Below are 57,671 nucleotides of genomic sequence, written 5' to 3'. Positions count from 1 at the left end.
CCGCCGGGAAAGTCATCGTTCCACTCAGGATGTGGCAGGCACAGCGTTCCAGGTTGCAGGACCGTTCCGGGCTGGGAGTCTGGCTAGCCAGCAATGAGCGGCCTGAGGATCTGAAGGGTGACCTGGACAGGTTTGACGTTATTGCGGTGGATTTTCCCAGATTTGCGGATGGCCGTGGATATTCGATTGCGTATAATTTGCGTGCCCGTCTTGGTTACACGGGTGAATTGCGCGCCATTGGCGATGTGCTGCGTGATCAGTTGTTCTATATGCAGCGCGTTGGTTTTGATGCTTTCGCACCGCGACCGGATAAAAACATATATGACGCACTCAAGGGGCTGACCGATTTTTCAGAAACCTATCAGACATCGTTTGATCAGAAATTACCGCTGTTTCGTCGGGTGAAGCGGGATGGGGCAGCAGGACCAGCAAATGGTTGATCTGCAAGATAAAATAAATCAGGTACGTGCGGTTCTGGCCAGTGCCGCTCGGGATTATGCGCCGGTCGTGTTCGCCAACAGCCTGGGAGCCGAGGACATGGTGCTGACCGACCTGATCGGTAAATACCAGCCTGATATTGAAATGTTCAGCCTGGATACCGGGCGGTTGCCGCAAGAAACGTATGACTTGATGCAGCAGGTTCGGGAGCGGTATCCGGTACCACTGCGTGTCCTGTTCCCGGACGCGGGGCAGATTGAAGAGTATGTCGCCCGGCATGGGGTCAATGGATTTTATGGCAGCGTGGAATTGCGCAAGCTTTGTTGCCATATTCGCAAGGTGGAACCGCTGCGCCGTGCACTGTCAGGGAAGCGTGCGTGGATTACGGGCATGCGGCGGGACCAGGCACCCTCTCGCGAATCCTTGCAGCTATCGATGCTGGATCGCGAAAATGGATTGCAGAAATTCAATCCGCTGCTTGACTGGAGCAATGCCGAAGTGTGGGAGTATCTGAGGCAGTATGATGTGCCCTATAACCAGCTGCATGACCGCTTTTACCCCAGTATTGGCTGTGCACCCTGTACCCGTGCGATTACACCGGGGGAGGACATCCGTTCCGGACGCTGGTGGTGGGAAGACCCGCAAAGCAAGGAATGCGGTTTGCATGTGAGCAAGGCCGTTCCGGGCAAACCTGCATAGCTTGTTTTTTGGGAAGATGTTGTTAGGCAAGGATGAATCCATCCTGTTGGGGGTCAGTTTCCTGGGACAGGATGATCAGGATTGGTAAATATGGAAGTTGAGGGAAGAAATGAGTGATCAGCACGTTACGCATCTGGATGCGCTGGAAAGTGAATCAATCCATATCATGCGGGAAGTGGCCGCTGAATGCAAGAATCCTGCGCTGCTGTTTTCCGGTGGCAAGGATTCCATAGTCATGTTGCGCCTGGCGGAAAAGGCTTTTCGTCCGGCCCGTTTCCCATTTCCTCTGGTGCACATTGATACCGAGCATAACTTCCCGGAAGTGATTGCCTGCCGCGACAAGCTGGCATCCGATCTGGGAGAGCGTTTGATCGTGCGCTCACTCGATGACTCGATCCGCAAGGGGACAATTGTACTGAAAAATGCGGACCAGGGACGCAATGCCTTTCAGTCGGTAACCTTGCTGGAGACCATTGCCGAATTTGGTTTTGATGCCTGCATTGGCGGTGCGCGTCGCGATGAGGAGAAAGCGCGGGCCAAGGAGCGGATTTTCTCTTTTCGGGACGAGTTCGGCCAGTGGGATCCGAAGAATCAGCGTCCGGAGCTGTGGGATATCTATAATACACGGGTACATCCTGGTGAGAATATCCGGGTGTTCCCGATCAGCAACTGGACAGAAATGGATATCTGGGAATATATCGCACGTGAAAAATTGCATATTCCGGAAATTTACTATGCGCATGAGCGCGAGGTGATTCGCCGTGACAACGGGATTTTGCCGGTGTCTCATCTGGTGCAACCAAAATCAGGCGAGAAAGTGGAAAAAATGATGGTGCGTTTCCGCACGGTGGGAGATATGACCTGTACCTGTCCGGTGGAGTCGCACGCGCGCAATGTGCAGGAAATTATCGAAGAAACCGCCATTACGCGCATTACCGAGCGCGGTGCAACGCGTATGGATGATCAGACTTCCGAGGCTTCTATGGAACTGCGCAAGAAGGAAGGTTATTTTTAATTATGAGTCATACGAAACAGTTATTGCGTTTTATCACAGCGGGCAGCGTTGACGATGGAAAGAGTACGCTGATCGGCCGTTTGCTGCACGATTCCAAGTCGATTTTCGAGGATCAGCTTTCTGCCATCGCCAGAACCAGTGAGAGGCGAGGTGGCACGGGAGCAGTAGATTTGTCCCTGCTGACGGACGGCTTGCAGGCAGAGCGTGAACAGGGGATTACCATTGATGTAGCATACCGGTATTTTGCCACGCCCCGGCGAAAATTTATTATCGGAGACACGCCCGGTCATGAGCAGTACACCCGTAATATGGTCACGGCTGCCAGTACCGCGAATCTCGCCATTATTCTGGTGGATGCCCGCAAGGGGGTTCTGACACAGACCCGCCGCCATACATTTATTGCCACATTGCTGGGGGTTCCGCATATCGTGCTGGCTGTAAATAAAATGGACATGGTAGGTTATGCGCAGGAGACTTTCGAAGCCATTTGCGCGGAATATCGTGCTTTTGCCGCACAGTTGGGGGCACATGAGTTGACTTGCATACCGATTTCGGCATTGAATGGTGATATGGTGGTGGAGCGAGGGGAAAACCTGGCTTGGTATCAGGGTAATCCGCTGCTGGAACTGCTGGAGAACGTGATGATCGATCACGATATCAATACAACCGATTTTCGCTATCCGGTGCAGTGGGTATGCCGCCCAATGACGTCAGAGCACCATGATTTTCGTGGTTATATGGGACGGATTGAATCCGGGGAAATTGCACCCGGGGATGAAATTGTGATTCTACCTTCGGGCCGCACTTCCCGGGTAAAGGAAATTGTTACGTATGATGGTAACCTGCAGCATGCCGGCGCGCCAAAATCCGTTACGCTGACTTTGACAGATGAAATCGATATTTCGCGCGGCGACATGTTCGTGAAGCCGGCCAGAATGCCACGGGTTGCCAAGGAATTTGAGGCGATGCTGTGCTGGCTGTCTGAGGCTCCGCTGGACTTGAACCGGAAATATTTTATCAAGCATACCACTCGTGTAGTGAAATGCCTGTTTGCGCGGCTGGATTACCGCGTGGATGTGAACACCCTGGAGCAGCAAGACACTGTGACGCTCCAGATGAATGATATTGCCCGCGTGGCAATGAAGGTGCAGCAACCGCTGGTGCTGGACAGTTACGGCAATAACCGGAGCACCGGGAGTTTCATTGTGATCGATGAGGCGACGAATAATACGGTTGCAGCCGGAATGATGGTTTGATTTGCTGGTTCTGTGCTATGCCTGTGTGAACGGGCGCAGGCAGTGTCCGTGGGAACAGGCGGCATGATCCGGAGCTTTCTGCTTGCGTGGGGTTTTCAGTAAATGGGGGTGCCGTAGGTTTTCCGCATAAATTGGGTGTTGTATCGTGTATAACATATAAACCATGCCTTTCAAGCTGCCATGAGCCTGTTATCCCTGATCTTCGCTTTGCTGCTGGAGCAGTTGCATCCGCTGGCCTTGCGCAGGAATCTGCATGCAGCGCTCGGGCGTTATGTCGATTTTTTCCACCGCTACTTGCATGCCGGTCATCTGAAACATGGCAGGATTGCATGGCTGGTTGCAATCCTGTTACCGTTGATCGGGACGGTTTCCCTGTACTGGCTGATGTATTGGGTCCATCCGGTATTTGCCCTGTTATTCAATGTGCTGGTCCTGTATTTCACGCTGGGTTTTCGTCAGTTCATCCGCAGTTATACGGATATTCACCAGGCACTGCGCGATCATGACCTGGACAAGGCGCGCAATCTGCTGTCTGCGTGGCGTGCGTCCTCCTGCCATGAGCTCAAGCACGAAGAAGTTGCGCGCGTTACGATCGAAGAGGGATTGCTTGCCGCACATCGTTACCTGTTTGGTGTGATCACGTGGTTTGTGGTTTCGATGTTTCTTGGGCTGGGGCCTGCAGGAGCCGTACTGTACCGGATGGCGCATTTTATTGACCAGCTGTGGGATCATGAAGACCCGGGTGACTTGGGTGTGTTTGCGCGCCAGGCTTACCGCTGGGTAGAATGGCTGCCTATGAGGGTTACCGCAATGATTTTTGCGATCGTTGGCGATTTTGAAGATACATTGTATTGCTGGCGCACGCAGTCGCAAAGTTGGCCAGATCCGGTTGCTGGCGTAGTGCTGGCCAGTGCTGCAGGAGCAATCGGCGTGCGCCTGGGTTTGCCCATCCTGCAGGCTGGCTTGCCGCAGGACAGGCCTGAGCTGGGCATAGGGGAGGATGCGGACGTGGATTTCATGCAAAGCACAGTTGGTCTGGTGTGGCGTGCGCTGGTATTCTGGTTTGCACTGCTGCTGCTGTTTGGGCTCGCAACGCTGGTCAAGTTCTGAATGGCCCGAAATTTCAAACGCAGGTCACATCCGGCTTTGGCTGATTTCCTGAAATAATTTTAATCTCCTGGCATGGATTTTCCCTTCCTGTTCGGTTTTCTTTAGTGCGCAGTTTGGTTCATGCATATGGCGGCAGTTATGAAAGTGGCACTGGCCTTGGTAGGCTGCAAATTCCACAAATCCAGCTTCGATAGCGTCAAAATCCAGATGGTGCAATCCGAATGCCTGTATACCGGGGCAATCAATTAGATGGCTATGGGGATTCAGGTGATACAGGCGGGAATGGGTAGTGGTGTGTTTGCCTGAATTCAGGGCGGAAGAAATTTCATTTGTGGCTGCCTGCGCGCCGGGGATGAGTTGATTGATGATGGTGGATTTTCCCATCCCGGATTGCCCTACCAGAATACTGGTGTGCCCTTCCAGGAAAGGAAGCAGAGGAGCAGGGTTTTCCCGGGCGGCTAGCTCCAGGATTCGATAGCCAATCGCCCGGTAAGGATCCAGCTGGGCGCGCGCAGCCTGGGCGGCCTGATGCAAGTCGCATTTATTGAATACAATGAGCGTTTCAAGTTTCTGGTCATGCGCAGCGATCAGGCAACGCGCCAGCAGCTCATCGCTGAAGGGGGGCATGCTTGCCAAAACCACAACAATTTGCGAGATGTTAGCCGCAATCAGTTTCTGGCGACGAGAATCGGACCTGTATAGCAGCGTATGCCGCGGGAGAGTGCATTCGATTACTCCCTGCAGCTCATTGATACGATGAATTTCTACAATATCGCCGCAAGCGTTTTCATTCTTTCTGCTGCGTGTCAGACAGGTCAGCAGTCTCCCATCAGATAGCTCCGCCAGATACTGACGGCGGAAAGTGGCAACGATTTGTCCTTGGATCAGGGATTTCAAATCATTAGCAAGGCATCCACCTTGGCTGCGCAGATGAAGTCGTTTTCCGACAGGGCGTTAATTGCATGCGTACAATATTCCACGCGGCACTGGTTGTAGCGTACAGTCAGGTCAGGGTGATGATTTTCACGGTGCGAAATCCAAGCTACAGCGTTTACGAAAGCCATGGTTTGGTAATAATCCGTGAACTGGAAATCTTTGGCAATACAGTGGTTGGCATGCATCCAGCCATTCAGATTTTTTAGCAAGGCGTCAATTTCATCCTGGGATAACGGATGCGTACCTCCTTCGCAAGGTACGCATCGTTTGCTGGTCAGGTCGCAGACAGATTCCATAAGCGTCTATTTAAACTTGTAAAAACTTTTGTTCAGATAAGCAGCGACGTCGAGTTTTTCTTGTGCGGTAAGCTTTACCCGCGCATTACGCGCGCATACGGTTATCTGGTTTGCCAGCTGTTGGGGGTTGGCTACCTTGCGGTCAGGACGCGTGAAAATTGCATTTCCATCTCCTCCCATTTTTCCATTGTGGCAACTGTTGCACTGGTACTGGTCGAATAATTTTTTACCATTCTCTGGTTTGCCGCCTGCAAATGGGTCAGCATTGGCAATACCGCAATATAACAGAAGCATTCCTGCAATAATTTTTTTCATGATTAGGCTCCTTGTAAAGTTTTTAGATGAGCGATACGCATTAATGCCGGTGGGTGGGAGTCGTAAAAAGTGGAATATAGCGGATCCGGAGTCAGCGTTGCGGCATTATCCTGATACAGATTGACCAAGGCATCTACCAGGTCTTGAGAATTGGTTTTCTGTGCTGCATAGGCATCTGCCTCAAACTCTTGTTTGCGCGAGTAGTAACTCATCACAGGATGCAGCATGAAGCTGAATACTGGCATGATCATAAAAAACAGTAATAACGCCAGCGCGGTGGATTGTGTGGTAATGCCCAGTCCGGCATAAAACCAGTTTTCACCGATTAGCTGGGCAAGCAGCCATAAAAACCCCAAGCTCAGGGTAAAGGTGAGTGCGATCCGTTTCAATACGTGATGCCGCTTGAAATGTCCCAATTCGTGTGCCAGAACCGCTTCTACCTGTTCCGGGGCAAGACGTTGCAGAAGAGTGTCGAAGAATACGATTCGCTTGGTTTTTCCAAAACCGGTGAAGTATGCGTTTCCATGTGAACTTCGCCTGGAGCCATCCATAACAAACAATCCCGATATGGTATATCCACATTTCTGCAGCAAGGCATGAATGCGTGTCCTGAGGGTGTCATCTTGCAACGGAACAAACTTGTTGAACAGGGGTGCGATGAAGGATGGGTAGATGAAAAGCAACAGCAGGTTAAATGTAACCCATACCCCCCATACATACAGCCACCAGTTTGTGCCCATGCGTTCCATCAGCCATAACACTCCGAATAGTAGTGGCAGTCCGAATAGGGCACCAAGCAGCAGGCCCTTGGCGGCGTCAGCCAGATACATGGTCAGCGTCATTTTATTGAAGCCATATTGCGCTTCAATCCTGAACGTGCGGTACAGGCTAAACGGCATTTCAAGCAGTGAAGAAAAAAGCAGTACCGTCAGGATTACCGCTGATCCATGTATAACAGGGTTGGAAAAGATTGTCAACCATAAATCTGCAATTTTCTGTATTCCTCCGCCAAGGGTAAATAAAAGCAGCAGCAGCGAATTGGCTGGCGCATGCAGTATGGCGAGCCAAGTCTTGGCGCTGGTGTAATCTGCTGCTTTTTGATGGGCTGCAAGGCTGATCTGGTTGCGGAAAGCTGTCGGAACCTCGGCGCGATGCGCCTGGATGTATGCAAGATGACGCCGGGCCAGCCAGATTTGGATGATCGTTGTGAGCAGCAGCAGGCCAATGAATATTGCTGAAAAATGGTTCGGGGTCATTTGTCTGAATTTATTATATGCAATCAGTAGGATATAATTTGAATTTGTGCTGGCGCCGGATAATGGTTTTTTTCCGGATGTCTGTGGCAGAATGCCAGATTATCAAGTTATCGGTTTAATCAGGAAATCAAAGCGGATTATGGCACAAAATCAAAATTACCTTGTCTGGATAGACATGGAAATGACCGGCCTGGTTCCGGAAACGGATCGGATCATTGAGGTTGCGCTGGTTGTCACCGATGGTGACCTGAATACGGTTGCAGAGGCGCCTGTACTGGTGGTCCACCAGCCGGATAGTGTGCTGGAAGGCATGGATAGCTGGAATAAATCAACCCATGGAAAATCCGGTCTGATTGAAAAGGTGAAGGCATCCACCCTGGACGATGCGGCAGTAGAATGCCGGATGCTGGAGTTCCTCAGGGAATATGTGCCTGCCCGCATTTCACCGATGTGCGGTAATTCAATCTGCCAGGACCGGCGCTTCCTTGCACGCTGGATGCCGCAGCTGGAAAGTTATTTCCATTACCGCAATCTGGATGTCAGCACGCTCAAGGAGCTTGCCAAACGCTGGAAGCCGGAGGTCGCGCAGGGCATTAAAAAGCACGGCAAGCATGAAGCGCTTGCGGATATTTATGAATCGATCCATGAAATGAAATATTACCGGGATCATTTTATCCGGATTTAGCGAGGAAAGCGGGTTCAGTGATTCCGGCAGTTTGAAGGGGCTACAGTGTGATGATCCCAGGCTAGTGGCTGGCGCCCATTGCCAGGGCCCGCAGACGGCTCTGCTCCAGCTGTGCAGGTTGTGGGTTGTCCAGCCAGCCGTATAGGTTGTCCAGTACCAGGCCGGATAATGCCTGCATCCAGTCTGGCCGTTCGTTGAGGCAGGGAATGTAGTGGTACTCTTCTCCGCCTGCCTGTTTGAACTCGACCTGTCCTTCCATTGCAATTTCTTCCAGGGTTTCAAGGCAATCTGCCACGAATCCCGGGCAAACCACATCCACGCGTCTGGTCTTTTTCATGCCCAGCTCTTTAAGTACGGCCGTGGTGTAGGGCTGTATCCATTCGGTCCTGCCAAAACGCGACTGGAAGCTCACGATATACTGGTCTGTGTCCAGATGCAGGGCTTCGGCAATCAGACGTCCGGTCTTCTGACACTCGCAGTGGTAAGGGTCCCCCTTGTCCAGGGTATAACGGGGTAATCCGTGAAAACTCATTACCAGCTTGTCCGGGCGACCGTGCAGTGTCCAGTGGTCGCGAATATTTTGCGCGGTGGCGGCAATGTATCCGGGGTGATCGTGAAAATGCTTGACGGTACGTAGCGCAGGAATGTTGCGTTGTTTGGTCAGTTCATTGAATACGACATCGAATGCAGTGCCTGTTGCGCTAGCTGCATATTGAGGATACATCGGCATGATCAGGATACGCTGGCAGTTCCGGGTCTTGAGCTCATGCAAAACACTGGGGATGGACGGGTTGCCATAGCGCATCGCGTAATGAACTTCTACAGGCATGTCAGGGGCGCGTTCCTTGAGCTGATCCCGCAGCAGATTCGCCTGGCGTTCCGTGTGCACCTTCAGGGGGGAGCCTTCCGGCATCCAGATACTGGCATATTTGATTGCCGATTGCTTGGGCCTGACGTTCAGGATAATGCCATTCAGGATAAACCACCAGATCAGCCTAGGTATTTCCACTACTCTTGGGTCGCCCAGGAATTCGCGTAGATAGGGCTTGACCGCTTGGGGGGTTGGAGCATCGGGCGTACCAAGGTTCAGCAGTAATACAGCGCATTTTTCAGGTGTGCCGTGAGAAAAAGTCGGCTCAGTTAAGTAGGTCATATCATTTTCCAGTGATCTGCTATCAAGAGTACCATACATGCCGACGATCGGCATATCTGGACCAGGATCCTGTCATATCTGGAGCGGTTTGTAATCCTAGAATTGTGATAATGCATTGCTGAGCAGCCGGGATGTGATGTCTACAATGGGCACCACTTTTTCATAGTTCATCCGCTTAGGGCCGACCACTGCCAGTGTCCCGATGATTTTTCCGCTGGAAGTGTATGGTGCGCTGACTACGCTGCAATCGTCCAATCCGGGCAAGCCGGATTCATTGCCGATAAAAATATGCACCCCGGGTGCCTGACGGCTTACATCCAGCAGTTGCAGCAATTCAGTTTTTTGTTCGAACACATTGAACAGGCTGCGCAGTTTTTGCATGTTGGAAGAAAGATCGTTTACATAAAGAAGATTGCGTTCCCCACTGATTACGTAATCTTCCGTTTTTTGGGAAATAGCCGCATCGCCAGCCAGGATCGCTGCGCTCATCAGGGTGGTCAGATCGTTTTCCAGCTCGTGTAATTCGGATAGAACGCGCTGGTGGATATCGTGGAAAGGGCAGTTTGCATAGTGCTGGTTTAAGAAGTTGCCTGCTTCCGTTAGTTGTGATTGGGTATAATCCTTGTGTGTGAGCAGAACCCGGTTTTCCACTTCGCCGTTAGGCATGACGATAATTAGCAAAACCCTTTTCCTGGATAACCGTAAAAATTCCACATGACTGACCGTGATTGCGTCGCGCTTGGGTGTTGCGACTACTCCTGCGAAATGGGTGAGTTCTGAAAGCAGGTTGGATGCCTGCATCAGCAAACGGGAAGGGTTGTCAGGTTGCAGCTGGTTTTCCAGTTGCTGCACCCGGGCGCTGTCAAGAGGCTGCACTACCATCAGTGTGTCGATGAACAGGCGGTATCCCAGCGCAGTTGGAATACGTCCGGCGGAAGTGTGAGGGCTGCTTACCAGCCCCATTTCTTCGAGATCCGCCATGACATTGCGAATGGTGGCTGTGCTGACATCCAGCCCGGAAAATTGCAGCAGGGCTCGAGAACCTACTGGCTGGCCTTCATTGATATGGCGATCGACCAGGGTTTTAAGCAGAATTTGTGCACGTTCATTCAGGATTTTTGACATGTCTTGAATCTGGATTCGATATTGTGATTCTGGATGTTGGCGAGTTTGGTGAGTAAGCTGCTGCGGATGTGTGACTTAAATGGATTCTGTATAGCAGAAACATGGATAGAAGTTCACAGCCAGGCCGTTTTCCTGTTTGACCCAAGTTACATGGTTCCGTTTTAACTATCAGGATGGATATCTTTAATTATCAATTTCTGGCCGGGAAGTACCAAGTATGGTTTATATCCGGCAGTAGAAAGGAAACATACCATCAATTGTTGCTGCAGTTTTCCGTTTTAGCTCTATGAAATTTCTTCATTCTTGTCAAGATGAATAATGCTTCATTATTGTATAATGGAAATTTACATGGACAGATGCTAGAAGTCCAGTACCCATGGAACAACTCAATTTTTAACTCGATATTCAGTGTACCTGATTAATTTTAAATCAATTGTCGCCAGTCAATCCATTATTCCCGGTTTTTGTTGGATGGTACGGCTTGAGTACCGCAAGTAATACGCCCCATTGTTGCATTCATCTTTCTCAGAAACTGTTTCAGTCACTGCCCAATACTTCAGAACACTGAAACTCCGCTGCATCGCACTTCCCTATTTTAATGAACTGAATATCCCTGTCCTCGCAAGTCATCGTCATGGGGATGAATAAATCAGCGCGTCCTTTAAGGCAGGTTGACATAATTTAATATAGATTTGCGAACGGGTTTAGTATTTATTTTGATGAAGCAAATTTCAAAAGATTAGCGCTCTGTATAGTGTGCTTAAATTCCTAATATTTTCCTTTGTAATTTATTTTGCATCAATGAGTTTGGTCGAGGCTTTTGGGTAGACTGTATTGTTCCCAATTGCGATATGTTTTTTCGCAAGTAAACGTATGGGTTTTTCTTATCTGCCTGTAGCATGAGGTGCAGAAGGTTTTGTTCATTTCGGTCCTAATGTTTCGGTCCGGGATGAGGTCAAACTCTGTCACCAGTCGAACTCTGTCACCAAGAGTGCGGCAGTCTGCTAATATAGCGATAAATTGATACGTCCGGTCGTGGCACAGGAAAGACCCTGTGGGTCGAATTTTGTTGTTTTGGGGATCGGGTTGAATGCGGGCAATGGATTAGCTTAGCCAGAATCTGCCTTTTCCTGTAGGACTCTTGCAATTTGTCCTTAAGAGGTATGGCTTTTTTTCAGCGACCAGTTGTTGCAAAGATGAACATGCGGACTGCGTCAACGAAGAGGAAATGGTGGTTACAATTTTTAGACCCGGAAAATTTTCCACCACAATCATTATGTTAAAACGGAGAAACCATGAAAGCAGTTTATATTTCAACCCTGCTGGCTCTATCTTTTGCCACGCTTACGAATGCATATGCGGCGGAATCCACGCTAAGTGTAACCTGTAGAGGCAATGATGTGGGTGCGGAGGTGTTGGTCAATGGGAAATTCAAGGGGGAATGCCCTGTAGATGTGCTTGTGCCTGAAGGCAGGTTAAATTTGAAGGTGCAGAAAGAGGTGGATGTTTCTACTGTACGCCTGTTTGAGCAGGAAATCCGCATTGGTGACAATGTGACCAAAACGGTTAATGTGGTGTTGGGTGCGTCGCAGCCCAAGGTGGGCAAGCCACATGCTCAGGATTTGACCCGGGATGAGATGAAAAAGGGTTCTGTGCTAAGTATCACATGCAGGACGGATGAAATGAATGCCGATGTTTATGTGGACGGTACGCACAGAGGCACATGCCCTGTGGATGTGAGAGTGTCCGAAGGTACGTCGAAGTTGCGCGTTCAGAAAAAGGTGGATGCATTCAATGAGCGTATATTTGAGCAGGAAGTCCGTGTGGGAGACGGGGTGGTCAAAAATATTGTGGTGCAATTGGACGTGTTACAGCCTAACACCGCGATTCAGCAAGCTAAACCCGAACAGGCGGAAGTAAAAACAGGAAAATTCCAGGATTGCAAATATTGCCCTGAGATGGTGGTGATTCCTGCAGGGAGTTTTGATATGGGTTCGCCGGATCATGAGGCTGGGCGCAATGTTGATGAAGGCCCGGTTCATCGGGTTACCTTGCCATCTTTCGCTATGAGCGAAACCGAAGTTACGCGCGCGCAATTTGCGGTGTTTGTACATGAAACCAAGCACGACCTGGGTGACTGCTGGGCAGTAAACGAATATGGGTGGATTAATCCCGCTGGCCGCTCGAGTGATCTGGCTGCTGAGGTAAGTTTGGACAACCGCCCAGTCAGCTGCGTGAACTGGTTTGATGCGCAGGCCTATGTACAATGGCTAGCCAAGAAAACAGGCAAGACCTACCGTCTGCCGACGGAATCGGAATGGGAGTATGCCGCCCGGGCCGGCACTACGACTGCTCGGTACTGGGGGGACGACGTGGGGCAGAACAATGCCAATTGCAGTGACTGCGTGCATAAGTGGGATGCTGCAACCAATCCCTGGGAGGGAGAGCAGGCTTCACCGGTAGCCAGCTTCAAGCCCAACGCTTTTGGTCTGTACGATATGCTGGGTAATGTATGGGAGTGGACGGAAGATACCTATCATAGTAATTATAAGGGTGCCCCTGCGGATGGGAGCGCCTGGGTGCAAAAAACAGCGGGGAATGAAAGGATTGTCGGGCGCGTGATACGTGGAGGCTCTTTCAAGAACCATTCGCTTTTCATGCGCTCGGCTTTCCGCATGGGAATTGAACCGATTAAGCGTTATGACTACCGATTCGGGATTCGTGTCGTGAGATCCCTGCCATGATTTTTTGTCCATCCACCGAAAAAAACAGGTCGGGGTTGCCGATAAGAAAAGGTGGACGGAGTCAGCTGGGTTTCGGAGCCGCTTGATTCATTGTATGCGGTGATAGGTCGCTGTCAGTGTAAAATTTTGTGGTGTATGGACTGCTGCGAGAGCAGGATAAAAGATGGTGGATTACGTATGAACGGAATGGCCATTGAATATTGGGGTTCCGGTTTCAGTATTATAGCTAACCATGAATTCTTTTATTTGATGGCGATCTGGTTGCTTTCTGGGGTCATGGGCCTGAAGTGGATCATGTCTGGATCGATTTTCGAGAGTGCAGTCCATTTTGCGATTGGGTTTTAAAGCTGAATCCAAGTCTCAGCCAGGGCATATCCGCAGATATTGGGTTTTTTGGGTAACTTTGCTGGATTACGGGCATCCATTCTCTCCAGAACAGGTCATGCAGGGTTCAGAGGCACGCGCAATTGCAAGGGTATCGGGTTCACCTCAATTTGTCCTATGAATTTTCCATTTAAAACTGTCGCGCTGATTGGGAAATACAGGGCTCCGGAAATCACCGGGCCGCTGTTGCGGTTGGCGGATTTTCTTTCCGGACTGAATGTTTCAGTAGTTGTGGATAGTCTTACGGCAGAAAATCTGAAGCAGCATGAGTATGGCGTGCAGGCCTTGGAAGCGATGGGCGGAAAAGTTGACCTGGCAATTGTACTGGGGGGCGATGGAACCATGCTTAACATCGCCCGTACCCTGGCTCCATCGGGTATTCCGCTGGTGGGGGTAAATCAGGGGCGGCTGGGGTTTTTGACCGATATTTCTCTCGATACCATGCAGCAAACCATGGGGGCGATGCTGGCTGGGGATTTTGTCACGGAGCAGCGCATGCTGCTGTATACGCGTATCGTCCGCAATGACGTAGATGTATTCAGTTCGCTGGCGTTCAATGAAGTGGTTCTGCATCGTGGCAATATCAGCAGCATGATTGAGTTTGATGTGCATGTCGATGGTGAGTATCTTTACCGGCAGCGCGCAGATGGTCTGATTGTGGCCACCCCTACGGGTTCGACCGCATATGCGTTATCTGCCGGCGGCCCGATTTTGCATCCGTCGCTCGATCTGATCGCTCTGGTTCCTGTCTGTCCGCATACGTTGAGTAACCGTCCGATCGTTGTGAAAAGCGAATCTCTGCTGGAAATTCTTGCGCGGGGCATTACAGAGGTGCGCGTGCATTTTGACAGCCACGCCCATTTTCAATTACAGGAGAATGACAAGGTGGTGATTAGTCGTTATCCACAGCCAGTGTGTTTGTTGCATCCTGTAGGCCATAGCTATTACCGCACATTGCGTGAAAAATTGCTTTGGAATGTGTCACTGTAATGTTGAGATTTCTCTGTATCCGCGATTTTGTCATCGTTGATTTTCTTGAACTGGATTTTTCACCTGGATTCACGGTTCTTACCGGTGAAACCGGTGCTGGCAAATCGATCCTGATCGATGCGTTGTCCCTGGTGCTTGGAGAACGGGGGGATGCAGGAATGGTACGCAGCGGTTGCGGGTGTGCTGAGATCAGTGCAGAATTTGATATTGCCGGCCTGCCGGATTTGCAAGCCCGCCTGTGTGAACAAGAACTTGGCGGAGACGGAAGCGCATGTTTGTTTCGCAGAATTCTGGATGCCAGCGGGCGATCGCGGGGTTTTATTAACGGGCGCAGCGTCACGCTGCAGCAGATGCGTGAAATGGGGTCGTATTTGCTGGATATACAGGGGCAGCATGCACATCAATCCCTGCTGCGCCCAAATATGCAGCGTGCCTTGCTGGATGCCTACGCGGGCCTGGAGAATGAAGTGGGAATACTGGCGGGGCTTTTTCGTGAATGGCAAGCGTTACGATACCGTCAGGTTGAACTGAAAAGCAGATCGGAAGGCACGGTTGCGGAACGGGAGTTGCTTTCTTTTCAGAAGCGAGAGCTGGAAATGCTGAATTTTAGTTTACCAGCATGGGAGGAGCTGCAGGAAGAGTATGCACGTCTTTCACATGCCGCCAGCCTGATGGAAATTGCACACTCAGGTATGGAGTTGCTGGGTGATGCGGAGACTGCCTGTCTTAACCAGTTGAATGCATTTGCGGTGAGACTGCGCGACAGTGTTCAATTTGACGGCGCCTTACAAAATATACTTGATATGGTGGAAAGCGGCCGTAATAATGTTCAGGAGGCGGTATATGCATTACGTCATTACCTGCATAAGCTGGATATTGATCCGCAAAGATTGCGTGAGCAGGAGCAGCGCATCGCCGCGGTCATGGATGTTGCACGTAAATATCGTGTTGCCCCTGAGCAGCTCCCAGCCGTTTTGCAGGATATTCTCACGCGACTGGACGCAGTGATAAGTGATGATGACCTGGATGCGTTGGCGCAACAGGAAACCATCGCGCGGGATCAGTATCAATTTGCTGCGAATGAAATAAGTTCCGCGCGCAAAAAAGCTGCCGAAAAGTTATCCGCTGTAATCACGGATTTGATGCAAAGCCTGGCCATGCAGGGAGGCAGGCTCATCGTCGCGCTAAAACCCCTGGTGGAAGGAAATGCCCATGGGTTGGAAACAACAGAATTTCAGATTGCAATCAATGCGGGCTCTCCATTAAGTAGTCTGGCAAAAGTGGCATCGGGGGGAGAATTGGCGCGGATCAGTCTGGCAATCCAGGTGGCAACCAGCCAGGCAGCAACTGTTCCGACTCTGATTTTTGACGAAGTGGATAGCGGTATAGGCGGAAAGGTAGCAGAAATTATCGGAGCATTGTTAAAACGCCTGGGGCGGCGGTATCAGGTAATTTGTGTCACGCATTTACCGCAGGTTGCTGCCATGGCAGATACACAATGGCAGGTGAACAAAGCCATCCGGAGTGGCATCACGGTCAGCTCGATTTCCGTTCTCAGCCCAGAAGAGCGCATCGAGGAGATTGCGCGCATGTTGGGTGGGGTAATCATTACCGGGACTACGCGTAAACATGCAGCAGAAATGCTGGAAGCAGGGTTGAGTTTGCCATCCTGAACTTGTCGTGCTGTAACAGGTTTGATGTATCATTTGACTCTCTTTTCATTTTATTCAGTTCTAAAATTATGCATATCCGGTTCATTGTCCTTGCCTTTCTGCTTGCTTCGTGCAGTGAGATTGCCACGCCCAAGCTGCCTTCCTTTACTGCCCATAAGATGGAAATAACCCAGGGGAACATGATCACTGCAGAAATGCGGAGCAAGCTCAAGGTGGGGATGACGCGTTCTCAGGCAAAGGCCATTCTTGGTACTCCGTTGGTTCATGATGCTTTTCATGCTAACCGTTGGGATTATGTTTACAGGTTGGAGCAGAAGGGAAAACTGGTTGAAAGGCAGCGCATGACGCTCTATTTTGAGGGGGAAAACCTGGCGCGCATTGATGATGTGGACATGCCTGTGTTGCCAGCTACGGCAGGAGTCCCCGGTTTGAATTAGCTTGGGAATATTCTAAGGAGTAACAATGGAGAAGATAAAAACCGTAATTGCCGGTTGCAGTGGACGGATGGGCAAGGCTTTGCTGGAAGGCATTCTACAGTCAGGCGATTTGACATTACATGCAGCCCTGGAGCACGCTTCAAGCTTGCATCTTGGGAAGGATGCCGGAGAGCTGGTGGGGGGGGCATGTGGGGTGAAAATTACTGCCGGTCTGGATGAGGCTCTGCAGGGAGCGGATATCCTAATTGATTTTACCCGTCCGGAAGGGACAATGCTGCATCTGGAAAGATGTATCAAATATGGCGTGTCCATGGTGATTGGTACCACGGGTTTTTCTGCTGAACAGAAATCACGGTTGAATGCCGCATCCAAGCAGATTGGTATGGTGTTTTCTCCCAATATGGGTGTTGGCGTAAACCTGGTTTTCAAGCTCCTGGAAATGGCGTCCAAGGTGTTGAGTCATGGGTATGATATTGAAATTATTGAGGCGCATCACCGGCATAAAGTAGATGCGCCTTCGGGCACTGCCCTGGGCATGGGCGAAGTCATTGCACGAACCTTGGGCCGCGACCTCGGGCAGTGTGCCGTATATGGCCGGGAAGGAGTCACGGGGGAACGCGATCCTTCCACGATCGGCTTTGCAACTGTTCGGGGTGGCGATATTGTGGGAGATCATACTGTTTTATTTGCGGGTATCGGCGAACGTATTGAAATTACTCACAAGGCTAGCAGTCGTGCTACATTTGCTCTTGGCGCACTTCGCGCTGCGCGTTTCCTGCAAGAGAAGTCTGCTGGCATGTTTGACATGCAGGATGTGCTTGGGCTGAAATCAGCCAATGGTAGCGTGGATCGGGATTAAAAGGGGTCGATGCATGGCGCGGTAATGTTGTCTGAATTGCGCTGAAATATGGAAGATAGGAGCATGATCCTGAATATTCAACGCTTTGAGCAAGCAGTGGCCAAATTGGATGCCGCTAATGCTGCGGACCCGAATCAGGAGGTTTTTGAAGGAGTGTGCTACCCGAAAGAGCTCCTGTACGCCAGACGCATGAGTGCCATGCTGCAGAATTTTGTACCAGATCCCTCGGAAGTATTACAACTGGCAGCTCGTTGCCAGCATATTTGTCGCTGGAAAATTCCGCGCAGCAAATATCCCATGGATACGGTCGGGTATAATTGCTGGCGTATCGAATTGTACAAGTTTCACTGTGAAGTAGCTGGTGAAATATTGCGTGAGGTAGGATATGGCGAATCAGTGATTGCTGATGTCCAGTCCTTGTTGCGTAAGGATCGCATCAAGACTAATCCGGAGAGTCAGATACTTGAAGATGTTGCCAGTCTGGTATTTTTACAGCATTACCTGGAAGATTTTATAAAAAAATTCAGTTCTTTTGATGAAGATAAGTTCATGAATATTCTTCGCAAGATATGGAAAAAAATGTCAAGTGAAGGACGTATTGCAGCATTGAAACTGAATGTCCATGCGGAATTATATGACCTTTTTGGCAAGGTTTCAGTTTCTGCTGGATGAATGCTCATATTTGATGCCCCTTATACTATGCGTGTATAATTGTGCTGTGCCAAATGCGGGATGGAACAGTACTGTGAATCCCGCTTTTTTATGTCATTTATGCGGTTGCCCGAATGTTTCATAAAATTGGCGAATGATCGCTCTGGTCTTTTAATTGCCTGGTAATATCTTGTTTGATTGGGCATAGGGTCCAGTTGCCTGCAAATCGGAGAATCACCAATCAAGTATGGTATTCGAGGCCGGATCATGGTTCGGCTTCTCATGCTGCGCGCGATCGGCAGGAAAATTTCTTGAGACTTTCACATTCAATCGCTACCTTGGGGGAGTATCCGGTGTCGCAAACCAAACCTGCCATTCTTGTGCTTGCCGATGGAACGGTATTTCGCGGCACCACCATTGGTGCACTCGGCACATGTGTCGGCGAAGTGGTCTTTAATACATCCATGACGGGTTACCAGGAAATTCTGACGGACCCGTCTTATTGCAAACAGATTGTAACTCTGACATATCCTCATATTGGCAACGTAGGCGTGAATGATGAGGATGTGGAGTCAAGAAGAGTATTTGCCAGCGGCCTAGTGATCCGGGATTTGTCGTTGACAGTGAGTAACTGGCGGGGAAAGCAGTCCTTGTCTGATTATCTTAAGGCCAACCGGATTGTCGCGATTTCCGGTATTGATACCCGTAAATTAACTCGTATTCTTCGGGAAACTGGTGCGCAGAATGGCTGCATTTCAACGGATTCCGATACGTCGGCTGCGTTACAGGCAGCTCGGAATTTTGCTGGCCTGAAAGGGATGGATCTGGCGCAGTACGTATCCTGCGAAAGTCAATATAACTGGACGCAGCGAGAATGGAGCTTGGAAACTGGTTATCGCTTGAATGAGCATGGCCAGCTCCATGTAGTGGTTTATGATTTTGGAACGAAACTTAATATCCTGCGAAAGCTGGCCGAGCGTGATTGTCGTATTACGGTTGTGCCGGCAAAAACCAGCGCGGAAGATGTGCTGGCGCTTCGGCCGGACGGTGTGCTGCTGACCAATGGGCCGGGGGATCCGGAGCCTTGTGATTATGCCATTACGGCTACCCGGCATTTGCTGGGTGAGCGGATACCGCTTTTCGGTATTTGTTTCGGGCATCAGATTCTTGGCTTGGCAGTAGGGGCCCAGACCATTAAGATGAAACGTGGTCACCGGGGCGCAAATCATCCGGTCCAGGATGTACAGAGCAAACAGGTCATGATTACGAGCCAGAATCATGGATTTGCCGTTGATGCAAAAACATTGCCTGTGAATGCGCGTGTAACGCATGTTTCCTTGTTTGATGGAACGCTTCAGGGTTTCGAGTTGACAGATAAACCTGCATTTTGTTTCCAGGGGCATCCTGAAGCCAGTCCTGGCCCACAAGATGTAGATTATTTGTTTGATCGCTTTGTAGCGCTGATGCGCAAGAGTACCTGATATGCCAAAACGTACTGACATACAATCCATTCTGATTATTGGAGCTGGCCCCATCATTATTGGGCAGGCATGCGAGTTTGATTATTCCGGCGCACAGGCTTGCAAGGCCCTGCGCGAAGAAGGCTACCGGATTATTCTGGTCAATTCGAACCCGGCCACCATCATGACGGATCCGAACATGGCGGATGCCACGTATATCGAACCAATCACCTGGAGAACGCTGGAAAAAATCATTGCCAGGGAAAAACCGGATGCCATATTGCCGACCATGGGGGGGCAAACTGCATTGAATTGTGCACTTGACCTGGCTAAACATGGTGTACTGGAAAAATATCATGTCGAGATGATTGGCGCTTCGCGTGAGGCGATCGACATGGCGGAAGACCGTGAAAAGTTTAAGCAGGCGATGACGCGCATCGGTCTGGCTTCGGCACGATCTGCGATTGCGCACAGTATGGAAGAAGCGCTGCAGGTACAGCAAGTGATGGGCTTCCCGACGGTTGTTCGTCCTTCTTTTACCATGGGGGGATCCGGCGGAGGAATTGCCTACAACCGTGAAGAATTTGTGGAGATTTGTGAGCGTGGTCTAGAAGCTAGCCCTACTAAAGAGCTACTGATTGAAGAGTCGCTTCTTGGGTGGAAAGAGTTTGAAATGGAAGTGGTGCGCGATCGTGCAGACAACTGCATCATTATCTGTTCAATAGAAAATCTGGATCCGATGGGGGTGCATACAGGAGATTCTATTACCGTTGCGCCGGCGCAGACGCTGACGGACAAGGAATATCAGATTATGCGCAATGCGAGCATTGCGGTTCTTCGGGAAATTGGGGTGGAAACAGGCGGTTCCAACGTGCAGTTCGCTATTAACCCGGATAATGGCCGTATGGTGGTCATTGAGATGAACCCGCGCGTATCGCGTTCTTCTGCACTTGCATCCAAGGCCACCGGGTTTCCGATTGCCAAAGTGGCTGCGAAACTGGCAGTCGGGTACAACCTGGATGAATTAAGAAACGAAATTACGGGTGGTGCTACTCCTGCTTCTTTCGAGCCGACCATAGATTATGTGGTGACCAAGATACCGCGTTTTGCATTTGAAAAATTCTTGCAGGCTAATGACCGCTTGACTACGCAGATGAAATCGGTGGGCGAGGTGATGGCGATCGGCCGCACTTTCCAGGAGTCCTTTCAGAAGTCGTTACGTGGCTTGGAAGTGGGGGTGAATGGTCTGGATGGAAAAACACTGGATCCTGAACGGGTTGCCGCTGAGCTGAGCTCACCAGGACCGGACCGGATATGGTATGTTGGGGATGCTTTCCGCATGGGAATGACGCTAGATGAAGTTTTCACGCTGACTAAGATTGATCCGTGGTTCCTGGTCCAGATCGAAGAACTGGTCAGGCATGAAATTGAACTGACGGGACGTGAATTGGATAGCATTGACGGGTCGGAGTTGCGCGGGTTGAAGAGAAAGGGTTTTTCGGATGAGCGGCTGGCCAGACTGTTGGGGAGCGATGCGGCTAAGGTAAGGGCATACCGTCATGCTCTGGGTATCCGTCCGGTGTTCAAAAGAGTGGACACTTGTGCTGCTGAATTTTCCACTGGTACGGCTTACCTTTATTCCACCTATGAAGAAGAGTGTGAAGCGGAGCCCTCGGATCGGAAAAAAATCATGGTGCTGGGCGGGGGGCCCAATCGCATAGGGCAGGGCATTGAGTTTGACTATTGCTGTGTGCATGCCGCGCTTGCCCTGCGGGAGGATGGATACGAGACTATTATGGTCAACTGTAATCCGGAAACCGTTTCAACGGATTATGATACCTCCGACCGCCTGTATTTTGAGCCGTTGACCTTGGAAGATGTGCTGGAAATCGTGGCAGTGGAAAATCCTTCGGGTGTGATTGTGCAGTTTGGGGGGCAAACGCCGTTGAAATTGGCTCATGGCCTGGAGCAAAATGGCGTGCCTATCATCGGCACCACTCCGGAAATGCTGGATTGTGCGGAAGATCGGGAGCGTTTCCGTCTGATGCTGGAACAATTAAATTTAAAACAGCCTCCAAATCGCACGGTCAGCACGGTGGAACAAGCGGTGCATGCAGCGCACGAAATTGGTTACCCGTTGGTAATGCGGCCAAGCAATGTGCTTGGGGGACGGGCCATGGAGATTGTTCATTCCCAGCTGGATCTGGAACGCTATATGCGCGATGTGATGGAAAGCGCAAGCGTTTTTCCGGAGCGCATGCCGATCCTGATGGATCGCTTTCTGAATGATGCGATTGAAGTGGATGTGGACGCGGTATGTGATGGCAAAGATGTGTTGGTCGGGGGGATCATGGAGCATATTGAAGAGGCTGGTGTGCATTCTGGCGATTCAGCCTGTTCTTTGCCGCCTTTCAGTTTGTCTGTGCCGATGCAGGATGAACTGCGCCTCCAGACCAAGGCGATGGCTAGGGCATTGAATGTGGTGGGCCTGATGAATGTGCAGTATGCCATCCAGGGGAGCACAGTGTTTGTATTGGAAGTCAATCCGCGAGCTTCGCGTACTGTTCCGTTTGTGTCTAAATCAACGGGGATTCCGCTGGCCAAAGTTGCGGCGCGCTGCATGGCTGGCAAGACGCTGCAACAGCAGGGCGTAACAAAAGAGGTTATTCCGCCGTATTATGCAGTTAAGGAGACCGTGTTCCCGTTTATTAAATTCCCCGGAGTGGATATTATTCTGGGACCGGAAATGAAATCTACCGGCGAGGTAATGGGGATCGGCGATACTTTTGCAGAAGCATTTGTAAAATCTCAGCTGGCCGCTGGGGTGAAATTGCCCTCTTCCGGAAAGGTACTGATCAGCGTTCGCAATGCGGATAAGGCGGGGGTCGTCGAAATTGCCAGGAGCCTGCGTGATATGGGGTTCTCGGTTTATGCAACGCGAGGCACAGCTGTAGTGCTAGCTGCGGCAGGCGTGGTTGTGGCTGTTGCAAATAAGGTGACAGAAGGGCGTCCGCATATCGTGGATATGATTAAGAATGACGAGATCAGTATGATCATCAATACAGTGGACAGCAAACGCAGCGCGATGCAGGATTCGTATTCGATCCGTCATGCTGCTCTGCAGGGGCGTGTGACATATTACACTACGCTTGCAGGTGCACGTGCCGCCTGCTTGGGTATGCAGCATATCGCTGAATTGAATGTATGTGATTTACAGGCGCAGCATCAGCGTTTAGTCCATTAAAAATGTTACACCTGAATAGCAATATATTTTGAATCAGAATAAGTAAGGAAGAATGGGTATGAGTAAAATTCCCTTGACTGTCGTGGGTGCTGAATTGTTGCGCAACGAACTACATCATTTGAAGACAGTGGAACGCCCTGCAGTGATTAATGCAATTGCTGAAGCACGAGCGCAGGGCGATTTGTCGGAAAACGCCGAATATGAAGCTGCAAAAGAGCGTCAAAGTTTTATCGAGGGACGCATTCTTGAACTGGGAAGCAAACTCGGTAATGCACAGGTGATTGACCCGAAGACGATTAATTCGGATGGGCGGTGCGTATTTGGCGCGACAGTAAGACTGGAAGATATTGCAACTGGTGATGTTGTGACCTATCAGATTGTGGGGGATGACGAAGCTGATATTCGTCAGTGCAAGATTTCAATCAGCTCTCCGATAGCAAGATCACTGATTGGAAAATACAGCGGAGATATTGCCGAAGTTCAGGCACCGGGTGGAGTTCGTGAATATGAGATTGTGAATGTACAGTATATTTAGACACCTGGAAGACTGTTGACTAACCGGAAAGATTGCTGTCCAATTTATAAAATTTGAATGCTAAATAGTTTGGTTATATTAATTTTTTCTGCTTGGGTTGAGGAATTCTGGATGGGGTAGATTTTTTGCGGATCGGTGATGGTTTGTGGATTTCCCTGCCAGGAGGCAGATATTTTTGCTCTGTAAGTTTCTGTGGCTTATCCTCCTGTACTTGCGCTTGATAAATCACCAGGATTTTGCCAATATGCTGAATCGCATTCGCGTTTAACTGTGTGCAAATTTGTTCCAAGATGGCTATACGCCTTTCCCTGTCTTCATTCATGACCCTGATTTTAATTAATTCATGACTTTGAAGCGTCCGGGAAATTTCAGCCAGTACTGATCCGGTTAGGCCAGATGAGCCAATCATGATGGTAGGTTTTAGAGAGTGCGCGCGCGCCCTGAGGTTTTGGCGTTGTATGATGGTAATCGTTGGCAATTTGATTGTCTCCTGTTTAAGCTGGCATTTTAAACGATGAAGCGCTCTAAAAGTAGCAAACAGTGGATGAATGAACATGTTCATGATCCCTATGTGCAGCGTGCACAGAAAGAAGGATATCGTACGCGGGCTGCATATAAGTTGCTGGAAATGGATGATCGCGACCGGATATTAAAACCGGGGATGGTGGTGGTGGATCTGGGAGCTGCTCCGGGCGGGTGGTCACAGGTTGCGGCTTCCAGGGTGGGGAAGGGCGGCAGCGTGATTGCTGTGGATATTTTGCCGTTGTGCATCATTGATAATGTGGAATTCATACAGGGTGATTTCTGTGATACTGCAGTGGTGGCACGGATTGAAGGAAAACTGGGCGGCAGGAAAATTGGACTTGTAATATCGGACATGGCTCCCAATATAAGTGGTATCAGCATGACAGACCAGGCGCGGGCCATGAATCTGGCGGAGCTTGCTTTGGAATTTGCTGTGCGGAATCTTCAGTCTGGCGGAACTTTTTTGGTTAAGGTTTTCCAAGGTATTGGTTATGAAGACTTTGTCAAACTGATGCGCGGTCATTTCTCGAGGGTGGTGACGCGCAAGCCAGATTCATCGCGCGATCGAAGTAAGGAATTGTATCTTTTGGGAACCTTAAAATTTTAGAGAGCAGCATTATTAAAAACGTCGAGAAAATATAGGGTTGTATCCACGTGAATATGGCAGCCTCATGGATTTGTCGTGGTATCCTTGAGTAATCGGGATGTAAGTAGTTTAATGAGCATACAGAGGCAAATGTATGCTGGCTTAAGGAGTAACTTTGAACAATTTGTTTAAAAGCATAGGAATTTGGTTGGTCGTGGCGCTGGTGCTGATGACTGTGTTCAATCAATTTAACACGCGTCAGCAGCAGGGATCGCAAACACAGATGGATTACTCTCGTTTTCTGGAGGAGGTTAGACAGGGTAGTATTTCCAAGGTGACAATTGAAGGGCGGATGCTTAAAGCGGTTACAAACGATGGCAAGCGGATCACTAGTTATGCACCACAGGATTTGTGGTTGGTATCTGACTTGATCAAGAATGGGGTTACGATTGAGGCCAAGCCAGAAGAAGAGCAATCTTTCTTGATGAATATCTTTGTTTCGTGGTTTCCAATGCTACTGTTGATTGGCGTGTGGATATTTTTTATGCGCGGAATGCAAGGGGGAGGTAAGGGCGGCGGGCTTTTTTCCTTTGGTAAAAGCAAAGCCCGGATGCTGGATGAGACCAAGGAGCGCGTTACTTTTGCTGACGTGGCAGGCTGTGATGAAGCAAAAGAGGAGGTGTCCGAGATTGTTGATTTTTTGCGCGATCCTACCAAATTTCAAAATCTGGGTGGACGTATCCCACGTGGAGTGTTGCTTTTGGGTAGTCCAGGTACTGGAAAGACATTGCTGGCCAAGGCTATTGCCGGAGAGGCCAATGTGCCATTTTTTTCAATTTCGGGCTCTGATTTCGTTGAAATGTTTGTTGGCGTGGGTGCTGCGCGAGTGCGGGATATGTTTGAACAGGCCAAAAAGCAATCACCTTGTATTGTATTTATAGATGAAATTGATGCGGTCGGTCGCCAGCGTGGCGCTGGCCTAGGTGGTGGAAATGATGAGCGTGAGCAAACGTTGAACGCACTGCTAGTGGAAATGGATGGTTTTGAAGGTGCCAGCGGGGTGATTGTGATTGCAGCAACCAATCGCCCTGATGTGCTGGATGCAGCTCTGCTTCGCCCAGGGCGTTTTGACCGTCAGGTGGTGGTTCCATTGCCGGACATTCGTGGTCGTGAACAAATTTTGTTGGTTCATATACGTAAAGTTCCAGTTGCTCCAGATGTAAAAGCGGATATTTTGGCACGTGGTACGCCGGGTATGTCTGGCGCTGATCTGGCGAATCTTGTCAACGAAGCAGCACTGTTTGCAGCACGTCGCGGTAAGCGGTTTGTGGAAATGGATGATTTTGAGGCGGCCAAAGACAAAATCATGATGGGTGCCGAACGTCGTTCGGTTGTCATGCCTGAAGAAGAGCGCCGTAATACTGCTTATCACGAGTCCGGGCATGCTGTAGTGGCAAAGTTGTTACCCAAGACAGATCCGGTTCACAAGGTAACCATTATTCCTCGTGGGCGTGCTCTGGGTTTGACCATGCAGTTGCCAGCTGAAGATCGTTTTAGTATGGATAAAAATCGTATTTTGGATACGATTGCGGTATTGTTTGGCGGTCGGATTGCTGAGGAAATATTCATGAATCAAATGACAACCGGAGCTTCCAATGATTTCGAGCGAGCTACTGAAATGGCTCGCCGGATGGTAACGCAATGGGGGATGTCTGAAGCACTAGGGACAATGGTGTATGGTGAAAACGAAGGGGAGGTGTTTCTTGGGCGTTCTGTGACTACCCACAAGAATGTTTCGGAAGCGACCATGCAGAAAGTTGATGAAGAGATTCGTAGAATTATAGATCAGCAATATGCATTGGCCAGGGGATTGCTCGAAGCGAATCGGGACAAGGTCGAGGCAATGGCAAAAGCTTTACTTGAATATGAAACGCTGGATGCCGAGCAATTAGATGATATTATGGAAGGGAAGGCTCCCAGGCCGCCAAAATCCATTAAATCCGGGAAAGATGTGCAGCCCCCGCAGGATCCAGCACCTACTGCTTCTGAATCTCCGACAGCACAGCCAGCCCCTGAAGCTTAAAAACAGAAAAGATAATTCAAAGAGGTCAGGGGTGGATTTTAATAGTATTTTTAAAATCCACCCGTTCATGCTGTATTTATCCATACTATGTTTCTCCAGTGCGGTTCATTCAATCTGAACCTGTCTCGTGCTCTGGTTATGGGCATAGTCAATGTGACGCCTGATTCGTTTTATGACGGTGGCCATCATGCGCAACGGCATGCGGCGTTGCTTCATGCCCATCAGCTTATCGAAGAAGGTGTGGACATCCTTGATATTGGCGGCGAATCCTCTCGCCCAGGCGCGAATCCGATCAGTGTTGATGAGGAGCTGGATCGTATTATGCCGGTGATTGAGGGGTTGCGTGGAGTTCCGGTTCCACTTTCAGTGGATACCTGCAAACCTGAAGTGATGCGATTTGTTCTTTCAGCTGGTGTCAGTATGATTAATGATATTAATGCATTGCAACATCCGGATGCGTTAATGGCTGTAGTAAAAAGCAATGCGGCGGTTTGTTTGATGCATAGGCCCTACCCGGATCAGAGCATACAGCAACCACATTATGGGGATGTGGTCGCGGAAGTGTATCAGTTTTTGCATGAACGAATATTATTCACGCAAACGGCAGGCATTGCACGTGAGCGCATCTTGATTGATCCCGGTTTTGGATTCGGGAAATCCCTTGTACATAATCTTTCTTTGTTAAGGTATTTGGATAAATTTTCTGATCTAGGCATACCGCTTTTAGTCGGAATGTCTCGAAAATCGATGCTGGGGGCAATTACTGGCCATGGAGTTGATGGCAGGATCCATGCAAGTGTGGCTGCAGCATTGCTGGCAGTGTTAAAAGGTGCAAGTGTGGTTCGTGTTCATGATGTACGTGCCACGGTGGATGCTTTGAGAGTTTTAAATGCTGTAAGGGAAATGGACTTGTGAAAAAAAAATTCTTTGGCACGGATGGAGTGCGTGGTCGGGTAGGGGAGTATCCTATTACCCCCGAATTGATTATGCATTTGGGGTATTCTGCTGGGAAAGTGTTGGCTTCCGCAGATTGGCATTTATCTCGGGATGAGAATCCTGGTGTACTGATTGGCAAGGACACGCGGATTTCTGGCTATTTGCTTGAATCGGCCTTGCAGGCTGGTTTGATTGCCGCGGGGGTGGACGTTTATCTGGCCGGTCCGGTACCAACTCCTGCAGTAGCCTATTTAACCCGTGCATTACGTTTGCAGGCGGGTATTGTGATTTCCGCTTCGCATAATTTATTTGAGGATAATGGCATTAAGTTCTTTTCCAGCCAGGGCAACAAGCTGGCTGATGATATGGAGTGTGCCATTGAAGCTGGGCTTGAAACCCCTCTTAATACCATGTTTTCGGCCAAGCTGGGCAAAGCCAAACGTGTGCAGGATGCAGCAGGTCGCTATATTGAGTTTTGTAAGAGCAGCTTTCCTTATGATCTGGATTTGCGTGGATTAAAGTTAGTGGTGGACTGTGCGCATGGAGCTTGTTACCAAATTGCAAGGCATGTTTTTCATGAACTGGGTGCTGATGTTATAGCGATCGGTGTGCAACCGGATGGAAAGAACATCAATGATGGTTATGGTGCCACTGCACCTGCCAATTTACAGCAAGCCGTGAAAGATTACCATGCAGATCTGGGGATTGCGCTGGATGGAGATGGTGACCGTCTGGTGATGGTCGATGCAGATGGATGCCTGTATGATGGCGATCAACTTCTGTATGTTATTGTCAAACATCGTCATGACCAGGAAATGCTTAGGGGTGGGGTAGTAGGGACGTTGATGACAAATCTGGCTTTTGAGCATGCCATGCAATACATGAATGTTCCTTTTGCGCGTGCCAAGGTTGGAGACCGATATGTAATGGAAATGATGTTACAAAAAGGCTGGCAATTTGGTGGGGAAAATTCTGGCCATATCATTTGCCTTGATCGTCATACAACTGGGGATGGCATTATCGCTGCTCTGCAAGTATTGCACGCTCTTCGAGTTAATCAGCAGTCCTTGTCTCAAGCAGTTGCCGATGTGAAGTTTTATCCTCAAATTCTACGCAACGTTCATGTTGCAAGAGGATTTGATTATCAATCTCACGCGAGCATACGTAAGGTGGTGAAGGATGCAGAATCTGCACTTGGAAATTATGGCAGAGTGTTGTTAAGGCCGTCGGGTACAGAACCGTTACTGCGTGTAATGGTGGAAGGAGAGGATGGGGATAAAGTGCGTAACTGGGTTGAAACCATTGCGCAAGCCGTGCATGAAGCAGTGCGCGGATAATTTTATGTTGTCCAGCATAATATTAAGGTGCTGCCATATGCAAGTGAAGCAAAGCATGTTGCTTCATACCGAGGCTGTAAAGAAAAAACTTAATAAATAGTACCTGCAGAAGGTTATGCAGGGATTTTAAAGAAATCCTGGCACATAGCGATAAGAGTGTGCGGTTTCAAGTTTATATTGATATGAATACACTGCTCGGTAGATTACTTACATTCGCAATGTGTAATTTAATAAAATGTAGGTGCATGTCCCAGATTAATAGCTGGATTTAAAGTTGTTTCGAACCTGGTTTGGTTCTTTTATAAGGTTATTCATACATCTATTATCGTATTATAATAATAATTTTTGCCACATCTTGGACGCATGATTGATACTCTATCGGTCATCCTGAATTAAAATAACACTTTATTTTTAAAGATATAAATATGCCTTGTATTACATTGCCAGATGGCTCGAAGCGCATTTTTGCTCAGCCAGTAACCGTTGCTGAAGTTGCTCAAAATATAGGTGCAGGTTTGGCTCGTGCAGCACTCGCTGGCAAGGTGAACGGGCGACTGGTTGATACTTCATTCCTCATTTCTTCTGATACAGCATTATCTATCATTACTGATAAGGATGAGGAAGGCCTAGAGATTATCCGACATTCTACTGCACACCTTTTAGCTTATGCCGTGAAGGAGCTATTCCCTGAGGCCCAAGTAACAATCGGACCGGTAATTGAAAATGGGTTTTACTATGATTTTTCTTATGATCGTCCGTTTACCCCGGAAGATTTATTCGCGCTCGAAAGACGGATGACTGAATTGGCCGGGCGCGACATTCCTATAACGCGCAAAGTATTGCCAAGAGATGAGGCGGTGGCATTTTTCAAGAGCATAGGAGAGCTGTATAAAGCTGAAATTATCGAATCTATTCCAGCTGATCAAGCTGTGTCACTTTATACCGAGGGAGATTTCACGGACCTATGCCGTGGTCCACATGTACCATCTACGGGAAAATTAAAGGTTTTTAAGTTGATGAGCGTCGCTGGAGCATATTGGCGTGGCGATCACCGTAATGCCATGCTACAGCGTATTTATGGCACAGCTTGGGCTAGGAAAGAAGATCTTGAGTCTTATCTGCTGCGTCTGGATGAAGCAGAAAAGCGAGATCATAGAAAACTCGCGAAGCAGTTAGATTTATTCCATATGCAAGATGATGCGCCAGGAATGATATTCTGGCATCCAAATGGATGGGCTATCTGGCAGGTAGTTGAGGGTTACATGCGCATGCAATTCCGTGAGTATGGCTATCAAGAAGTGCGTACTCCTACCATGTTGGATCGTATACTCTGGGAGAAATCGGGTCACTGGGAAAACTACCATGATCATATGTTTACTACTCATTCGGAGGCAAGAGATTTTGCTGTAAAACCAATGAATTGTCCCGGGCATGTACAGATTTTTAATTGCGGTTTGCGCAGCTATCGTGAATTGCCGATCAGATTGGCCGAATTTGGCTCTTGTCATAGAAATGAACCATCTGGATCGCTTCATGGTTTAATGCGTGTACGTGCCTTTACTCAGGATGATGCACATATTTTTTGCACTGAAAACCAGATTGAGAGTGAGGTGGCGAATTTCATTGTTATGTTGCAAAAAGTTTATGCAGATTTTGGGTTTCACAATGTTCTGGTAAAACTTTCTACTCGCCCGGAAAAGCGTGTGGGTTCCGATGAGTCCTGGGATAAGGCTGAGGCGGCGTTGGCTGCTGCATTGAGTCAGAATAACCTGGAGTATGAATTACAACCTGGGGAGGGAGCATTTTACGGGCCCAAAATTGAATTTTCTTTGAAAGATACGCTGGGCCGCATCTGGCAATGCGGGACCATTCAGTTGGACTTTAATCTTCCTGTACGCCTGGGTGCGGAATATATCGACGAAGACAATACGCGAAAAGTTCCGGTGATGCTTCATCGCGCAATTCTGGGGTCGCTAGAGCGTTTCCTGGGTATCCTGATTGAACATTATGCAGGTGCATTTCCATTATGGTTGTCGCCAATACAAATGGTGGTAATGAATATATCCAAGGCCCAAGAAGAGTATGCAGCCAAGGTGGCGGAAAATTTGCGATTGGCAGGATTCCGGGTTCATCTGGATTTGCGTAATGAGAAAATTAACTATAAAATACGCGAATATAGTTTACAAAAGTTACCTTATCAACTGATCGTGGGTGATAAGGAAATGGCTGAGAATTCGATTGCCGTACGTACCAGAAAAGGTGAGAACCTTGGGCAGATGTTAATGGGTGCATTACTGCAACATCTGCGATTGGACCTGCAGGCAGGTGGAACAATTAATTTTTGATGGAGAAACTGCAATAGCTCAGGAAAAAGAACAGCGCATCAACGAGCAGGTAACTGCGCCTTATGTACGTCTTGTTGGTGCAGGAGGAGAGCCGCTTGGTGTGATGGCAGTAGTAGAGGCGCTACGTTTGGCTGAAGAGGCAGATCTGGATCTGGTTGAGGTTGCGCCGATGGCGGAGCCGCCGGTTTGCCGGATTATGGATATTGGCAAATTCAAATACGCAGAGAGCAAGAAGCAACATGAGGCCAAGCTTAAGCAGAAGCAGATCCAGATAAAGGAAGTTAAGTTCAGGCCTGGAACAGACGATGGGGATTACAATATCAAATTGCGCAATTTGATCCGCTTTCTCGGGGACGGCGACAAGGCAAAGGTTACGTTGCGTTTTCGGGGGCGGGAAATTGCACATCAAGGTATTGGTATGCAAATGATGGAACGCGTAATGGCTGATCTTGTGGAATACGGTATCGTTGAGCAGTTTCCAAAAATGGAAGGGCGTCAGATGGTGATGGTGCTTGCACCGAAGAAAAAATAATCTCCTATCGGTTTATTCCTGTATTTCGGTTCTTCTTGATTCGGTAATGCAAAGCAGCTGGATCAACCTTGTTGTAAATTTTAATTTTCATGTATTGACTGAATCTGTTCAGGTTTGAGGCTGGCCTGATCGGTGTGGTGCTAACAGCCTGGTGTGTTATTCCAAATAAGTGGTGCGGGTTTTCAAGAGTTCCTGTCAGGAACCTCCTGGTATCATAAAATAAATATTTATAGGAGTTCTTATGCCTAAAATGAAATCAAAAAGTGGTGCTGCAAAGCGCTTCAAGGTGCGGGCGAGCGGCAGCATAAAGCGTGCCCAAGCATTTAAACGCCATATTCTGACAAAAAAAACCACCAAGAATAAACGTCAGCTGCGCGGCATCGCCGAAGTTCATGCGAGCAATACGGCGTCTATTCGTGCCATGATGCCATACGCTTAAGGAGTAAAAAATGCCAAGAGTCAAACGCGGAGTAACGGCGAGAGCGCGCCATAAAAAGATTTTGAACTTAGCCAAGGGATATCGCGGTCGTCGTAAAAATGTATATCGTATCGCCAAAGAGGCGGTAATGAAGGCGGGGCAGTATGCATATCGCGATCGTCGGCAACGTAAACGCCAGTTCCGTACATTATGGATCGCACGTATCAATGCGGCAGCACGTGAGCATGGGTTAAGTTACAGTGTATTCATGAACGGTCTGAAAAAGGCTTCCATTGGTATTGACCGAAAGGTGCTTGCGGATCTGGCTGTTTTTGATAAAAATGCATTTATCCAGATTGTAGGGCAGGCGAAAGCCAGTCTCGGAATTTAAGTAACAGCATTTAATTACTAGGGGGCGCCTTGCGCTCCCTAGTGTTTACAGTTTATCAGGTCGTATAAGAAATTTCAGGTTGGGAAATATTCTTATGGCGATGGTCTTCGTCTCAAGGTCGCTTGATCTTTCCGTTTTTTCCTGCTAACACTATAATAATTAAAAAGTTAATTTTGCCATGCATGAGCTTGAGAAAATTCTCAGTGAAGCGCTGAATCAGTTTGCTGTCACTGAAAATGCAGTGGAGTTGGAGCAAGTTAAAGCCCGTTTTCTGGGTAAAGATGGTCATGTTACCGCCTTGCTCAAGGGATTGGGAAAACTTTCATCTGAAGAACGTCCTGTAGCAGGGGCGCGCATTAATCAGATCAAGCAGAGCATAGAAAAAGCCCTACAGCAAAAACGCGAAGCCTTGCAGTATAACCTGCTTCAACAAAAACTTAAGGCTGAATCACTGGATGTGACTCTTCCGGGCAGGGGAATGGGTTATGGAGGCATACATCCGGTTACTCGAACGCTAGAGCGGATTGAGGTTCTATTTCGTTCACTTGGGTTTTCGGTTGCTTCGGGTCCGGAAATAGAGAGCGATTTTTATAATTTTACCGCGTTAAATATTCCAGAGAATCATCCTGCACGTGCCATGCATGATACGTTTTATATTGACGAGAAGCATGTTTTGCGTACCCATACTTCGCCGGTTCAAATTCGTTACATGGAGAATAATGATCCCCCAATAAGAATCATTGCGCCTGGTCGGGTTTATCGCTGTGATTCGGACATGACCCATTCTCCCATGTTTCATCAGGTAGAGGGTTTATGGATCGATGAAAATGTAAGTTTTTCAGTACTCAAAGAAGTGCTTTCTGATTTTATGCAATGCTATTTTGAACGAGATGATTTGCAGGTTCGTTTCCGCCCTTCATTTTTCCCATTTACAGAGCCATCGGCTGAAATGGACATTCAGTGCGTACAGTGCAATGGTAAAGGATGCCGGGTTTGCAGCCAGACTGGCTGGTTAGAGGTGTTGGGAAGCGGGATGGTGCACCCGAATGTCTTAAAGCATGTAAATATTGATAGCGAGAAATACTTGGGATTTGCTTTTGGTTTGGGGGTGGAGCGCTTGGCAATGTTGCGCTACGGTGTGGCTGATCTGCGCCTGTTCTATGATGGTGATTTACGATTTCTGAAGCAGTTTAACTAGAATGAAATTTTCCGAGAATTGGTTAAGGACCTGGATTAACCCAAGCCTGACAAGCCATGAACTTTCACATAAATTGACCATGGCAGGGTTGGAAGTGGAGGCATTGGAGCCGGTTTCGCCTGCATTCAATCAGGTGGTGGTGGCCGAGGTGCTGGAAGTGGTCAGGCACCCCAATGCCGATCGTTTAAATGTATGCCAGGTCGATGTGGGCGAGGCTATGCCAGTCAGTGTTGTATGTGGCGCATCTAATGTTGCTGTCGGTATCAAGGTGCCCTTTGCACGTATTGGTGCGGAATTACCAGGCGGTCTCGTTATTAAGCAAACCAAGGTTCGCAAAGTCGAATCAAATGGCATGCTATGTTCAGCTGATGAGTTGGGATTGTCTGGTGCAGGTCCAGGTTTGCTGGTATTGCCTGAAGCTGCTCCTGTAGGTCGGTTACTTCGAGAATACCTGGACCTGGACGATATGTTGTTTACTGTCAAGCTTACCCCAAACCGCAGCGACTGTTTAAGTATAGTGGGCATTGCACGGGAAGTGGCAGCGATGACAGGTGACGTATTAAATGCGTTGGAAGTCGAGCCTTCTGGTATTGATATTGCAGAGTCGGTAATGGTGCGTGTTGACGCTCCCGAAGCCTGTCCACTTTATTGCGGTCGCATCGTACGCGGGGTGAATGGCGCTGCAAAGACACCATCTTGGATGGTGCGCCGTTTGGAGCGTAGTGGCTTGCGTAGCATTAATGCAATAGTAGATATTACAAATTATGTAATGATTGAACTTGGACAACCGCTTCATGCTTACAATCTGGAGAAGGTTGCAGGTAACGTTACAGTGCGCTTTGCTTGCATGAATGAGGAACTGGTTTTACTTAACGATCAAAAAGTTATATTGCGCGATGACATGTTGGTAATTGCGGATGATGCGCGCCCCTTGGCGCTGGCCGGCATAATGGGATGTGCAGGAACCAGTGTGCAAATTGATACACGGGATGTTTTTCTGGAGAGTGCTTTTTTTATACCGGATGCAGTTGTTGGAAAAGCGCGCAGATTGAATATCTCCACTGATTCTGCATATCGTTTTGAGCGTGGTGTAGATTTTTCCGTTACGCGCACTGCACTAGAACGTGCAACAAATCTGTTATTGGAGATTTGTGGGGGGCAAGCTGGAATTGTCACCGAGGCCAAGGGGGAATTGCCTGCGAGGGACCCAATCAGGCTGCGCACTAGCCGGGTAGAGCGTGTTCTTGGAATACCCATAGATAATGATGGAATCGCAGCGCTGCTACAGTGCATGCAATTGCAATTTGCACTGAAGGATGATGATTTTTATGTAATTCCGCCCAGCTTTCGCTTTGATATATTATTGGAAGTGGATTTGATCGAAGAAATTGCCCGTTTGATTGGTTATGACAATATTTTGGTTCGGCCGTCACAAACACCAGCCAGGATGATTTTGGAACCGGAAACTCTGCGTCCAGTTTGTCGGCTGCGCCAAATCATGGTGGCACGTGATTACCAGGAAACGATCAGTTATGCATTTCATGATGCTGATGTCGAAAAGAATTTATGCGGCAATGCGAGACCCGTTACTCTGAAGAACCCGATTTCCAGTCAGATGACTGTGATGCGCAGTAGTCTTTTGGGTGGCTTGATCGGTGCATTGCGTATTAATTTGACGCATAAACAATCCCGTGTGCGCCTGTTTGAAACAGGGGTATGTTTCAGTGGGGAGGAATATAGCCAGCAGGAGAAATTTGGTGGGCTGTGCTATGGGGCGCAATTTCCTGAACAATGGGGAGTTGAGACGCGTATGGTGGATTTTTATGACGTGAAAGCTGATGTCGAAGCGTTGTTCTTCCCTGCACAAATAATTTTTCATGTGTCACCCCACCCAGCATCTCATCCAGGACGTTCGGCTGAAATTTTGCTTGATGGTAAAACGGTCGGTTGGATAGGCGAGTTGCATCCGCAATGGCTGCAGCAGTATGAAATTCTGAAATCGGTAGTATGGTTTGAGGTAGATTTGCATGCCTTGACAACGGTTAATTTACCGCGTGCAAGAGATATCTCAAAATTTCCTCCGGTTCGCCGTGATATTGCCGTGATTGTGGATGAGAGTGTAACCGTTCAATCATTGATAAATGCCATGCAGTCTAGCAATATTCCATATGTGGTAGAAATCGGACTGTTTGACTTGTACCGTGGAGCAAGTGTGGGGGATGGAAAAAAAAGCCTTGCTTTCCGGGTGTTATTGCAAGATACTCAAAAAACTTTAACTGATAGTGAAATTGAACAAAGTATTGCGTTATTGATTGCTGTTTTACAACAGCAGCGTGCGCAATTGCGAATATAAGAGGTGATCAATGACATTAACGAAAGCAGAGCTGGCGGATTTATTGTTTGAGAAAGTCGGTTTAAACAAGCGTGAAGCCAAGGATATGGTCGAATGTTTTTTTGAAGAAATTCGCGCCCAACTGGAACGTGGAGAAAGCGTCAAGCTTTCTGGTTTTGGTAATTTTCAGCTGCGTGAAAAACCTCAGCGTCCGGGACGCAACCCTAAGACCGGAGAGGATATCCCGATAACTGCGCGGCGTGTGGTGACCTTTCATCCCAGCCAAAAACTCAAGAGCATGGTAGAAACAAACTATCATGGAAAATTACAAGCCTAACTCCACACTTCCTCCAATACCGGCAAAGCGCTATTTTACTATTGGTGAGGTTAGTGAATTGTGCGGGGTGAAAGCCCATGTTCTGCGTTATTGGGAGCTGGAATTCACCCAGCTTAAGCCTGTAAAGCGAGGCGGTAACCGTCGTTATTACCAGCATCATGAAGTTTTGCTGATTCGCCGCATCAGGCAATTGCTGTATGAAGAGGGGTTCACTATCAGTGGGGCACGTGGACGCCTGGATAATTTTGTTGAGCCACAGATGGATGCTCATCAAGTAAAGTTGTCGAAGCAAAACCTGAGCTTGTCTGAAATTCGTCGAGAAATTCATGATCTGCTGGGGATTCTGAAGGCCTAAGGTTGTTCCAGGTTGTGTAAAGTTTTCCGATCGAAATGCTATAGACCAAGCGGTTCTGGATATTATGAATTTTACATTACACAGGATTTGGAAATCCAGTTGATGCTGAATTCCGATACTGCATTTCCCAGTGCAGCTTGAGTTCTAAGTTTCCAGTTATTGTATTCAACATGACACGCTATGAGTGGGCAGTTATGCGTGGGGCAATTCCCATTGCTGCATATTTTTGCTATACTTAACAAAGTTTTCAGATGGGCCTAGGCCCGTTTTTTATTTGTGGGCATGGTCATGGACGTACTGAAATTAGTCGAAACAACGGTGACTGGGTTGGGATATGAATTGGTTGACCTTGAAATATCCGGTAGAGGTTTGTTGCGAGTGTTTCTCGATAAGTTTGACGGTATTACGGTAGAAGATTGCGAATTGGTTAGCCACCAGTTGACACGTCTTTTTGCAGTAGAGGGGGTAGATTATGCGCGACTTGAAGTTTCCTCGCCAGGGTTAGATCGGCCGATTAAGAAAGAAAAAGATTTTATACGTTTTCGTGGCAGGAAGGCGCAATTAAAGTTACGTCTTCCATTGGATGGCCGAAGGAATTTTACCGGGATTCTCGGTGATCTCGTGAACGGAGTTTTGCAGTTGGAAGTCGATGGAAAGCCAATTTCAATTGAACTTTCCAATTTGGATAAGGCTCATTTGGTGCCAGTTTTTTAAGTGTAGTGATGGCCGTGCAAGGTTGATGAGTCCGGTTTTTACAACATATTGCACGTGCTGTGAATTTTTTTTTCTGACCCCGCAATACAAAAGAATAGGATAGATGCGTAACTTACTTGGATGGAATGAAATTTTGCATGGGATCGGGCCATGAAAATTAAGCAAGTGACTGCACTAGTGTTGACGAAAATTCGGGTTGGCTGGAGACAGAGATGAGTCGAGAGGTTTTACTGTTGGTTGATGCCTTGGCGCGTGAGAAAAACGTGGACAGGGGGGTGGTATTTGGTGCGCTGGAATCTGCTCTGGTTTCCGCAACCAAGAAACGTTTTACTGAGGAATCAGATGTGCGTGTCACGATAGATCGAAATACAGGTGAATATGAATCATTCCGTTGCTGGCAGGTGATGGATGATGAGACATTTGAAACCCCTGATCTGCATGTGAAATTAACTGAGGCACGTAAACACAATCCAAACATTCAGCTGGGTGAGTTCATTGAGGAGCCACTGGAATCAGTTGATTTCGGGCGCATAGGCGCACAGGCTGCCAAGCAGGTGATCTTCCAGAAGATTCGTGACGCAGAACGAGAGCAGATCTTGAATGATTTCATGGAACGAAAAGAGCATCTGGTAACTGGTACTGTAAAACGTATTGAGCGAGGTAACGCTATTGTAGAATTCGGCAAGGTAGAAGCTTTACTTCCGCGTGATCAGATGATCCCGAAAGAAAATTTGCGTGTAGGCGATCGTGTGCGTGCATATTTGCTGGGTGTGGATCGTTCCGTGCGTGGACCACAGATTACCTTGTCAAGGATTACACCTCAATTTCTAATCAAATTATTCGAACTGGAAGTTCCTGAAGTCGAAGAAGGATTGTTGGAAATTGTGAGCGCAGCTCGCGATCCTGGGGCTCGTGCAAAAATTTCTGTGCGTTCGCATGATATCCGGATTGATCCGATTGGAACTTGCGTAGGTATGCGTGGTTCGCGCGTACAGGCTGTGACAAATGAGCTGGCTGGAGAGCGGATTGATATTGTGTTATGGTCGGAGGATCCTGCTACCAGCGTCATTAATGCGCTGGCACCAGCGGATGTGGACAGTATCATGGTAGATGAAGACAGTCATAGTATGGATGTGGTGGTGGAGGAAGAAAACCTTGCTCAGGCCATCGGTCGGAATGGCCAGAATGTTCGTCTGGCCAGCGAGTTGACCGGGTGGGAGCTGAATATTATGACTACGGAAGAATCCTCCCGGAAGAATGAGCTGGAATTATCCAGAGTGCGTGATCTGTTTATTGAAAAGCTGGATGTGGATGCAGAGGTGGCAGAAATTTTGGCACGTGAAGGTTTCAATACACTGGAAGAAGTGGCTTATGTCCCTCTTAACGAAATGCTGGAAATCGAGTCTCTTGATGAGGTAACAGTGAATGAGCTGCGTAGCCGTGCACGCAATGCGCTGTTGACGGCTGCAATTGTGAATGAAGAGCTGGTTGAACATAACATTGAGGATCTGGTTAAGCTTGATGGTGTGGATGAGAAAACGGCTCGAATTTTGGCAAGCAAGGGGATTGGTACGCAGGAGCAGCTGGCTGATCTGGATGTTGATGAGCTGGTGGAGCAGACTGGTATAGATGAAAAGCATGCAAACCAGTTAATCATGGCAGCGCGAGCGCCTTGGTTTTCGTAAAGGTTTTGTCTAGAATCAGCCAGCCGGCTGACTGATTTGGGCTGTGATGATGCAAAAGGATGCCGATTATCATCGTAGATGTGAGGCATGGGAATTTGACGGTTGCTGGTGCACTGTTTGCCTATATTTGGCGTACCGGTTTTGGCGGGAAATTTGCCCTAAGAAATGGTAATGGGCTGTAAGCCGTTCTGATTTAATGGGTTCTGTAAAGTCTAGAGTGTTGCAAGTCTCTAAATTTGGGGGTTAAGGGGTAGTGATGGGAAAAATGAATGTAGCACAGTTTGCTGGTGAGCTCAGTTTGCCAGTTGGGCTGCTGCTTGAACAACTACAGGCCGCCGGGGTGGACAAAAAGCAGGAAACAGACAGTATATCGGAACAGGACAAGGCAAAATTGCTAGAACACCTCCATAGAACACATGGCGGGGGTAGCCCCAGCAGTAAAAAAATTATACTGACGCGCCGTGAAACAACGGAAATCAGGAAGTCTGACAGCTCGGGCAGGGCTCGTACCATACAGGTTGAAGTGCGTAAAAAACGCGTGGTTGCACCAAGTTTAGCCGTTCAAACTGAACCAATAGCACCTGTATCAGTAAGTCCTGCTCCAGTGCAGGCTGTACCAAAACCCTCAAAGCTGGATATATTGGGAGAGCAGGAAATTGCTCTTCGTGCTCAAGAGGCGCGTAATCAGGCAGAGCTGGCAGCACGCCAAGCTGCTGAAATCCAGGCAAAGAAAGAACAGGTCAAACGGAAAACAACACCGGTTTTGGAGGTTGCACCACCTCCGGCTGTAGCTCCAGAACCTAAATCTGTTCCTGCTCCAGTGTCCGAAGAACCGACCACTGTACCTGAGGTAAAAACTGATCTGGTTGAAGGCACGTTGCATAAGCCTATGCCTAAGCCGGGCGATAAGGTTGCACGTCCCGGAGCCAAAAAAGGCGTGAAGGAGACTGGCACTGACAGGACGGGTACCTGGGTTGAGCCAGGGCATAAAAAGCGGACATCTACAACCGTTGATTCGCGCGCTTCTGCCTGGAGTGCCGGACGCGGGAATGGAAGTCCACGTCATCATGCCAAGCCTGTAAAACACGAAGAGACACCCCAGCATGCTTTTTCCTTACCGACTGAACCAATTGTGCATGAGGTTACGGTGCCTGAGACAATCAGTGTCGCCGAGTTGGCACAAAAAATGTCAATCAAGGCGGTTGAAATCATTAAGGCGTTAATGAAATTGGGCTCTATGGTAACCATTAATCAGGTTATCGACCAAGAAACCGCAATGATTGTAGTGGAAGAGCTGGGGCATGTTGCCATACCGGCAAAAGCGGATGATCCAGGAGCATACCTGAAAGAGTCTGAAGAACACATGAATGCACCGTTGGAGCCTCGCGCCCCGGTAGTGACCGTCATGGGTCACGTTGATCATGGCAAGACGTCATTGCTGGATTATATTCGCCGGTCCCGGGTGGCTAGCGGTGAGGCAGGGGGCATTACACAGCATATTGGGGCTTATCATGTGGATACTCCGCGCGGAATGATTACATTTCTGGATACTCCGGGTCACGAGGCATTTACTGCAATGAGAGCGCGTGGTTCCAAGGTGACGGATATTGTCATTTTGGTGGTGGCTGCCGATGATGGCGTTATGCCGCAGACAAAGGAAGCGATCCATCACGCAAAGGCAGCCAACGTACCTATTGTGGTTGCGGTTACGAAGATAGACAAGCCTGATGCCAATTCGGAGCGTGTTAAACAGGAATTGGTTACAGAAGGGGTGGTTCCTGAGGACTGGGGTGGTGACGCCATGTTCGTCGAAGTGTCCGCAAAGACCGGGCAGGGTATTGATTCCTTGCTGGAGAGCGTGTTGTTGCAAGCCGAATTGTTGCAACTTACTGCGCCTAGAATAAGTTTGGCCAGGGGGATTGTAATTGAAGCTAGATTGGACAAGGGCAAAGGACCTGTTGCCACCATTCTGGTGCAATCGGGTACTTTGAAGCGTGGTGATGCCGTGCTGGTAGGTGTGGTTTCCGGAAGGGTGCGCGCCATGCTGGATGAGAATGGCAAGGCAGTAACTGAAGCAGGTCCGTCGATTCCAGTTGAAATTCAGGGTTTATCTGAGGTTCCGGTCGCCGGTGAAAGCATGCTGGTTATTTCTGATGAAAAAAAGGCCCGTGAAATTGCTTTGTTCCGACAGGGGAAATTCCGGGCAGTTAAGTTGGCTAAACAGCAGGCTGCAACACTTGAGAACATGTTTGAACAGATGGCCGAGGGTGAAGTGCGCATGTTGCCTCTGATTATTAAGGCTGACGTTCAGGGCTCCTGTGAGGCGATTGCCCATACTCTGCAAAAATTATCTACCGAAGAGGTAAAAGTTAATCTGATCCACACTGGAGTGGGTGCGATCAGTGAATCGGATATTAATTTGGCGCTGGCTTCTAAGGCTATCGTGATTGGATTTAATACCCGTGCCGATGTTGCTGCACGCAAACTGGCAGAGTCATCAGGTGTGGATATACGATATTACAATATCATTTATGAAATGGTTGATGCCATAAAAGCTGCACTGTCCGGAATGCGTGCCCCGGAACAAAAGGAGGTAATTCTGGGCATGGTCGATGTCCGCCAGGTTTTTGTTATCTCCAAGATCGGTACTATTGCGGGCTGCTATGTGACCAGTGGCATAATCAAGCGTAATGCACAGGTCAGGGTGTTGCGAAATAATGTGGTTATTCATACTGGAGAACTGGATTCATTGAAACGATTTAAGGATGACGTCAAGGAAGTGCGTGCCAATTTTGAATGTGGTTTATCCTTGCGTAATTTCAATGATCTTCAGGTAGGGGATCAGCTTGAGGTATTCGAAATCATAGAAGTGGCGCGTCCTTAAAATGCCTAAAGGCTATTACAGGACTGATCGGATAGCTGAGCAGATTCAGCGCGAGCTTGCTCAGCTGCTGCGCCTCGAGCTAAGGGATCCTCGCATAGGTATGATCACGCTGACGGGAGTGGACGTAACCAGAGATTATTCCCATGCAAAGGTGTTCTACACGACCTTGGGTGGAGAAAGAAAGGCTGCACAGGAGGGTTTGGAGCATGCCAGTGGTTTTTTGCGCAGCCAACTCGCTCATTCCATGAAGCTACGCGTCTTGCCACAGCTGCATTTTATTTATGATCCTTCGATCGAGTATGGTGCACGCTTGTCGCGGCTTATTGATCAGGCGGTTGCTGACGACCAGTTATCTCAAGATGATTCTTCCTGCGAGTCTTCCGGCAGTTTGTCTGACCATGATAAACCTGATGTGACTTGCGTTCTGCAGAAAAAGCAGCAATGAGGGTCTGTCCGCGGATATAGCATGACTCGCATAAAGCGCGCATTGGATGGCATTCTGCTGTTCGATAAACCTCTGAATCTCAGCTCGAATATTGCCCTGCAAAAGGTGCGCCGCTTGTTGCAGGCCGAGAAAGCAGGGCACACCGGCACACTTGATCCCATGGCGACCGGCCTGCTGCCTGTTTGTTTTGGCGAGGCTACAAAATTCACAAATTGCTTGTTGGATGCAGACAAGACGTACCGTGCACGAATCCGGTTTGGCCAAACTACCACAACAGGTGATGTCGAGGGTGAAATTACCAGTTCCTGTCCGGTAAATTTGGATATATCACGGATACGTGCTGTGTTGGAAAGTTTTGTTGGCGTCATTCAACAGATGCCTCCGATGCATAGTGCTATCAAATATCAGGGCAAACCATTGTATGAGTATATCCGCAAGGGTGAAACCGTAATGCGCGAAAGCCGAAGCGTGATAATACATGAGCTTGTATTGGAGAGTTTTGAGGTTGACGAGATTGAGGTAACGGTGCATTGCAGCAAGGGTACTTATGTGCGCACCCTGGCGGAGGATATTGGGCTGGCGTTGGGGTGTGGTGCTCATCTACGCGGATTGCGCCGGACAGGAATTGGACGATTCAGTCTTGCTGGAGCGCTTGATCTGGAGCGAATGGAATCGGCCTCCATGCAAGAGCGGGAACAGTATGTTTTGCCGGTAGATAGTCTGGTGCAGGATTTGCCAGTACTGGAGCTGGATTTGCCGCAAGTCATCCGTATTGCTCAGGGACAACGGCTTGCGGTAGACACCGCATTGCAGGATGGCAAGGTTCGAGTATATGGAGAGGGGCGCTTTGTCGGGGTGGCTGAGCTCCTGGCACAACGACTGACCCCCATAAGATTGTTGTCCTGGGTAGCAAAACGGGCGGCGTGCCGAGATAGATGATTATTCCATGTCTGCATGGTTGTGGTAAGGTGCCAGTGGAATAAACGATTCAAAACAGTTTTCACCGGATTTGTATAGCCCAATAAGTTCAGGCAGGGGTCATTTGTATTCCGGGGAATAAAAAATGAATTCTATTTTTGGAAAGGAGAATTTGTCGACGACATTACAACCCCTGTCCGAATCCGAATGAATCGGTATACGAATGCCAATGTGGAATTGGTTTTACTGTCCGAATAAGCTTGAGTATCTGCTGCATTCAAGAGTAAAATGCGGAACTTTTTATCTAGTGGGGTTTGAAAGATTATGTCTATTACCGCAGCGCAAAAAGCGCAAATTGTGACTGATTACCAACGTGTGAAGGGTGATACCGGATCTCCAGAGGTTCAGGTTGCATTGATGACTGCGCGGATCAATTACCTGACCGATCATTTTAAGGAGCATATGAAGGATCATCATTCCCGTCGTGGCTTGCTGCGATTGGTTAGCCGTCGTAGAAAGCTGCTGGATTATCTTAAAGGTAAAAATGAGGGGAGTTACCGCGCCCTGATTCAACGCCTGGAATTACGCAAATAGAAGTCCTGACAAGAGGGTCGCGGTTGCGGCCCGTGTTATTTTAGGTGCATCCATTCTAATCATTTAGCCTTACCCTATAAGGCGCATCCGCGTCACGTCAAGCACAGAGAGGCGTACATTGAGTCACTATAAGAAATCATTAACCTATGGAAATCATCAGCTCACCCTGGAAACCGGGGAAATCGCACGCCAGGCCAGCGGAGCGGTTCTGGTTAGCATGGATGATACGGTTGTTCTGGTAACCGTCGTAGGCAAGAAAAATGCCAAACCCGAGCAGGATTTTTTTCCATTAACAGTAGATTATCAGGAGCGTACCTACGCTGCAGGGAAAATTCCGGGAGGCTTTTTCCGGCGTGAAGGCCGTCCTAGCGAAAAGGAGGTACTTACTTCACGCTTGATTGACCGTCCTCTGCGTCCATTGTTTCCTGAAGGTTTTTATAACGAGGTACAGATTGTTGCTACAGTGCTGTCTTCGGATAACCAGATCGACTCTGATATTCCTGCCATGATTGGCGCTTCTGCGGCCCTTGCACTGTCCGGCATTCCTTTTGATGGGCCAATTGGGGCTGCAAGAGTTGGATATCTGGATGGTGAATACATCCTGAACCCCACGGTAGACCAGCTTGTTCAATCCAAAATGGATCTGGTGGTAGCAGGTACGCAGCAGGCAGTTTTAATGGTTGAATCTGAAGCGCAGGAATTATCCGAGGATATCATGCTTGGGGCGGTGATGTTCGGGCACCAGCAAATGCAGGCGGTGATTCAGGCGATCCTGGAAATGGCGGATGCAGCTGGTTCTCCAGACTGGGATTGGAGTGCACCGGTTCATGATATGGAGTTAAGCGCAAAAATTGCAGAGTTGGCTGAAAACAGCTTGCAACAAGCGTATGCCATTCGTGAAAAACAGACACGTACGGACCAGGTGGAAGCGATTCGCGCCCATGTTATGGGTGTCTTGTCAGAGTCCGAGTATGCTACGGTTCCAAAAAATCATCTGAATGAATTGTTCCAGGCACTGGAATCCAGGATAGTAAGAGGGCAGATATTAAGTGGTGAGCCCCGTATCGATGGGCGTGATACGCGTACTGTGCGTCCCATTTCCATCCGTACAGGCATTTTACCGCGTACGCATGGCTCAATCTTATTTACTCGCGGTGAAACTCAGGCGCTGGTAGTGGCTACTCTTGGAACCGCGCGTGACTCACAAAAAATTGATGCCCTGCAAGGCGAATATTTGGATCGTTTCATGCTGCATTATAATTTCCCTCCGTACTCTACTGGGGAAACGGGTCGTGTTGGCACACCAAAACGGCGTGAAATTGGGCATGGGCGTTTGGCGAAGCGAGCATTGGTTGCCACGTTGCCAACTGAAGAAGAATTTGGCTATTCAATTCGTCTGGTTTCTGAAATTACTGAGTCAAATGGATCCAGTTCAATGGCATCGGTATGTGGCGGATGTCTGGCGATGATGGATGCCGGTGTTCCGGTTAAAAATCATGTGGCGGGGATTGCCATGGGGTTGATCAAGGAAGGCAATCGTTTCGCTGTACTGACCGATATTCTGGGTGACGAGGACCATCTGGGTGATATGGATTTCAAGGTTGCAGGAACCGATCAGGGAATCACTGCATTGCAGATGGATATCAAGATCAATGGGATAACGCGCGAAATTATGCAGGCGGCATTAAGCCAGGCGCGTGAAGGCCGGATGCACATTCTCGGTATCATGAAGCAGGCAATGCCATCCGTCAGGGAGGAAGTTTCTGTACATGCTCCTCGTATGATCAAAATGAAGATCAATCCGGAAAAAATCCGGGATGTGATCGGCAAGGGCGGTGCTGTGATTCGCACCTTGACAGAAGAAACAGGTACGACTATTGATATAGATGATGACGGCAATCTCACTATCTCCAGTGTGAACGGCGAAGCGGGAATGCTAGCCAAAAAGCGTATTGAAGATATTGTTGCAGAAGTTGAAGTCGGGAAAGTTTATGAAGGACCCGTTGTAAAATTGCTGGACTTCGGGGCGATTGTAAATGTAATGCCTGGCAAGGATGGTTTGTTGCACATTTCTCAAATTTCAAATGAACGCATAAACGTTGTATCTGATGTCCTGAAAGAAGGGCAGGTTGTAAAAGTAAAGGTTCTGGAAGCAGATGAAAAGGGTCGCTTGCGTTTAAGTATGAAGGCTTTGATTCCTGTTGAACCTGCATCTTCTGTTTCAGAATAAAAATCTATCCGATGGTGTGATCAAAAGCCCCGGTTTATGGGGCTTTTGTGTTTTCAACAGAATGTACTGTGCTTTTTCCATGAATTGTCATCAGCGGAATGAATAAATCAATTTCATGTGATATTTTTTGTACGGTGATAGATAATTTCGGGGACATTGGTGTGTGCTGGCGCCTTGCCAGGCAATTGGCACATGAGCACCACTTGTCGGTACGACTCTGGGTGGATGACCTGTCCAGTTTCAGCCGTATTAACCCGGATATTGATCAGGATCAGTCCCTGCAGCATAGCAATGGAGTGGAAATCAGGCGATGGCTTCTGTCAGAGGACTCCTTGTTTGCATTTGTTGAACCTGCACAACTTGTAATCGAAGCCTATGCGTGCGAACTCCCCAAGTCTTATGTCACAAAAATGGCCACGCAGGTCTGCAAACCTGTATGGATTAATATGGAATATCTCAGTGCGGAAGATTGGGTTGCTGGATGCCATTGCCTGCCTTCCCCCCATCCATCATTTCCTCTTGTTAAATATTTTTTCTTTCAGGGGTTTACCCAGGAAACCGGCGGTCTGCTGTTAGAACGAGATCTGCTTGCACGACGGGATGCATTTCAAAAAGAATTGCACTGCCAGTCAGTGTTCTGGAAAACGTTGGGATTGCCTATGCGTAAACCGGATGAAATTCGCATTTCGATGTTCTGTTATGAAAACATCTTTCTTCCAGAGTTATTTTCTACATGGGCACAAAGCCATACTCCAGTTTTGTGTTTAGTTCCAGAAGGCCGGATTTTACCCCAGGTTGCTGTTTTTTTTAGGCGGGAAAGCATAGCAACAGGCGACGTGCTGCAGCAAGGAAAATTGCAAGTGCATGTAATACCTTTTGTCGCACAAGAAAAATATGACGAACTGCTATGGGCATGTGATATAAATTTCGTTCGGGGGGAAGATTCTTTTGTACGCGCGCAATGGGCAGGCAAGCCGTTCGTCTGGCATATTTACCCGCAGAAGGACAATGTGCATTATAAAAAATTATCTGCTTTCATGAAATTGTATTGTGCCGAACTTCAGGGCGAAGCTACCCAGGCATTGCAATGTCTTTGGGAAAGATGGAATGGAAAATCTCACAGAGGTGAAGAGACTCAAACCATTTCAATTCATACCTGGAGTGTGTATTTTTCGTTTATGGAGGCATTCCAGCAACATGCCCGCGAATGGTCGATGCAATTGTCCGGCAATAACTTTGTTTTGAATTTGCTGAATTTTGTTAGAAAAATTGATAAAATGCAAAATTTGGGATGTAAATCAGATTTAAGGTAGGTATATATGAAAACAGCGCAAGAACTACGGGTAGGGAACGTTATTATGATTGGTAACGATCCCATGGTGGTATTGAAGGCGGAATATTCCCGCTCCGGTCGTAATGGCTCCGTAGTCAAAATGAAATTCAAGAACTTGTTGACAGAGTCTCCAAGCGAAGCGATTTATCGTGCGGATGATAAATTTGATGTGGTCATCCTGGATCGGAAGGAAGCGACCTATTCTTATTTTTCTGATCCGATGTATGTGTTTATGGATGCAGATTACAACCAATATGAGGTTGAAAAGGAAAATCTGGGTGATTCGTTGAACTACCTGGAAGACGGCATGACTTGTGAAATGGTTTTTTATAATGACAAGGCAATTTCCATTGATCTTCCGAATACAGTAGTGCGCGAAATTATCTATACCGAACCAGCCATACGTGGTGATACTTCGGGCAAGGTAATGAAACCTGCTAAAATTAATTCCGGTATGGAATTGCCGGTTGCTGCTTTTTGTGAAATTGGCGATAAGATTGAAATTGATACACGTACTGGCGAATTCAAGCGCCGTGTAAGTGCTTGATTGTGATTAAATAAAATAAAAAATATAGCTAATTTGGCTGTGTTCTGGTTTTGGCAAATCAGGTCAAACAGCATCAAGCAAATATAACGGTCTCTATTTCTGCCATTGCAGGAAGTTCGTAATCTCTGTCGGACATAAACCGGGAACCAGTTATGGTACAGGGTGGCGCCATGCTGGCAGTATGGCGCTTTTTGTCTGCATATACAGTCGATTATGATATGTGGATTGCTGCCATTCCAGTGAATGAACACCGCTGAATAGGTCCTGGAATTCCTTTGTAAATGTGCCTAGCTTTTTCTCCTTTGGGTGCATTTCATCCCCTTGTTCATTTATCGTGAAACCATTTGCATGAATTCATGTGGGCATAATTGGTGATGGTACGTGGATAGTGGGTGTGCATTTTCTGGAAATCGTTGCAGATGCGCGTTCGCTTAAGTCGGGCTTCTCCAGGTTTCTTCTTGCTTCAAAAGCGATTTTTGCACCAGGAATTACTGCCGTAGCTGGATAGCCATTGTGTGTTGATTTACCGTCCGGGTTTGCAGCAAGCCAGGATAAGCCAGGATTGAACAGCCGACCCAGAGTCGAATTGGATATCCAACAACCAATCAGGTATTCTACAAGCTAGGCGTTGCAGTTCATTTTTGAGTCGGCGTTCTTATGTCCACCCCTACTGCGCTACAAATACTTAATAATGTTTTCGGTTATCCATCTTTTCGTGGCGAACAGCAATCTATTATTGAATATGTTGTGGCTGGAGGAGATGCGCTTGTATTAATGCCTACCGGCGGGGGGAAAAGTTTATGTTACCAAATACCTGCCCTGATTCACCCAGGATGTGCTGTTGTCATCTCGCCACTGATCGCGTTGATGCAGGATCAGGTTGATGCGCTTAAGCAGTTAGGCGTGCAGGCCGCGTTCTTGAACTCCAGTCTCGATGCGGATGTGGCGCGTGAAGTGTATCGACAGCTTAATCGCGGTGAACTGAAGCTACTGTATGTCGCGCCGGAGCGGCTGATGACCGAAGGTTTCCTGAGTCTGCTTGAGCGATTGGATGAAGGGAACGGCATATCTCTGTTTGCCATCGACGAGGCGCACTGCGTGTCGCAATGGGGGCACGATTTTCGTCCTGAGTATCGCCAGCTGACCGTGCTGCACGAGCGTTTCCCAGAAGTACCCCGCGTCGCGCTGACCGCTACCGCCGATGCGCCGACGCGGCGGGAGATTGTTGAGCGGTTGTCCCTCGGCGATGCGCAGCAATTCGTTTCCAGCTTCGATCGGCCCAACATTCGCTACCGCGTCGCGCTGAAGAACAATGCTCGCCAGCAGTTGCTGTCCTTCCTTGAAACCGAGCATCCGAGCGACGCGGGGATCGTGTACTGTTTGTCGCGCAAGAAAGTAGAGGAGACGGCCGTGTGGCTCAAGGAACAGGGCTGGGATGCCCTGCCGTATCATGCCGGACTGGATGCCGCGACGCGTAACAGAAACCAGCAGCGCTTCCTGCGCGAGGAGGGTGTGATCATGGTCGCTACGGTCGCATTCGGCATGGGTATAGACAAGCCCAACGTGCGCTTTGTCGCCCACCTCGATTTGCCCAAGAGCATGGAGGGCTACTACCAGGAAACAGGTCGCGCGGGGCGCGACGGCTTGCAGGCGAATGCGTGGATGGCCTACGGCCTGGGCGATGTGGTGTCGATGCGCCAGATGCTGTTGTCCGGCGATGCGCCCGAGGAACGCAAGCGCGTCGAGTTGCAGAAGCTTGATGCGCTGCTTGGCTTTTGCGAATCCACCGAATGCCGCCACCAAACCATATTGCGCTACTTCGGCGAGGAACATCCCGGTGACTGCGGGCAGTGTGACAACTGTCTGGAGCCGGTGGATACCTGGGATGCGACGAAGGCGGCGCAGATGGCGCTTTCCTGCGTGTATCGCACCGGGCAATGCTTCGGCGTCTCGCACCTGATCGACGTGCTGCTCGGCAAGGCCACGCCCAAGGTCGAGCAGTTTAACCATCAGCAACTTTCCACTTTCGGCATCGGCAACGATTTGGCGCAGCAACAATGGAGCAGCGTCTTTCGCCAGTTGGTCGCGGCCGGATATATCAATGTAGACATGGAAGCCTACGGTGGATTGAAGCTTGCCGAGGCTGCGCGTTCAGTGTTGCGCGGCGAGCAGGAGGTATGGCTGCGGCGCGATGCTGATCCAGTGAAGCGCAAGGCGCAACGCGGGGAGCGCAAGTCGCGTGACACCGGATCGAACGACGATCCGTTATGGCAGGCACTCAGGGCCAAACGCATGGAACTTGCGCGCGAACAGGGCGTGCCACCTTACGTGATCCTCCACGATAGTACATTGGTTGAAATTCTCAATCGCCGACCGCTGACGCTGGACGAGATGGCGCAAATCGGTGGTGTTGGTCAGGCCAAACTGGCGAAGTACGGTGATGCTTTCCTGCAAGTGGTCGAAGATGCGACGAACAGGATGGCCTAAATATACGCTAAGACAATTGCTGATCCACTTTGGCTGGCTTTGAAGGCCAAGCGGATGGAACTTGCACGGGAGAAAAGTATGCCACCGAATATGATTTTTCACGATGCCACTTTATTTGAAATCTTCAAAAACTGCCCTGGAAACCTTGACGAACTGAAGAAAATTGGCGGAGTAGGGCTAGCCAAGCTTGCCCGTTATGGAAATGTATTCCTGGAGGTGATCAAGAGCATGGGGCATGGTATTCAGGGTGGGTAAACTTTTGGGAAATTTCAATTTCATGGATAATACAAGAAAGTGTGGATTTTCCAGGGCATTTTTTCCTGTTGAAACGAGTGGGGCAAACATGGGAAAGCTTCTGATTTATCGGTCCCATGATTTGCCAATCCAGAATACCGATAGAGGACAGCCATCCGCAGAAAGTTCAGGTAAGATGGAAACTTCATCAGCAATGAATGAAATTTGCCTGAAAAATCAGGACGGCACATGAATTCTTCAGAATTTCAAAATAAGATTTTTCTGTTTCTGCTGGCTACGGTTACTGTAGCTTTCGGGTGGGTTGTGTGGCCGTTTTTTGGGGCAATTTTCTGGGGTGCCGCGCTGGCAATACTTTTTACCCCGCTTTATCGCAGGATTCTGGCTGCATCGGGAGACAGAAAAAATCTGGCCGCAATCATTACGCTGGTAATTTGTCTGGTCATGGTAATTTTGCCCGTGACCCTGATTACCACTTCACTGATCCAGGAAGGAATCATTTTTTATCAGAAACTCCGGTCGGGAGAAATTCATCTGGGCAGCATCTTTCAGCAGGTGGTAAGGATTCTGCCGCAATGGATGACCGATCTGATGGAACGTTACGGATTAGGGAATATTGCCAGGTTGCAGCAAGAGTTGTCCGACGGTTTGCTGGCTGGAAGCAAATATATTGCAACGCAGGCTTTCAGCATAGGTCAGAACACTTTCGAGTTCGTTGTCAGCCTTGGGATCATGTTGTACCTGTTTTTCTTCCTATTGCGCGATGGTCCATCCCTGTCCGGGAAAATTCGTGATGCCATCCCGTTAGGCATTGAACAAAAGAAATTCTTGCTAAAGAAGTTCATCACCGTCTTGCGTGCGACAGTAAAAGGCAATATTGCAGTGGCTGCGATGCAAGGTGTGGCGGGCGGATTTATTTTCTGGATTCTTGGCATTCAGGGGGCGTTATTATGGGGTGTCCTGATGGCGTTTCTTTCGCTCCTGCCCGCAGTCGGTGCGGCGTTGATTTGGGCGCCGGCGGCAATTTATCTTATTCTTTCTGGCGATGTCTGGAGCGGTGTGATTCTGGCTGCTTTTGGCGTGCTTGTAATCGGTCTGATTGATAACATCCTTAGGCCATTGCTGGTCGGAAAGGATACCAAAATGCCTGACTATGTCGTACTGGTTTCTACGCTGGGTGGTATGGCCATTATGGGTTTGAACGGTTTTATCATCGGACCGGTAATCGCAGCAATGTTCATTTCAACATGGGATCTTTTTGTTGAGAAAGCGGACATGGAGTGACCAAGGGGATTATTCTTGGATAACAATCCCAAGAAGCGAACCAGTTTGGTTGCTTGCCCGACATTTGTTTTTTCTGGCAGGCCGTGGCGCAGAATGTTGATCAAATCCGCCGGGATAGGTGATTCTAGATGTAGTCATTTATAATGCCGGACTGAAACTCTGGCATTCACTTCATGGGAATGATTCATGTTGTGGTAATCAATCGGGAGGCATGCTGGAGCAATGCCAGAACACTATACGGTATAAGAAAATGATGCAAATAATGCGGGTGGATCAAATTGCTCTGTTCTTTAGTGAAACCATATCCAGGTAGAGTGTCATGAAATGGGCTCTGGTCTCTATTTATCTGCTATCCATTTTTACCGTACATTTCAGGGGAAGGGTTCGCTTGCCCCTGTTCCGCCAATTATTCGACCATTCGTCCATTGTTGCTCCGGTAAACGTGTTCATGTACCTGTTTTCTGCTGTTCCTTTCACGCCCTATTTCCCCGTCAAAAACTTCAGCGGCCTGGAGTTGCTTGAAGAGAACTGGGAAGTAATCAAGGCGGAGGCGTTGAATCTGCAAGCCATGCACAAGATAAAATCTACGGAAAAAAATGATGATGCCGGTTTTAACTCGTTCTTTAAAAGTGGATGGAAACGTTTTTATTTAAAATGGTATGAAGCCAGTCATCCATCGGCCGAACAATATTGTCCCCAAACGGTCGCACTACTGCGAGCCATTCCGTGCGTCAAGGCGGCAATGTTCGCGGAACTGGGACCGGGCGGGAAGCTCAATCCGCACCGTGACCCGTTTGCGGGCTCTCTTCGTTATCACCTTGGGCTGGTAACCCCAAATGATGATCGCTGTTTTATTGAAGTCGATGGGAAGCGCTATAGCTGGCGCGATGGCAAGGGGGTGGTTTTCGATGAAACTTATATTCACTGGGCGCAGAATGGGTGTGATTCGAACCGGATTATTCTGTTCTGCGACATTGAGCGTCCGATGCGGTATCGCTGGGCGCAGGCAGTAAATAAATGGTTGGGCAGGACGATCATGACTGCGGCAAGTTCCCCCAATGAAACCGGGGATCAAACCGGCGGCATTAATAAGCTATTCCGTTTTGTCTGGCTGGCAGGTCAATACCGCCGCAAGCTGAAGGCATGGAACCGCCCGCTCTATTATGTGATCAGGGGACTTTTAATCCTGGGAGTGGTTCTGCTGATTATCTGGATATGAACTGCTGTCCCTCTGGGTGGGCATTTGTTCTGGCCTGTAATTTTGTATTCTGGAGCAGTAATGGCTGTGAAACAAAGTGCGTCGTCAAAGAGTCGTGTAATTTGAATATATTGGCGAACAGGGGTTGATTTTTACGCGTTCTCCCTCATTTTCTGTTGCAGGTTTCTCTATAGTTTATTACCTGATCGGTATTTTCCATCCCATGGTTAATCATGTTGTTAAGATTTGACCTGCCGATGCAGGTGTGGTGGATTTTTCAATCTGGATATCAATAAATATTATGGCTCAATACGTTTTCACCATGAATCGCGTAAGCAAGGTCGTTCCGCCCAAGCGACAGATTCTTAAAGATATTTCCCTCAGTTTTTTCCCTGGTGCCAAGATCGGATTGCTTGGGTTGAATGGCTCGGGCAAATCCACCTTGTTGAAAATCATGGCTGGGGTGGACAAGGATTTTGAAGGTGAGGCCATTCCGATGCCGAACCTGAATATCGGTTATCTTCCGCAAGAACCGCTACTCAATCCGGACCAAACCGTACGTGAAGCGGTGCAGGAAGGCCTGGGCGAAGTGCTTGTCGCCCAGAAAAAGCTGGATGAGGTGTATGCAGCCTATGCTGATCCGGATGCGGATTTTGATGCGCTTGCTGCCGAGCAGGCAAGGCTGGAAGCGATTATTGCCACTAGTGACGGAAGTGCAGGGCAGCAGATGGAAATTGCTGCGGATGCGTTACGTCTGCCCGAATGGGATGCCGTGATCAAAAATCTTTCAGGGGGCGAGAAGCGCCGCGTGGCACTATGCAGGCTATTATTGTCCAGGCCCGATATGCTGTTGCTGGATGAACCGACCAATCACCTGGATGCCGAATCGGTTGAATGGCTGGAGCAATTCCTTGTGCGATTCCCGGGAACCGTAGTGGCGGTGACGCATGACCGTTACTTTCTGGACAACGCTGCCGAATGGATTCTGGAGCTGGATCGTGGCCATGGCATTCCGTGGAAGGGAAATTACTCCAGCTGGCTGGAGCAGAAAGGTGCCAGACTGAAACAGGAAGAGGCCTCGGAGTCTGCCCGGCAGAAAGCCTTGAACAAGGAACTGGAATGGGTGCGCCAGAACCCAAAGGGACGGCAGGCAAAATCCAAGGCGCGTATCGCCCGCTTTGAGGAACTCAATTCACAGGAATATCAGAAGCGTAACGAAACACAGGAAATTTTCATCCCCGTGGCGGACAGGCTGGGGAATGAGGTGATCGAGTTTGCCAATGTATCGAAAGCATATGGGGATCGGCTACTGATCGATGATCTCAGTTTTAAGCTTCCTCCCGGCGCGATTGTCGGGATAATCGGCCCGAACGGTGCAGGAAAATCGACCTTGTTTCGCATGCTCACCGGAAAGGAAAACCCGGATTCCGGAGAAATAAAAATCGGCTCAACGGTAAAGATTTCTCATGTGGATCAGTCGCGCGACACCCTGGATAGCGATAAAACGGTATTCGATGTGGTCTCCGGCGGCAATGACATCATTTCCGTGGGCAAGTTCGAGACCCCCGCGCGCGCCTATATTGGCCGCTTTAACTTCAAGGGCGCAGACCAGCAAAAACTGGTTGGCCATCTTTCCGGCGGGGAACGTGGACGGCTGCACCTGGCAAAAACCCTGATTTCAGGTGGCAATGTTCTGCTTCTGGATGAACCTTCGAATGATCTGGACGTGGAAACCCTGCGTGCACTTGAAGATGCGTTGCTGGAATTTGCCGGTTGTGTGCTGGTCATTTCTCATGACCGCTGGTTTCTGGACCGCATTGCCACCCATATTCTTGCTTTTGAAGGCAATTCGCAGGTTACCTTCTTTGACGGCAATTACCAGGAATACGAGGCGGACAAGCGTAGGAGGCTCGGAGAAGAGGGAGCAAAACCCAAGAGAATCAGATACAAACCGATAGTTCGATAGTTACGCGGGTAGTTGACACCACGATTCTACACTACTATTTTTGTCCAAATAATTGTCCAAAACTGGAGGGGAAAAAATGGCGGCACGCCAAAGACTTGTTGGCGATAATCGGTAAAAGCAAAAAGAAAAAAGATGCTGAAATTTCTACAAAGAAGGGAATTTTGCAGTACGCAGGACACGCATGGAAGCAGATTACGAAAGGCTACTATTTTTCTTTGGGTGATGACAAACAAGTAGCAAAAAAATGGCTGAAATCAAATCCGATGCTAGGCAATTTAAAAGGGTATAAAAATGACAGTCATTAGTTATGCTGCGATTCAACGACGAAAATACTGGGTAGAAGAAATACGCAAGATCAGCGGAAATTTCGGAGACGACTCTGAAAGACTTGAAAAGGAGCTTTCGGAAGAAATTAAAGACAAGGGTGCGGCCTCATTGCTCGACCATTTGCGACTTAGCGGAAACATACCAGAATCATATGGGCACGACACTAGCGAAGAAAAACAATATTCAAAATATACCGATGCACTTTTATCGGAAACCTATAAAGCTCTCGGACTGAGAAGTCTAGTATTGAAAGAAAGAGCTGATGCCGCTGATGTTGAGGTTTTTGCAAATAATTATAGTTTTGTCGCTGATGCCAAGGCATTCAGATTGAGCAGAACTGCTAAAAATCAAAAAGACTTCAAGATCCAAGCAATGGATGATTGGAAACGTGGTAAACCGTATGCAATGGTCGTCTGTCCTATTTACCAACTGCCAAAAACAGCAAGCCAAATTTATGAACAAGCAAGCTCAAGAAACGTCTGCATTTTTACATACTCACATCTTGCGATGCTGGTTTCGTACTCACTCATAGATGGTAAGCAAAAAGCAGAAGGGCTGATTCACGAAATATTCAAAATTATTCCTGCTTTAAATCCCTCAAAAAATGCATCCCAATATTGGCTTGCGGTCAATAAAACAATGCTTGAGTACTCACCAAAGATTGAAAATCTTTGGAAGTTGGAGAAACAAGCTGCTGTTGAGTCCATCGCAGCGGTGAAGGAAGAGGCTTTATTGTTTCTTGCGGCTGAAAGAGAAAAAATAATGCGAATGAGCCACGATGAGGCGATCAAAGAGCTGATTCAGGTACACAAAATTGAAAGCAGAATAAAGGTTATCATATCCGTTTCTGATAACAAACTTCTTGGCATAAGGTAATGCACTGATGGACGATTATCTAAATAAGGTAATTAACAGTGATAGCCTGATCGCGATAAAGAGGATTCCTGATGATTACATTCATCTAATTCTCAGTGATATTCCATATGGCATTGGTGCAGAGGATTGGGATGTCCTTCATGATAACAAAAACTCAGCTTATTTGGGAACAAGCCCCGGTCAGGCAAAGGCTGGTGCTGTTTTTAAAAAAAGAGGAAAACCGATAAATGGATGGTCAGAAGCTGATAGAGAAATCCCAAGGCAATATTATGAATGGTGCTCAACTTGGGCGTCAGAATGGTTCCGGGTCATGAAGCCGGGTGGATCTGTTTTCATATTTGCAGGTAGACGATACGCTCATCGATGCATTTCCGCTTTGGAAGATGCGGGTTTTAGTTTTAAAGATATGTTTGCTTGGATAAGGCAACGAGCACCACATAGAGCGCAACGTGTGAGCATTGTTTATGAGAGACGTGGCGATCTTAAAAACTTTGCCAAGTGGGAAGGTTGGAGAGTAGGGAATCTTCGACCAACTTTTGAGCCCGTTCTTTGGTTTACAAGGCCTTATAAAATTGGAACAACCATTGCGGATAATATTTTATTTAATGGTGTCGGCGCTTTTAATGAAAGCGCATTTCTTAAATATGAGAAATCACCAGATAATATACTGACAAGTGGATTTATGTCTGGGGAATCTGGGCATCATCCAACACAAAAACCTGTACGATTGATGAAGTCTCTTATCGAATTAACCACACAGGAAGGCCAGATTGTCCTTGATCCTTTTTGTGGAAGTGGTTCTACATTGGTGGCAGCGAAACTTTTGGGTCGTGATTACATTGGCATTGAGGCAAATCGAGAATATGCGTTGATTGCCGAAGCTCGTCTCAATAATGAGATTTCGGTTCAAGCAGATTTTTTTGCTGTGAACGGCTAAGTCACACTTCTATCAAAACGGTCGACAATCAAATCGTTTCACGTATTGATTGAATGTCCGTTAAATTTCTTAAGCAAACTCGCTTTCTTTTTTTACATTTCAAAACCAAATAAAGTTGAGTACAAAAAATATTTTTTATTGTTTATTAATATTAGAGAATATTTTGTTATTGGTTAAGGAGTAAGCAATGCTTCGGGTTTATAACCTAATCGAGACGCTTGCACTGCACCTGGGCGGGTGGAAGAACGAGAAAAGAAGAGAAGAAGAATATGGCGTGACCATTACTCAAGTCGTCCGCCTTAAGGACAAAAGTGGACTGCTATTTCAGTCTTGATGTGAATCGCCCCGGGTTTTGAGG

Annotated in this window: 51 protein-coding genes and 1 pseudogene (1 of these 52 running past the window's edge); 45 read left to right on the top strand and 7 right to left on the bottom strand. The window is 48.4% G+C overall.

Annotation, left to right across the window (positions count from 1 at the left end; translation table 11 throughout):
• The 5 genes from KJA68_RS03340 to KJA68_RS03320 all read left to right on the top strand — a co-directional run.
• Positions 1-440: the 3' portion of a DUF934 domain-containing protein gene (locus KJA68_RS03340; RefSeq protein ID WP_213035520.1), read on the top strand. It extends 88 nt beyond the left edge of the window; 440 of the gene's 528 nt are visible here — the last part of the coding sequence; its start codon lies beyond the left edge, outside the window; its stop codon occupies positions 438-440.
• A complete protein-coding gene (locus tag KJA68_RS03335) occupies positions 433-1,137 on the top strand; it encodes a phosphoadenylyl-sulfate reductase (protein ID WP_213035519.1) in 705 nt (234 codons plus the stop codon). The genes KJA68_RS03340 and KJA68_RS03335 overlap by 8 nt, the downstream gene beginning before the upstream one ends.
• A gap of 109 nt (positions 1,138-1,246) precedes the next feature.
• Positions 1,247-2,152, top strand: a complete 906-nt coding sequence (cysD, locus tag KJA68_RS03330; RefSeq protein WP_213035518.1) for a sulfate adenylyltransferase subunit CysD — start codon at positions 1,247-1,249, stop codon at positions 2,150-2,152.
• Between the two features lie 2 nt (positions 2,153-2,154).
• Complete coding sequence (gene cysN / locus KJA68_RS03325; protein WP_213035517.1) at positions 2,155-3,408, top strand: sulfate adenylyltransferase subunit CysN; 1,254 nt, start codon at positions 2,155-2,157, stop codon at positions 3,406-3,408.
• A 180-nt stretch (positions 3,409-3,588) separates the two neighbouring features.
• A complete protein-coding gene (locus KJA68_RS03320) occupies positions 3,589-4,518 on the top strand; it encodes a CobD/CbiB family protein (RefSeq protein ID WP_213035516.1) in 930 nt (309 codons plus the stop codon).
• Between the two features lie 24 nt (positions 4,519-4,542).
• Here the strand turns inward: KJA68_RS03320 and rsgA are convergent, their stop codons facing one another.
• The 4 genes from rsgA to KJA68_RS03300 are packed head-to-tail and all read right to left on the bottom strand — an operon-like array spanning position 4,543 to position 7,321.
• The gene (gene rsgA, locus KJA68_RS03315; RefSeq protein ID WP_213035515.1) at positions 4,543-5,415 is read right to left on the bottom strand and encodes a ribosome small subunit-dependent GTPase A; all 873 of its coding nucleotides are present in this window, start codon (positions 5,413-5,415) and stop codon (positions 4,543-4,545) included.
• Positions 5,412-5,750, bottom strand: coding sequence for a 4a-hydroxytetrahydrobiopterin dehydratase (locus KJA68_RS03310; protein WP_213035514.1), 339 nt, complete (start codon positions 5,748-5,750; stop codon positions 5,412-5,414). The genes rsgA and KJA68_RS03310 overlap by 4 nt, the downstream gene beginning before the upstream one ends.
• Before the next feature lie 6 nt (positions 5,751-5,756).
• Complete coding sequence (locus KJA68_RS03305) at positions 5,757-6,065, bottom strand: c-type cytochrome (RefSeq protein ID WP_213035513.1); 309 nt, start codon at positions 6,063-6,065, stop codon at positions 5,757-5,759.
• 2 nt (positions 6,066-6,067) lie between these two features.
• On the bottom strand, positions 6,068-7,321 hold the full coding sequence (locus tag KJA68_RS03300) for a M48 family metallopeptidase (RefSeq protein WP_213035512.1): 1,254 nt from the start codon (positions 7,319-7,321) through the stop codon (positions 6,068-6,070).
• Positions 7,322-7,460: 139 nt separating this feature from the next.
• Here KJA68_RS03300 and orn point away from each other — a divergent pair, with 139 nt between their 5' ends.
• A complete protein-coding gene (gene orn, locus KJA68_RS03295) occupies positions 7,461-8,006 on the top strand; it encodes an oligoribonuclease (RefSeq protein WP_213035511.1) in 546 nt (181 codons plus the stop codon).
• 61 nt (positions 8,007-8,067) lie between these two features.
• Here the strand turns inward: orn and hemH are convergent, their stop codons facing one another.
• Positions 8,068-9,159 (bottom strand): ferrochelatase, encoded by a 1,092-nt coding sequence (gene hemH / locus KJA68_RS03290; protein WP_213035510.1) that lies wholly within the window; start codon positions 9,157-9,159, stop codon positions 8,068-8,070.
• A gap of 96 nt (positions 9,160-9,255) precedes the next feature.
• On the bottom strand, positions 9,256-10,275 hold the full coding sequence (gene hrcA, locus KJA68_RS03285; protein ID WP_213035586.1) for a heat-inducible transcriptional repressor HrcA: 1,020 nt from the start codon (positions 10,273-10,275) through the stop codon (positions 9,256-9,258).
• A 1,304-nt stretch (positions 10,276-11,579) separates the two neighbouring features.
• Between hrcA and KJA68_RS03280 the strand changes: the two genes are divergently transcribed.
• The 9 genes from KJA68_RS03280 to greA all read left to right on the top strand — a co-directional run bounded on the left by KJA68_RS03280 (position 11,580) and on the right by greA (position 23,261).
• Complete coding sequence (locus KJA68_RS03280; protein WP_213035509.1) at positions 11,580-13,028, top strand: SUMF1/EgtB/PvdO family nonheme iron enzyme; 1,449 nt, start codon at positions 11,580-11,582, stop codon at positions 13,026-13,028.
• Between the two features lie 501 nt (positions 13,029-13,529).
• A complete protein-coding gene (locus KJA68_RS03275; RefSeq protein WP_213035508.1) occupies positions 13,530-14,402 on the top strand; it encodes an NAD kinase in 873 nt (290 codons plus the stop codon).
• The gene (gene recN / locus KJA68_RS03270) at positions 14,402-16,075 is read left to right on the top strand and encodes a DNA repair protein RecN (RefSeq protein WP_213035507.1); all 1,674 of its coding nucleotides are present in this window, start codon (positions 14,402-14,404) and stop codon (positions 16,073-16,075) included. The genes KJA68_RS03275 and recN overlap by 1 nt, the downstream gene beginning before the upstream one ends.
• 68 nt (positions 16,076-16,143) lie before the next feature.
• Entirely contained in the window at positions 16,144-16,512 is a 369-nt protein-coding gene (locus KJA68_RS03265) for an outer membrane protein assembly factor BamE (RefSeq protein WP_213035506.1), read from the top strand.
• A 25-nt stretch (positions 16,513-16,537) separates the two neighbouring features.
• Positions 16,538-17,371, top strand: coding sequence for a 4-hydroxy-tetrahydrodipicolinate reductase (gene dapB, locus KJA68_RS03260; RefSeq protein ID WP_213035505.1), 834 nt, complete (start codon positions 16,538-16,540; stop codon positions 17,369-17,371).
• A gap of 63 nt (positions 17,372-17,434) precedes the next feature.
• The gene (locus KJA68_RS03255) at positions 17,435-18,043 is read left to right on the top strand and encodes a DUF4202 domain-containing protein (protein ID WP_213035504.1); all 609 of its coding nucleotides are present in this window, start codon (positions 17,435-17,437) and stop codon (positions 18,041-18,043) included.
• A gap of 332 nt (positions 18,044-18,375) precedes the next feature.
• Positions 18,376-19,503 carry a glutamine-hydrolyzing carbamoyl-phosphate synthase small subunit gene (gene carA, locus KJA68_RS03250; protein ID WP_213035585.1) on the top strand — a complete coding sequence of 376 codons (1,128 nt, stop codon included), beginning with the start codon at positions 18,376-18,378 and terminating at the stop codon, positions 19,501-19,503.
• 1 nt (position 19,504) lies between these two features.
• Positions 19,505-22,726: a carbamoyl-phosphate synthase large subunit gene (gene carB / locus KJA68_RS03245; protein ID WP_213035503.1), complete on the top strand. Its 3,222-nt coding sequence runs from the start codon at positions 19,505-19,507 to the stop codon at positions 22,724-22,726.
• Positions 22,727-22,784: 58 nt separating this feature from the next.
• Positions 22,785-23,261 carry a transcription elongation factor GreA gene (gene greA / locus KJA68_RS03240; RefSeq protein WP_213035502.1) on the top strand — a complete coding sequence of 159 codons (477 nt, stop codon included), beginning with the start codon at positions 22,785-22,787 and terminating at the stop codon, positions 23,259-23,261.
• Between the two features lie 73 nt (positions 23,262-23,334).
• Here the strand turns inward: greA and KJA68_RS03235 are convergent, their stop codons facing one another.
• Positions 23,335-23,739 (bottom strand): YhbY family RNA-binding protein, encoded by a 405-nt coding sequence (locus KJA68_RS03235; RefSeq protein WP_213035501.1) that lies wholly within the window; start codon positions 23,737-23,739, stop codon positions 23,335-23,337.
• Between the two features lie 36 nt (positions 23,740-23,775).
• On the opposite strand from KJA68_RS03235, the gene KJA68_RS03230 reads away from it, so the two are divergent.
• The 30 genes and pseudogenes from KJA68_RS03230 (at position 23,776) to KJA68_RS03085 (ending at position 57,647) form a co-directional block, all read left to right on the top strand.
• A complete protein-coding gene (locus KJA68_RS03230; RefSeq protein WP_213035500.1) occupies positions 23,776-24,393 on the top strand; it encodes an RlmE family RNA methyltransferase in 618 nt (205 codons plus the stop codon).
• A gap of 154 nt (positions 24,394-24,547) precedes the next feature.
• Complete coding sequence (gene ftsH, locus KJA68_RS03225) at positions 24,548-26,455, top strand: ATP-dependent zinc metalloprotease FtsH (RefSeq protein ID WP_213035499.1); 1,908 nt, start codon at positions 24,548-24,550, stop codon at positions 26,453-26,455.
• A gap of 87 nt (positions 26,456-26,542) precedes the next feature.
• Positions 26,543-27,370, top strand: a complete 828-nt coding sequence (gene folP, locus KJA68_RS03220) for a dihydropteroate synthase (protein ID WP_213035498.1) — start codon at positions 26,543-26,545, stop codon at positions 27,368-27,370.
• Complete coding sequence (gene glmM / locus KJA68_RS03215) at positions 27,367-28,728, top strand: phosphoglucosamine mutase (protein WP_213035497.1); 1,362 nt, start codon at positions 27,367-27,369, stop codon at positions 28,726-28,728. The genes folP and glmM overlap by 4 nt, the downstream gene beginning before the upstream one ends.
• A 425-nt stretch (positions 28,729-29,153) precedes the next feature.
• On the top strand, positions 29,154-31,073 hold the full coding sequence (gene thrS / locus KJA68_RS03210) for a threonine--tRNA ligase (RefSeq protein WP_213035496.1): 1,920 nt from the start codon (positions 29,154-29,156) through the stop codon (positions 31,071-31,073).
• Complete coding sequence (infC, locus tag KJA68_RS03205) at positions 31,054-31,605, top strand: translation initiation factor IF-3 (RefSeq protein ID WP_320412101.1); 552 nt, start codon at positions 31,054-31,056, stop codon at positions 31,603-31,605. The genes thrS and infC overlap by 20 nt, the downstream gene beginning before the upstream one ends.
• A gap of 241 nt (positions 31,606-31,846) precedes the next feature.
• Complete coding sequence (gene rpmI, locus KJA68_RS03200; protein WP_213035495.1) at positions 31,847-32,044, top strand: 50S ribosomal protein L35; 198 nt, start codon at positions 31,847-31,849, stop codon at positions 32,042-32,044.
• A 10-nt stretch (positions 32,045-32,054) separates the two neighbouring features.
• A complete protein-coding gene (gene rplT / locus KJA68_RS03195) occupies positions 32,055-32,414 on the top strand; it encodes a 50S ribosomal protein L20 (protein ID WP_213035494.1) in 360 nt (119 codons plus the stop codon).
• A 178-nt stretch (positions 32,415-32,592) separates the two neighbouring features.
• Positions 32,593-33,612 (top strand): phenylalanine--tRNA ligase subunit alpha, encoded by a 1,020-nt coding sequence (pheS, locus tag KJA68_RS03190; protein ID WP_213035493.1) that lies wholly within the window; start codon positions 32,593-32,595, stop codon positions 33,610-33,612.
• 1 nt (position 33,613) lies between these two features.
• A complete protein-coding gene (gene pheT / locus KJA68_RS03185; protein WP_213035492.1) occupies positions 33,614-35,965 on the top strand; it encodes a phenylalanine--tRNA ligase subunit beta in 2,352 nt (783 codons plus the stop codon).
• A 10-nt stretch (positions 35,966-35,975) separates the two neighbouring features.
• Entirely contained in the window at positions 35,976-36,281 is a 306-nt protein-coding gene (locus KJA68_RS03180; protein ID WP_213035491.1) for an integration host factor subunit alpha, read from the top strand.
• Complete coding sequence (locus tag KJA68_RS03175; RefSeq protein WP_213035490.1) at positions 36,262-36,636, top strand: MerR family transcriptional regulator; 375 nt, start codon at positions 36,262-36,264, stop codon at positions 36,634-36,636. Before KJA68_RS03180 ends, KJA68_RS03175 begins: the two co-directional genes overlap by 20 nt.
• A 288-nt stretch (positions 36,637-36,924) precedes the next feature.
• Positions 36,925-37,350 carry a ribosome maturation factor RimP gene (gene rimP, locus KJA68_RS03170; RefSeq protein ID WP_213035489.1) on the top strand — a complete coding sequence of 142 codons (426 nt, stop codon included), beginning with the start codon at positions 36,925-36,927 and terminating at the stop codon, positions 37,348-37,350.
• A gap of 212 nt (positions 37,351-37,562) precedes the next feature.
• Entirely contained in the window at positions 37,563-39,035 is a 1,473-nt protein-coding gene (nusA, locus tag KJA68_RS03165; protein ID WP_213035488.1) for a transcription termination factor NusA, read from the top strand.
• 256 nt (positions 39,036-39,291) lie between these two features.
• Positions 39,292-41,919, top strand: a complete 2,628-nt coding sequence (infB, locus tag KJA68_RS03160; protein WP_213035487.1) for a translation initiation factor IF-2 — start codon at positions 39,292-39,294, stop codon at positions 41,917-41,919.
• A gap of 1 nt (position 41,920) precedes the next feature.
• Positions 41,921-42,268 (top strand): annotated as a pseudogene (gene rbfA / locus KJA68_RS03155) (30S ribosome-binding factor RbfA); the annotation flags it as partial.
• A gap of 117 nt (positions 42,269-42,385) precedes the next feature.
• A complete protein-coding gene (gene truB, locus KJA68_RS03150; protein WP_213035485.1) occupies positions 42,386-43,303 on the top strand; it encodes a tRNA pseudouridine(55) synthase TruB in 918 nt (305 codons plus the stop codon).
• A gap of 303 nt (positions 43,304-43,606) precedes the next feature.
• Positions 43,607-43,876, top strand: a complete 270-nt coding sequence (rpsO, locus tag KJA68_RS03145; RefSeq protein ID WP_213035484.1) for a 30S ribosomal protein S15 — start codon at positions 43,607-43,609, stop codon at positions 43,874-43,876.
• Positions 43,877-43,994: 118 nt separating this feature from the next.
• Complete coding sequence (pnp, locus tag KJA68_RS03140; RefSeq protein ID WP_213035483.1) at positions 43,995-46,106, top strand: polyribonucleotide nucleotidyltransferase; 2,112 nt, start codon at positions 43,995-43,997, stop codon at positions 46,104-46,106.
• Positions 46,107-46,204: 98 nt separating this feature from the next.
• A complete protein-coding gene (earP, locus tag KJA68_RS03135) occupies positions 46,205-47,419 on the top strand; it encodes an elongation factor P maturation arginine rhamnosyltransferase EarP (RefSeq protein WP_213035482.1) in 1,215 nt (404 codons plus the stop codon).
• A 6-nt stretch (positions 47,420-47,425) separates the two neighbouring features.
• A complete protein-coding gene (efp, locus tag KJA68_RS03130; RefSeq protein ID WP_213035481.1) occupies positions 47,426-47,986 on the top strand; it encodes an elongation factor P in 561 nt (186 codons plus the stop codon).
• 657 nt (positions 47,987-48,643) lie between these two features.
• Entirely contained in the window at positions 48,644-50,473 is a 1,830-nt protein-coding gene (gene recQ, locus KJA68_RS03125) for a DNA helicase RecQ (RefSeq protein ID WP_213035480.1), read from the top strand.
• A gap of 39 nt (positions 50,474-50,512) precedes the next feature.
• Complete coding sequence (locus tag KJA68_RS03120; protein WP_281412127.1) at positions 50,513-50,728, top strand: HRDC domain-containing protein; 216 nt, start codon at positions 50,513-50,515, stop codon at positions 50,726-50,728.
• 228 nt (positions 50,729-50,956) lie between these two features.
• Positions 50,957-52,009 carry an AI-2E family transporter gene (locus KJA68_RS03115; RefSeq protein ID WP_213035478.1) on the top strand — a complete coding sequence of 351 codons (1,053 nt, stop codon included), beginning with the start codon at positions 50,957-50,959 and terminating at the stop codon, positions 52,007-52,009.
• A 319-nt stretch (positions 52,010-52,328) separates the two neighbouring features.
• Positions 52,329-53,228, top strand: a complete 900-nt coding sequence (gene lpxO / locus KJA68_RS03110; RefSeq protein ID WP_213035477.1) for a lipid A hydroxylase LpxO — start codon at positions 52,329-52,331, stop codon at positions 53,226-53,228.
• A gap of 280 nt (positions 53,229-53,508) precedes the next feature.
• Entirely contained in the window at positions 53,509-55,173 is a 1,665-nt protein-coding gene (gene ettA, locus KJA68_RS03105; protein ID WP_213035476.1) for an energy-dependent translational throttle protein EttA, read from the top strand.
• A gap of 95 nt (positions 55,174-55,268) precedes the next feature.
• Positions 55,269-55,478 carry a hypothetical protein gene (locus KJA68_RS03100; protein ID WP_213035475.1) on the top strand — a complete coding sequence of 70 codons (210 nt, stop codon included), beginning with the start codon at positions 55,269-55,271 and terminating at the stop codon, positions 55,476-55,478.
• Positions 55,465-56,376, top strand: a complete 912-nt coding sequence (locus KJA68_RS03095; RefSeq protein ID WP_213035474.1) for a HindIII family type II restriction endonuclease — start codon at positions 55,465-55,467, stop codon at positions 56,374-56,376. Before KJA68_RS03100 ends, KJA68_RS03095 begins: the two co-directional genes overlap by 14 nt.
• 7 nt (positions 56,377-56,383) lie before the next feature.
• Positions 56,384-57,313: a DNA-methyltransferase gene (locus KJA68_RS03090; RefSeq protein WP_213035473.1), complete on the top strand. Its 930-nt coding sequence runs from the start codon at positions 56,384-56,386 to the stop codon at positions 57,311-57,313.
• Between the two features lie 187 nt (positions 57,314-57,500).
• Complete coding sequence (locus KJA68_RS03085) at positions 57,501-57,647, top strand: hypothetical protein (protein WP_213035472.1); 147 nt, start codon at positions 57,501-57,503, stop codon at positions 57,645-57,647.
• The last annotated feature ends 24 nt before the right edge of the window (positions 57,648-57,671 follow it).

The sequence above is a fragment of the Candidatus Nitrotoga fabula genome, from assembly GCF_905221025.1.
Lineage (GTDB): Bacteria > Pseudomonadota > Gammaproteobacteria > Burkholderiales > Gallionellaceae > Nitrotoga > Nitrotoga fabula.
This window is presented reverse-complemented; position numbering and strand designations above follow the sequence as displayed.

What these genes read in the sequence shown, in the direction of transcription:
- cysN (WP_213035517.1), top strand. Translation starts at nt 2,155, where the DNA reads ATGAGTCATACGAAACAGTTATTGCGTTTTATCACAGCGGGCAGCGTT.
- rimP (WP_213035489.1), top strand. Translation starts at nt 36,925, where the DNA reads ATGGACGTACTGAAATTAGTCGAAACAACGGTGACTGGGTTGGGATAT.
- carB (WP_213035503.1), top strand. Translation starts at nt 19,505, where the DNA reads ATGCCAAAACGTACTGACATACAATCCATTCTGATTATTGGAGCTGGC.
- lpxO (WP_213035477.1), top strand. Translation starts at nt 52,329, where the DNA reads ATGAAATGGGCTCTGGTCTCTATTTATCTGCTATCCATTTTTACCGTA.
- rpmI (WP_213035495.1), top strand. Translation starts at nt 31,847, where the DNA reads ATGCCTAAAATGAAATCAAAAAGTGGTGCTGCAAAGCGCTTCAAGGTG.
- KJA68_RS03090 (WP_213035473.1), top strand. Translation starts at nt 56,384, where the DNA reads ATGGACGATTATCTAAATAAGGTAATTAACAGTGATAGCCTGATCGCG.
- KJA68_RS03115 (WP_213035478.1), top strand. Translation starts at nt 50,957, where the DNA reads ATGAATTCTTCAGAATTTCAAAATAAGATTTTTCTGTTTCTGCTGGCT.
- efp (WP_213035481.1), top strand. Translation starts at nt 47,426, where the DNA reads ATGAAAACAGCGCAAGAACTACGGGTAGGGAACGTTATTATGATTGGT.
- KJA68_RS03180 (WP_213035491.1), top strand. Translation starts at nt 35,976, where the DNA reads ATGACATTAACGAAAGCAGAGCTGGCGGATTTATTGTTTGAGAAAGTC.
- ettA (WP_213035476.1), top strand. Translation starts at nt 53,509, where the DNA reads ATGGCTCAATACGTTTTCACCATGAATCGCGTAAGCAAGGTCGTTCCG.
- KJA68_RS03085 (WP_213035472.1), top strand. Translation starts at nt 57,501, where the DNA reads ATGCTTCGGGTTTATAACCTAATCGAGACGCTTGCACTGCACCTGGGC.
- orn (WP_213035511.1), top strand. Translation starts at nt 7,461, where the DNA reads ATGGCACAAAATCAAAATTACCTTGTCTGGATAGACATGGAAATGACC.
- KJA68_RS03265 (WP_213035506.1), top strand. Translation starts at nt 16,144, where the DNA reads ATGCATATCCGGTTCATTGTCCTTGCCTTTCTGCTTGCTTCGTGCAGT.
- cysD (WP_213035518.1), top strand. Translation starts at nt 1,247, where the DNA reads ATGAGTGATCAGCACGTTACGCATCTGGATGCGCTGGAAAGTGAATCA.
- greA (WP_213035502.1), top strand. Translation starts at nt 22,785, where the DNA reads ATGAGTAAAATTCCCTTGACTGTCGTGGGTGCTGAATTGTTGCGCAAC.
- KJA68_RS03280 (WP_213035509.1), top strand. Translation starts at nt 11,580, where the DNA reads ATGAAAGCAGTTTATATTTCAACCCTGCTGGCTCTATCTTTTGCCACG.
- recN (WP_213035507.1), top strand. Translation starts at nt 14,402, where the DNA reads ATGTTGAGATTTCTCTGTATCCGCGATTTTGTCATCGTTGATTTTCTT.
- nusA (WP_213035488.1), top strand. Translation starts at nt 37,563, where the DNA reads ATGAGTCGAGAGGTTTTACTGTTGGTTGATGCCTTGGCGCGTGAGAAA.
- KJA68_RS03305 (WP_213035513.1), bottom strand. Translation starts at nt 6,065, where the DNA reads ATGAAAAAAATTATTGCAGGAATGCTTCTGTTATATTGCGGTATTGCC.
- KJA68_RS03320 (WP_213035516.1), top strand. Translation starts at nt 3,589, where the DNA reads ATGAGCCTGTTATCCCTGATCTTCGCTTTGCTGCTGGAGCAGTTGCAT.
- folP (WP_213035498.1), top strand. Translation starts at nt 26,543, where the DNA reads ATGTTTCTCCAGTGCGGTTCATTCAATCTGAACCTGTCTCGTGCTCTG.
- pheT (WP_213035492.1), top strand. Translation starts at nt 33,614, where the DNA reads ATGAAATTTTCCGAGAATTGGTTAAGGACCTGGATTAACCCAAGCCTG.
- dapB (WP_213035505.1), top strand. Translation starts at nt 16,538, where the DNA reads ATGGAGAAGATAAAAACCGTAATTGCCGGTTGCAGTGGACGGATGGGC.
- KJA68_RS03095 (WP_213035474.1), top strand. Translation starts at nt 55,465, where the DNA reads ATGACAGTCATTAGTTATGCTGCGATTCAACGACGAAAATACTGGGTA.
- KJA68_RS03335 (WP_213035519.1), top strand. Translation starts at nt 433, where the DNA reads ATGGTTGATCTGCAAGATAAAATAAATCAGGTACGTGCGGTTCTGGCC.
- KJA68_RS03275 (WP_213035508.1), top strand. Translation starts at nt 13,530, where the DNA reads ATGAATTTTCCATTTAAAACTGTCGCGCTGATTGGGAAATACAGGGCT.
- KJA68_RS03300 (WP_213035512.1), bottom strand. Translation starts at nt 7,321, where the DNA reads ATGACCCCGAACCATTTTTCAGCAATATTCATTGGCCTGCTGCTGCTC.
- pheS (WP_213035493.1), top strand. Translation starts at nt 32,593, where the DNA reads ATGCATGAGCTTGAGAAAATTCTCAGTGAAGCGCTGAATCAGTTTGCT.
- rpsO (WP_213035484.1), top strand. Translation starts at nt 43,607, where the DNA reads ATGTCTATTACCGCAGCGCAAAAAGCGCAAATTGTGACTGATTACCAA.
- truB (WP_213035485.1), top strand. Translation starts at nt 42,386, where the DNA reads ATGACTCGCATAAAGCGCGCATTGGATGGCATTCTGCTGTTCGATAAA.
- earP (WP_213035482.1), top strand. Translation starts at nt 46,205, where the DNA reads ATGAATAAATCAATTTCATGTGATATTTTTTGTACGGTGATAGATAAT.
- thrS (WP_213035496.1), top strand. Translation starts at nt 29,154, where the DNA reads ATGCCTTGTATTACATTGCCAGATGGCTCGAAGCGCATTTTTGCTCAG.
- rplT (WP_213035494.1), top strand. Translation starts at nt 32,055, where the DNA reads ATGCCAAGAGTCAAACGCGGAGTAACGGCGAGAGCGCGCCATAAAAAG.
- KJA68_RS03230 (WP_213035500.1), top strand. Translation starts at nt 23,776, where the DNA reads ATGAAGCGCTCTAAAAGTAGCAAACAGTGGATGAATGAACATGTTCAT.
- KJA68_RS03255 (WP_213035504.1), top strand. Translation starts at nt 17,435, where the DNA reads ATGATCCTGAATATTCAACGCTTTGAGCAAGCAGTGGCCAAATTGGAT.
- recQ (WP_213035480.1), top strand. Translation starts at nt 48,644, where the DNA reads ATGTCCACCCCTACTGCGCTACAAATACTTAATAATGTTTTCGGTTAT.
- KJA68_RS03175 (WP_213035490.1), top strand. Translation starts at nt 36,262, where the DNA reads ATGGAAAATTACAAGCCTAACTCCACACTTCCTCCAATACCGGCAAAG.
- KJA68_RS03310 (WP_213035514.1), bottom strand. Translation starts at nt 5,750, where the DNA reads ATGGAATCTGTCTGCGACCTGACCAGCAAACGATGCGTACCTTGCGAA.
- hemH (WP_213035510.1), bottom strand. Translation starts at nt 9,159, where the DNA reads ATGACCTACTTAACTGAGCCGACTTTTTCTCACGGCACACCTGAAAAA.
- infB (WP_213035487.1), top strand. Translation starts at nt 39,292, where the DNA reads ATGGGAAAAATGAATGTAGCACAGTTTGCTGGTGAGCTCAGTTTGCCA.